Annotated in this window: 60 protein-coding genes, 11 tRNA genes and 3 riboswitches (2 of these 74 only partly in view); of the genes, 9 read left to right on the forward strand and 62 right to left on the reverse strand. The window is 41.2% G+C overall.

Translation table 11 applies throughout. The annotated features are described in order from the left end of the window. The 12 genes from BQ5321_RS21635 to BQ5321_RS21690 form a co-directional block, all read right to left on the reverse strand. Positions 1-22, reverse strand: a tRNA-Gly gene (locus BQ5321_RS21635) (it extends 52 nt beyond the left edge of the window). 27 nt (positions 23-49) lie between these two features. Further along, positions 50-126: transfer RNA gene (locus tag BQ5321_RS21640), tRNA-Pro, on the reverse strand. Positions 127-132: 6 nt separating this feature from the next. After that, positions 133-209: transfer RNA gene (locus BQ5321_RS21645), tRNA-Arg, on the reverse strand. Positions 210-272: 63 nt separating this feature from the next. Further along, positions 273-358: transfer RNA gene (locus BQ5321_RS21650), tRNA-Leu, on the reverse strand. Positions 359-421: 63 nt separating this feature from the next. Continuing rightward, positions 422-506: transfer RNA gene (locus BQ5321_RS21655), tRNA-Leu, on the reverse strand. Between the two features lie 34 nt (positions 507-540). After that, positions 541-616 (reverse strand) — tRNA-Lys (locus tag BQ5321_RS21660). 142 nt (positions 617-758) lie between these two features. Next, positions 759-833 (reverse strand) — tRNA-Gln (locus BQ5321_RS21665). An 11-nt stretch (positions 834-844) separates the two neighbouring features. Then, positions 845-921: transfer RNA gene (locus BQ5321_RS21670), tRNA-Asp, on the reverse strand. 180 nt (positions 922-1,101) lie between these two features. Further along, positions 1,102-1,173, reverse strand: a tRNA-Glu gene (locus BQ5321_RS21675). Between the two features lie 10 nt (positions 1,174-1,183). Continuing rightward, a tRNA-Ser gene (locus BQ5321_RS21680) sits at positions 1,184-1,274 on the reverse strand. A gap of 3 nt (positions 1,275-1,277) precedes the next feature. Beyond that, positions 1,278-1,352, reverse strand: a tRNA-Asn gene (locus BQ5321_RS21685). A gap of 156 nt (positions 1,353-1,508) precedes the next feature. Continuing rightward, on the reverse strand, positions 1,509-1,970 hold the full coding sequence (locus BQ5321_RS21690; protein WP_071396432.1) for a SprT family protein: 462 nt from the start codon (positions 1,968-1,970) through the stop codon (positions 1,509-1,511). Positions 1,971-2,065: 95 nt separating this feature from the next. Between BQ5321_RS21690 and cmpA the strand changes: the two genes are divergently transcribed. Continuing rightward, a complete protein-coding gene (gene cmpA, locus BQ5321_RS24145) occupies positions 2,066-2,176 on the forward strand; it encodes a cortex morphogenetic protein CmpA (protein WP_139187856.1) in 111 nt (36 codons plus the stop codon). Positions 2,177-2,278: 102 nt separating this feature from the next. Here the strand turns inward: cmpA and BQ5321_RS21695 are convergent, their stop codons facing one another. From BQ5321_RS21695 to acpS, 6 genes are all read right to left on the reverse strand, one after another. Next, positions 2,279-4,459, reverse strand: a complete 2,181-nt coding sequence (locus BQ5321_RS21695) for a Tex family protein (protein ID WP_071396433.1) — start codon at positions 4,457-4,459, stop codon at positions 2,279-2,281. Positions 4,460-4,625: 166 nt separating this feature from the next. Then, the gene (gene ndoA / locus BQ5321_RS21700; protein ID WP_071396434.1) at positions 4,626-4,976 is read right to left on the reverse strand and encodes a type II toxin-antitoxin system endoribonuclease NdoA; all 351 of its coding nucleotides are present in this window, start codon (positions 4,974-4,976) and stop codon (positions 4,626-4,628) included. A 4-nt stretch (positions 4,977-4,980) separates the two neighbouring features. Then, entirely contained in the window at positions 4,981-5,262 is a 282-nt protein-coding gene (locus BQ5321_RS21705; protein WP_071396435.1) for a CopG family ribbon-helix-helix protein, read from the reverse strand. A gap of 424 nt (positions 5,263-5,686) precedes the next feature. Continuing rightward, on the reverse strand, positions 5,687-6,841 hold the full coding sequence (gene alr, locus BQ5321_RS21710; RefSeq protein ID WP_084786889.1) for an alanine racemase: 1,155 nt from the start codon (positions 6,839-6,841) through the stop codon (positions 5,687-5,689). A gap of 281 nt (positions 6,842-7,122) precedes the next feature. Then, positions 7,123-8,133, reverse strand: a complete 1,011-nt coding sequence (locus tag BQ5321_RS21715) for a LolA family protein (protein WP_071397019.1) — start codon at positions 8,131-8,133, stop codon at positions 7,123-7,125. A gap of 168 nt (positions 8,134-8,301) precedes the next feature. Then, a complete protein-coding gene (gene acpS / locus BQ5321_RS21720) occupies positions 8,302-8,652 on the reverse strand; it encodes a holo-ACP synthase (RefSeq protein ID WP_071396437.1) in 351 nt (116 codons plus the stop codon). A 126-nt stretch (positions 8,653-8,778) separates the two neighbouring features. Between acpS and BQ5321_RS21725 the strand changes: the two genes are divergently transcribed. After that, positions 8,779-9,369: a rhomboid family intramembrane serine protease gene (locus tag BQ5321_RS21725; RefSeq protein ID WP_071396438.1), complete on the forward strand. Its 591-nt coding sequence runs from the start codon at positions 8,779-8,781 to the stop codon at positions 9,367-9,369. Between the two features lie 85 nt (positions 9,370-9,454). Here BQ5321_RS21725 and BQ5321_RS21730 read toward each other — a convergent pair whose 3' ends face one another. The 23 genes from BQ5321_RS21730 to BQ5321_RS21845 form a co-directional block, all read right to left on the reverse strand. After that, positions 9,455-10,876, reverse strand: coding sequence for a PH domain-containing protein (locus BQ5321_RS21730; protein WP_071396439.1), 1,422 nt, complete (start codon positions 10,874-10,876; stop codon positions 9,455-9,457). After that, positions 10,869-11,348, reverse strand: a complete 480-nt coding sequence (locus BQ5321_RS21735) for a PH domain-containing protein (RefSeq protein ID WP_071396440.1) — start codon at positions 11,346-11,348, stop codon at positions 10,869-10,871. Before BQ5321_RS21735 ends, BQ5321_RS21730 begins: the two co-directional genes overlap by 8 nt. A gap of 178 nt (positions 11,349-11,526) precedes the next feature. Further along, entirely contained in the window at positions 11,527-12,942 is a 1,416-nt protein-coding gene (locus tag BQ5321_RS21740; protein WP_187143805.1) for a degradosome RNA helicase CshA, read from the reverse strand. A 537-nt stretch (positions 12,943-13,479) separates the two neighbouring features. Then, positions 13,480-14,172: an alpha/beta hydrolase gene (locus BQ5321_RS21750; protein WP_071396443.1), complete on the reverse strand. Its 693-nt coding sequence runs from the start codon at positions 14,170-14,172 to the stop codon at positions 13,480-13,482. Positions 14,173-14,375: 203 nt separating this feature from the next. After that, complete coding sequence (locus BQ5321_RS21755) at positions 14,376-15,752, reverse strand: UDP-N-acetylmuramoyl-tripeptide--D-alanyl-D-alanine ligase (RefSeq protein WP_071396444.1); 1,377 nt, start codon at positions 15,750-15,752, stop codon at positions 14,376-14,378. Positions 15,753-15,787: 35 nt separating this feature from the next. Next, positions 15,788-16,861, reverse strand: a complete 1,074-nt coding sequence (locus BQ5321_RS21760) for a D-alanine--D-alanine ligase (RefSeq protein ID WP_071396445.1) — start codon at positions 16,859-16,861, stop codon at positions 15,788-15,790. A 287-nt stretch (positions 16,862-17,148) separates the two neighbouring features. Continuing rightward, positions 17,149-17,463 (reverse strand): DMT family transporter, encoded by a 315-nt coding sequence (locus BQ5321_RS21765; RefSeq protein WP_071396446.1) that lies wholly within the window; start codon positions 17,461-17,463, stop codon positions 17,149-17,151. Between the two features lie 3 nt (positions 17,464-17,466). Further along, a complete protein-coding gene (locus BQ5321_RS21770) occupies positions 17,467-17,808 on the reverse strand; it encodes a DMT family transporter (protein WP_071396447.1) in 342 nt (113 codons plus the stop codon). 122 nt (positions 17,809-17,930) lie between these two features. Then, entirely contained in the window at positions 17,931-18,548 is a 618-nt protein-coding gene (locus tag BQ5321_RS21775; protein WP_071396448.1) for a histidine phosphatase family protein, read from the reverse strand. A gap of 1,110 nt (positions 18,549-19,658) precedes the next feature. After that, a complete protein-coding gene (locus BQ5321_RS21780) occupies positions 19,659-20,384 on the reverse strand; it encodes a hypothetical protein (RefSeq protein WP_071396449.1) in 726 nt (241 codons plus the stop codon). Beyond that, positions 20,381-20,863, reverse strand: coding sequence for an ECF transporter S component (locus tag BQ5321_RS21785; protein WP_071396450.1), 483 nt, complete (start codon positions 20,861-20,863; stop codon positions 20,381-20,383). Before BQ5321_RS21785 ends, BQ5321_RS21780 begins: the two co-directional genes overlap by 4 nt. Further along, positions 20,844-21,446, reverse strand: coding sequence for a cob(I)yrinic acid a,c-diamide adenosyltransferase (locus BQ5321_RS21790; RefSeq protein WP_071396451.1), 603 nt, complete (start codon positions 21,444-21,446; stop codon positions 20,844-20,846). The genes BQ5321_RS21785 and BQ5321_RS21790 overlap by 20 nt, the downstream gene beginning before the upstream one ends. Before the next feature lie 18 nt (positions 21,447-21,464). Beyond that, complete coding sequence (locus BQ5321_RS21795; RefSeq protein WP_071396452.1) at positions 21,465-21,899, reverse strand: bifunctional adenosylcobinamide kinase/adenosylcobinamide-phosphate guanylyltransferase; 435 nt, start codon at positions 21,897-21,899, stop codon at positions 21,465-21,467. After that, the gene (locus tag BQ5321_RS21800; RefSeq protein WP_071396453.1) at positions 21,851-22,477 is read right to left on the reverse strand and encodes a histidine phosphatase family protein; all 627 of its coding nucleotides are present in this window, start codon (positions 22,475-22,477) and stop codon (positions 21,851-21,853) included. Before BQ5321_RS21800 ends, BQ5321_RS21795 begins: the two co-directional genes overlap by 49 nt. Then, positions 22,435-23,226, reverse strand: a complete 792-nt coding sequence (cobS, locus tag BQ5321_RS21805) for an adenosylcobinamide-GDP ribazoletransferase (RefSeq protein ID WP_071396454.1) — start codon at positions 23,224-23,226, stop codon at positions 22,435-22,437. Before cobS ends, BQ5321_RS21800 begins: the two co-directional genes overlap by 43 nt. Then, complete coding sequence (locus BQ5321_RS21810) at positions 23,213-24,733, reverse strand: cobyric acid synthase (RefSeq protein WP_071396455.1); 1,521 nt, start codon at positions 24,731-24,733, stop codon at positions 23,213-23,215. Before BQ5321_RS21810 ends, cobS begins: the two co-directional genes overlap by 14 nt. Beyond that, a complete protein-coding gene (locus tag BQ5321_RS21815) occupies positions 24,730-25,311 on the reverse strand; it encodes a bifunctional adenosylcobinamide kinase/adenosylcobinamide-phosphate guanylyltransferase (RefSeq protein ID WP_071396456.1) in 582 nt (193 codons plus the stop codon). The genes BQ5321_RS21810 and BQ5321_RS21815 overlap by 4 nt, the downstream gene beginning before the upstream one ends. Further along, positions 25,281-26,366 (reverse strand): threonine-phosphate decarboxylase CobD, encoded by a 1,086-nt coding sequence (gene cobD / locus BQ5321_RS21820; protein ID WP_071396457.1) that lies wholly within the window; start codon positions 26,364-26,366, stop codon positions 25,281-25,283. Before cobD ends, BQ5321_RS21815 begins: the two co-directional genes overlap by 31 nt. Next, a complete protein-coding gene (gene cbiB / locus BQ5321_RS21825) occupies positions 26,341-27,306 on the reverse strand; it encodes an adenosylcobinamide-phosphate synthase CbiB (protein WP_071396458.1) in 966 nt (321 codons plus the stop codon). Before cbiB ends, cobD begins: the two co-directional genes overlap by 26 nt. Next, complete coding sequence (locus tag BQ5321_RS21830) at positions 27,296-28,777, reverse strand: adenosylcobinamide amidohydrolase (protein ID WP_071396459.1); 1,482 nt, start codon at positions 28,775-28,777, stop codon at positions 27,296-27,298. Before BQ5321_RS21830 ends, cbiB begins: the two co-directional genes overlap by 11 nt. 2 nt (positions 28,778-28,779) lie before the next feature. After that, positions 28,780-29,817, reverse strand: coding sequence for a FecCD family ABC transporter permease (locus BQ5321_RS21835; RefSeq protein ID WP_390622197.1), 1,038 nt, complete (start codon positions 29,815-29,817; stop codon positions 28,780-28,782). Then, positions 29,801-30,802: an ABC transporter substrate-binding protein gene (locus BQ5321_RS21840; protein ID WP_071396461.1), complete on the reverse strand. Its 1,002-nt coding sequence runs from the start codon at positions 30,800-30,802 to the stop codon at positions 29,801-29,803. The genes BQ5321_RS21835 and BQ5321_RS21840 overlap by 17 nt, the downstream gene beginning before the upstream one ends. A 130-nt stretch (positions 30,803-30,932) precedes the next feature. Then, positions 30,933-31,115, reverse strand: a riboswitch (cobalamin riboswitch). Positions 31,116-31,191: 76 nt separating this feature from the next. Further along, the gene (locus BQ5321_RS21845; RefSeq protein WP_071396462.1) at positions 31,192-31,962 is read right to left on the reverse strand and encodes a hypothetical protein; all 771 of its coding nucleotides are present in this window, start codon (positions 31,960-31,962) and stop codon (positions 31,192-31,194) included. Positions 31,963-32,313: 351 nt separating this feature from the next. Between BQ5321_RS21845 and mgtE the strand changes: the two genes are divergently transcribed. Continuing rightward, positions 32,314-33,672: a magnesium transporter gene (gene mgtE / locus BQ5321_RS21850; protein WP_071396463.1), complete on the forward strand. Its 1,359-nt coding sequence runs from the start codon at positions 32,314-32,316 to the stop codon at positions 33,670-33,672. A gap of 63 nt (positions 33,673-33,735) precedes the next feature. On the opposite strand, the gene BQ5321_RS21855 is transcribed toward mgtE, so the two are convergent. From BQ5321_RS21855 to BQ5321_RS21915, 13 genes are read right to left on the reverse strand one after another with little or no spacing between them, the layout of a single operon-like run. After that, a complete protein-coding gene (locus BQ5321_RS21855) occupies positions 33,736-34,272 on the reverse strand; it encodes a cob(I)yrinic acid a,c-diamide adenosyltransferase (protein WP_071396464.1) in 537 nt (178 codons plus the stop codon). A gap of 17 nt (positions 34,273-34,289) precedes the next feature. Beyond that, positions 34,290-35,066: a uroporphyrinogen-III C-methyltransferase gene (cobA, locus tag BQ5321_RS21860; RefSeq protein WP_071396465.1), complete on the reverse strand. Its 777-nt coding sequence runs from the start codon at positions 35,064-35,066 to the stop codon at positions 34,290-34,292. Next, positions 35,063-36,466 (reverse strand): cobyrinic acid a,c-diamide synthase CobB, encoded by a 1,404-nt coding sequence (locus tag BQ5321_RS21865; RefSeq protein ID WP_071396466.1) that lies wholly within the window; start codon positions 36,464-36,466, stop codon positions 35,063-35,065. Before BQ5321_RS21865 ends, cobA begins: the two co-directional genes overlap by 4 nt. Continuing rightward, entirely contained in the window at positions 36,456-37,601 is a 1,146-nt protein-coding gene (locus tag BQ5321_RS21870; protein WP_071397020.1) for a cobalt-precorrin 5A hydrolase, read from the reverse strand. The genes BQ5321_RS21865 and BQ5321_RS21870 overlap by 11 nt, the downstream gene beginning before the upstream one ends. Beyond that, positions 37,601-38,377, reverse strand: a complete 777-nt coding sequence (gene cobM / locus BQ5321_RS21875) for a precorrin-4 C(11)-methyltransferase (RefSeq protein ID WP_139187858.1) — start codon at positions 38,375-38,377, stop codon at positions 37,601-37,603. Before cobM ends, BQ5321_RS21870 begins: the two co-directional genes overlap by 1 nt. Continuing rightward, on the reverse strand, positions 38,374-39,081 hold the full coding sequence (cobI, locus tag BQ5321_RS21880; RefSeq protein WP_071396468.1) for a precorrin-2 C(20)-methyltransferase: 708 nt from the start codon (positions 39,079-39,081) through the stop codon (positions 38,374-38,376). Before cobI ends, cobM begins: the two co-directional genes overlap by 4 nt. Continuing rightward, the gene (cbiE, locus tag BQ5321_RS21885) at positions 39,074-40,276 is read right to left on the reverse strand and encodes a precorrin-6y C5,15-methyltransferase (decarboxylating) subunit CbiE (RefSeq protein ID WP_084786963.1); all 1,203 of its coding nucleotides are present in this window, start codon (positions 40,274-40,276) and stop codon (positions 39,074-39,076) included. Before cbiE ends, cobI begins: the two co-directional genes overlap by 8 nt. Further along, on the reverse strand, positions 40,251-41,381 hold the full coding sequence (locus BQ5321_RS21890) for a cobalt-precorrin-5B (C(1))-methyltransferase (protein WP_071396470.1): 1,131 nt from the start codon (positions 41,379-41,381) through the stop codon (positions 40,251-40,253). Before BQ5321_RS21890 ends, cbiE begins: the two co-directional genes overlap by 26 nt. A 2-nt stretch (positions 41,382-41,383) precedes the next feature. After that, entirely contained in the window at positions 41,384-42,034 is a 651-nt protein-coding gene (locus BQ5321_RS21895; protein ID WP_071396471.1) for a precorrin-8X methylmutase, read from the reverse strand. Beyond that, positions 42,024-42,815, reverse strand: coding sequence for a precorrin-6A reductase (cobK, locus tag BQ5321_RS21900; protein ID WP_071396472.1), 792 nt, complete (start codon positions 42,813-42,815; stop codon positions 42,024-42,026). Before cobK ends, BQ5321_RS21895 begins: the two co-directional genes overlap by 11 nt. Further along, on the reverse strand, positions 42,812-43,708 hold the full coding sequence (locus BQ5321_RS21905) for a sirohydrochlorin chelatase (protein ID WP_071396473.1): 897 nt from the start codon (positions 43,706-43,708) through the stop codon (positions 42,812-42,814). Before BQ5321_RS21905 ends, cobK begins: the two co-directional genes overlap by 4 nt. Positions 43,709-43,728: 20 nt before the next feature. Next, entirely contained in the window at positions 43,729-45,357 is a 1,629-nt protein-coding gene (gene cobJ / locus BQ5321_RS21910) for a precorrin-3B C(17)-methyltransferase (RefSeq protein WP_071396474.1), read from the reverse strand. Positions 45,358-45,372: 15 nt separating this feature from the next. After that, the gene (locus BQ5321_RS21915; protein WP_071396475.1) at positions 45,373-45,750 is read right to left on the reverse strand and encodes a (2Fe-2S) ferredoxin domain-containing protein; all 378 of its coding nucleotides are present in this window, start codon (positions 45,748-45,750) and stop codon (positions 45,373-45,375) included. A 148-nt stretch (positions 45,751-45,898) separates the two neighbouring features. Continuing rightward, positions 45,899-46,083, reverse strand: a riboswitch (cobalamin riboswitch). A 191-nt stretch (positions 46,084-46,274) separates the two neighbouring features. Beyond that, a riboswitch (cobalamin riboswitch) is annotated at positions 46,275-46,459 on the forward strand. A gap of 512 nt (positions 46,460-46,971) precedes the next feature. Between BQ5321_RS21915 and BQ5321_RS21925 the strand changes: the two genes are divergently transcribed. From BQ5321_RS21925 to BQ5321_RS21945, 5 genes are all read left to right on the forward strand, one after another. Next, complete coding sequence (locus tag BQ5321_RS21925; RefSeq protein WP_071396477.1) at positions 46,972-47,712, forward strand: energy-coupling factor ABC transporter permease; 741 nt, start codon at positions 46,972-46,974, stop codon at positions 47,710-47,712. A 1-nt stretch (position 47,713) separates the two neighbouring features. Then, positions 47,714-48,025 (forward strand): energy-coupling factor ABC transporter substrate-binding protein, encoded by a 312-nt coding sequence (locus BQ5321_RS21930; protein WP_071396478.1) that lies wholly within the window; start codon positions 47,714-47,716, stop codon positions 48,023-48,025. After that, positions 48,009-48,782: a cobalt ECF transporter T component CbiQ gene (gene cbiQ / locus BQ5321_RS21935; protein ID WP_071396479.1), complete on the forward strand. Its 774-nt coding sequence runs from the start codon at positions 48,009-48,011 to the stop codon at positions 48,780-48,782. The genes BQ5321_RS21930 and cbiQ overlap by 17 nt, the downstream gene beginning before the upstream one ends. A gap of 12 nt (positions 48,783-48,794) precedes the next feature. Then, positions 48,795-49,652, forward strand: coding sequence for an energy-coupling factor ABC transporter ATP-binding protein (locus BQ5321_RS21940; RefSeq protein ID WP_071396480.1), 858 nt, complete (start codon positions 48,795-48,797; stop codon positions 49,650-49,652). A gap of 133 nt (positions 49,653-49,785) precedes the next feature. Continuing rightward, positions 49,786-51,009 carry an FtsW/RodA/SpoVE family cell cycle protein gene (locus tag BQ5321_RS21945; protein ID WP_071397021.1) on the forward strand — a complete coding sequence of 408 codons (1,224 nt, stop codon included), beginning with the start codon at positions 49,786-49,788 and terminating at the stop codon, positions 51,007-51,009. 175 nt (positions 51,010-51,184) lie between these two features. On the opposite strand, the gene BQ5321_RS21950 is transcribed toward BQ5321_RS21945, so the two are convergent. From BQ5321_RS21950 to BQ5321_RS21975, 6 genes are all read right to left on the reverse strand, one after another. Further along, positions 51,185-51,619: a Dps family protein gene (locus tag BQ5321_RS21950; protein WP_071396481.1), complete on the reverse strand. Its 435-nt coding sequence runs from the start codon at positions 51,617-51,619 to the stop codon at positions 51,185-51,187. Between the two features lie 204 nt (positions 51,620-51,823). Further along, a complete protein-coding gene (locus tag BQ5321_RS21955; RefSeq protein WP_071396482.1) occupies positions 51,824-52,603 on the reverse strand; it encodes a divergent polysaccharide deacetylase family protein in 780 nt (259 codons plus the stop codon). 135 nt (positions 52,604-52,738) lie between these two features. Then, positions 52,739-53,812 carry an ABC transporter substrate-binding protein gene (locus BQ5321_RS21960; protein WP_071396483.1) on the reverse strand — a complete coding sequence of 358 codons (1,074 nt, stop codon included), beginning with the start codon at positions 53,810-53,812 and terminating at the stop codon, positions 52,739-52,741. Further along, the gene (locus tag BQ5321_RS21965; protein ID WP_071396484.1) at positions 53,809-54,612 is read right to left on the reverse strand and encodes an ABC transporter permease; all 804 of its coding nucleotides are present in this window, start codon (positions 54,610-54,612) and stop codon (positions 53,809-53,811) included. The genes BQ5321_RS21960 and BQ5321_RS21965 overlap by 4 nt, the downstream gene beginning before the upstream one ends. Next, positions 54,613-55,416 (reverse strand): ABC transporter permease, encoded by an 804-nt coding sequence (locus BQ5321_RS21970; RefSeq protein ID WP_071396485.1) that lies wholly within the window; start codon positions 55,414-55,416, stop codon positions 54,613-54,615. Beyond that, a complete protein-coding gene (locus BQ5321_RS21975; RefSeq protein WP_071396486.1) occupies positions 55,409-56,509 on the reverse strand; it encodes an ABC transporter ATP-binding protein in 1,101 nt (366 codons plus the stop codon). Before BQ5321_RS21975 ends, BQ5321_RS21970 begins: the two co-directional genes overlap by 8 nt. A gap of 308 nt (positions 56,510-56,817) precedes the next feature. Between BQ5321_RS21975 and BQ5321_RS21980 the strand changes: the two genes are divergently transcribed. Then, entirely contained in the window at positions 56,818-57,084 is a 267-nt protein-coding gene (locus BQ5321_RS21980; RefSeq protein ID WP_071396487.1) for a hypothetical protein, read from the forward strand. Between the two features lie 217 nt (positions 57,085-57,301). Here the strand turns inward: BQ5321_RS21980 and qoxD are convergent, their stop codons facing one another. Beyond that, positions 57,302-57,583: a cytochrome aa3 quinol oxidase subunit IV gene (qoxD, locus tag BQ5321_RS21985; RefSeq protein WP_071396488.1), complete on the reverse strand. Its 282-nt coding sequence runs from the start codon at positions 57,581-57,583 to the stop codon at positions 57,302-57,304. Between the two features lies 1 nt (position 57,584). Continuing rightward, on the reverse strand, positions 57,585-57,671 hold the 3' portion of the coding sequence (gene qoxC / locus BQ5321_RS21990; protein ID WP_071396489.1) for a cytochrome aa3 quinol oxidase subunit III. Its footprint extends 510 nt past the window's final position; the window shows 87 of its 597 coding nt (coding positions 511-597); its start codon lies off the right edge, out of view; the stop codon is at positions 57,585-57,587.

Raw genomic sequence — 57,671 nt, forward strand, 5'->3', positions numbered from 1 at the left:
TTTACCACTAAACTACACCCGCATAATATATAGAAGAAAAAAATCCTCATGGTCGGGAAGACAGGATTCGAACCTGCGACCCCTTGGTCCCAAACCAAGTGCTCTACCAAGCTGAGCTACTTCCCGTATAAATGGCGCGCCCGAAAGGAGTCGAACCCATAACCTTCTGATCCGTAGTCAGACGCTCTATCCAATTGAGCTACGGGCGCAATTTAATATTTAAGCCAACTTTTAAATATTAACACCTTGGGTTAACACTGTCAATATTTTTTTGGTGCGGCCGAGAAGAGTCGAACTTCCACGGGGTTACCCCCACTAGGCCCTCAACCTAGCGCGTCTGCCATTCCGCCACGACCGCATATACTTAATTAGGACATTAAATATTATATCATACATAAATAAAATCTCAAATAGCAATTTTTGGTGCGGGTGAAGGGAGTCGAACCCCCACGCCTTGCGGCGCTAGATCCTAAGTCTAGTGCGTCTGCCAATTCCGCCACACCCGCATTTGGAAAGTTATTTTGCTTATGCAAAAAACTTTGGTGAGCCATGAAGGACTCGAACCTTCGACCCTCTGATTAAAAGTCAGATGCTCTACCGACTGAGCTAATGGCTCAAACATGATATACTTTACTCACCATGTGCACTGCAGGTCAGATGTGCTTCAAAAGCCTTTGGCTTTTGTTGCAAAACTCATCCTCTTCAGGACGATGAGTTTCTCTACCGACTGAGCTAATGGCTCAAACAAAATAAAAAAATGGCTGGGCTAGCAGGATTCGAACCTACGAATGACGGAGTCAAAGTCCGTTGCCTTACCGCTTGGCTATAGCCCAAACATTTTAAATGGCGGTCCGGACGGGACTCGAACCCGCGACCTCCTGCGTGACAGGCAGGCATTCTAACCAACTGAACTACCGGACCAACTATATTATTATACATTAGATAGCGGTTTAGCTCCAGCGCCTAGCGTCTAGTGGACTTCACATTCCTCCCTACGATAAGTCAACACCCAATCGCACTACGCGCTCTTGGTGTTTCCTTTATCTCGGTCCGGATGCTCCAGTCTATACGCCGCTGGGCAAGGCACTTCCGCTTCCTAGATGACCCGTACGGGATTCGAACCCGTGTTACCGCCGTGAAAGGGCGGTGTCTTAACCGCTTGACCAACGGGCCATAAATCATATGGCGGAGAAGGAGGGATTTGAACCCTCGCGCCGCTCGCGCGACCTACACCCTTAGCAGGGGCGCCTCTTCAGCCTCTTGAGTACTTCCCCATATGGCTCCGCAGGTAGGATTCGAACCTACGACCGATCGGTTAACAGCCGATAGCTCTACCACTGAGCTACTGCGGAATAATTACTAATTTGTTAACTTGTCTTGATATCGACTCTTATTATTATATTTACGTGATATATAAAAGTCAAGGTTAAATTGGATATGAATTATCGCAATATGATTAACTGATTGACAACCATAGAATAGGATACCAATCTGGTTTTGGACAAACATTAATTCTTTTTAAGACTTAATGCCCCTCTACAAATTCCACATACATACTTTTTCGTGTCCATCCTTCTCTTACGTCTATATATTTGGTTACAGCTATTACAGATGTAAATATTGACCTTTTGGCTTTTGGGGCCCGCTGAATTCTCAGGAAGTGAGGAACAATACCTTGGTGCCCCAACCACCTCCATTAACTCCTTAAAATCCTTATCCCTATGCTTGTAACCCTTTCCTTCTATATGTAAATGATAGTGGCATAACTCATGCTTGATTATCCCAACTAATTCCTCTATTCCCAGCTGCTGATAGTACTTTATATTCATCTCTATGTCATGACTCTTTAATAAGTAGCGACCACCTGTTGTTTTCAGCCGGTTATTAAAAATAGCTCGATGACGAAATGGTTTATGGAAATACTTAATTGAGATGTCTTCGACTAGCTTTTGTAATTCTTGATTATCCACATTGTTTCAACTCCTTTAGATCATGAAGCACATGACAAACTATATCAGCATAGACTAATGATAATTAATGAGATTTTTGTCCGGGAGGTTACCATATGCCTACTTGGTTTCAAAATCAAATCCAAAGAGCTTTTTATAATAAAAATAGATACCAAATTAAATTGTTAAATCAATGCTGGTTTTTATATAGAAAAAAACATTTTTAACATCCATACAGGACTGTCCCACCTTTATGTATAGCACATAGAAGACAATCTAGATGCTATCATCTTTTAGGACAGCCCTGTTAGATGCTATATTATAGACCGTTAGCCCTCTGTCGGAGAAAGCATCGTTAGGGCTACTCTGCCTTTATGCAAATCAACCGAATCTACCCAAACGGTCACGACATCCCCAACGGAAACAACATCGAGCGGATGCTTAACAAACTGACGTCTCAGTTTTGAAATATGAACAAGCCCATCCTGCTTAACACCGATATCGACAAAGGCACCAAAATCCACGACATTACGGACGGTTCCTTGAAGCTCCATTCCTGGCTTTAAGTCTTCAAGTTTAAGAATATCCTTTTTAAGGAGCGGAGTTGGTAACTCGTCACGCGGATCTCTTTCCGGCCTTACCAATGCATCAACGATATCCTGCAGCGTCAATACACCAATTGCTAATTGTTCAGCTGTTTGTTTAATATCAATCGCTGAGATTGCCTTTTTCATCTCTTCTGTACCTAAATGCGCAGAACTAAATCCAAGGGTCTGAAGCAGCTGTTCAACTGCATTGTAATTTTCTGGATGTATCGAAGTTCTATCTAGAGGTTCACTTCCATCTATTACCCTTAAAAATCCAATCGCCTGTTCATATGTCTTAGCCCCAAGTCGAGGTATTTTCTTTAATTGCTTACGAGATGTAAATCTGCCTTCCTCTTCTCTCTTTTTCACAATATTGTTGGCGACCGTTTTCGAAAGACCTGCAACATATTGAAGCAATGATGGGGATGCTGTATTAACATTTACTCCGACCTGGTTTACAACGGTTTCCACTATAAACGTAAGTGATTCAGATAGCTTCTTTTGTGAGACATCATGCTGATATTGACCGACACCAACTGATTTTGGATCTATTTTCACTAATTCTGCAAGCGGGTCCTGAAGACGTCTAGCAATAGAGACCGCACTTCTTTCCTCCACCTGATAATCAGGAAATTCTTCTCTGGCAATGTCTGATGCAGAATAAACACTTGCTCCAGCCTCGTTTACGATTAAATAAAAAATCTCCTTCGGAAGGTCCTTTAAGATATCTGCTACAAATTGCTCTGTTTCTCTCGATGCGGTTCCGTTTCCAATCGCAACCATTTCGACCCCGTAATCCCGGACAATTTTTTCAAACTTTTCCTTAGCCTCTTTCGTTTTGGACACTGGAGGGTGTGGATATATGACTCCAATCGTTAAAACCTTTCCTGTCTCATCCACGACTGCAAGCTTGCATCCAGTTCGATAAGCAGGATCAACTCCAAGAACCACTTTTCCCTTTAACGGCGGCTGCAACAAAAGATTTCTAAGGTTTTCCGAAAAGATATGGATGGCCTGTTCCTCTGCCTTTTCCGTCAGTTCATTCCGAATATCCCTTTCAATCGATGGCTGTATGAGCCTTTTATATCCGTCATCTACAGCTTCTTTTACATACTGCGCCGTAAATGAACTAGTATCACGAATCCACTTCTTATGTAGATAGTTTAAAATAAACTCATTATCAGATTTAATGCTGACACGTATAATATCCTCTTTTTCCCCGCGATTCAATGCCAGGATTCGATGTGGAACGATTTTGCTTACCGGCTCCTCATACGAATAATACATTTCATATACTTTCTTCTCGTCCTTTGCTGAGTCCTTTTCAGTTGTTTCAATGATTCCCTTTTTACTCGTTTCCCTTCGGATCCATTTGCGGCTCTCTGCTTCGTCTGAGGCCATTTCTGCGATTATATCTTTGGCACCTGCGACAACGTCCTCAATCGTTTTTACCTCTTTTTCATCTGATATATATTTACTCGCTTCATCCTCTAATGAGCCCTTCCTTGGGAAAGTTAGAAGCCACTCAGCAAACGGCTCTAGGCCTTTTTCCTTCGCCACCGTTGCTTTTGTACGACGCTTTTGTTTATACGGACGGTATAAATCCTCAACCTCCTGCAGTTTCACGGACTTTATGATATTTTGCTGCAACTCTGGCGTCAATTTCCCTTGTTCATCTATCAATCGGATTACTTCTTCTTTACGGTGCTCTAAGTTTTGTATGTATTGCCATCTCTCTAAAATATCTCGAATTTGCACTTCATCTAATGAACCGGTCTGTTCCTTTCGATAGCGGGCAATAAACGGCACTGTGTTTCCCTCATCAAGCATCGCAATTACATTTTTTACTTGTTTAACTGTTAAGGCTTGCTCCGATGCTATTAACTGAAATAATTCTGTTTGCTTTTCTAGAGTTTTTTCCAATCGCACTGCCTCCAATAATAAGTAATATGTTCATTTTAACAAATTCACTGACAGGATAACCAACTGTATCACTTATCTTGCAAAAAGATATATATCTATGTGTTTATGTAATTTTACTCATAATAAAAACGTCCCTACAATCATAAGGACGTTTTTAGTGTATGATCTAAAATTCAATAAGACCTAAACTTATTTGCAGGGCTTCATTGACCTTTTCCATCATTTCATCATCGAGATGAGTAATTTTATCGGTTAAGCGTTGCTTATCAATTGTACGAATTTGCTCTAAAAGAATGACCGAATCTCGTTCAAAACCATAACGCTTCGCATCAATTTCAACATGTGTAGGCAGCTTCGCTTTTTGTATCTGTGCTGTGATTGCTGCAATAATTACTGTGGGACTAAACCGATTCCCGATGTCGTTTTGAATGACGAGTACAGGGCGCACCCCGCCTTGTTCTGAGCCAACAACTGGGGAAAGGTCCGCAAAATAAACGTCTCCACGTTTGACAATCAAAGGGTTACCCTCCGCTTACTAGACGTTCAACAGTGTGTTCTGCCTCATATTCTGCTTGAAATGATTCAGATGCAATCGTCAAATTTATTTTGGCCATTTCCATATAGCCCCGTCTCATGGATTCACGAATATGTCTTTTTTTACGCTCACGCAGGTACATTTTCGTTGCTTGGTAAATAAATTCACTGCGATTCACATTTTCTTGTTTGACAAAACCGTCTAACTCGCTTAATAGATGTTGCGGTAATTTTATCATAATCTCTGTCGTTACACTTGACTCAGACACAATTGTACACCTCCACCATCAATACACACCTATTCACTCTACCATTTTTTATAATATCATTATTTTTAATGAATGCAAAGACTATTCAAGGATTCTTAAATATTATCGTCCAAAAAAATAGTCTTTTATGCATACATACGCTTGATTAACAAGATTATGTCGATAATTTCATTTCTTTATAATGGGCCGTAAGGAAAACTGGAGACGTATTATGAAAGCGGTTGCCTAAATCAGGAATCAAATTCGCACGTCGAATTTGCGTCCGGATTTTTATCGAGCTCGCTCGATAAACTACCTTTAAAAAATCCGAGACATCCGCCGGAGGCTTAACTTCATTCAGCCGGGGTTTGTACCCCCACTAAATCGAAGTACCATTTTCTTTCATCCCCCACTTATAGAAGTGAAAGACTTCTGCTGAATGAAGTTAAAATAATCCATTCACCACTTCCACGATTTTATCATCCTGAATAAAGACTCGCGGAACCCGATTTGACATCATACAGACGATTTCATAGTTTATTGTCTCTAATGTCTCAGCTATCTCATTCACTGAGATGAATTCATCCCCTTGGTTTCCTATAAGAGTAACTTCTGTACCTAGTGGTAACTGATATGGAAGCTTAATCATCGTTTGGTCCATACAGATTCTTCCGGCAATCGGTACTCTTTTTCCATCCACCAATACTTCTTGTCCAGAAAGCTTACGGATCCAACCATCAGCATAGCCAATTGGCAGCGTTCCAATCCATTCCTTCGCCTTTGCTTCGTATGTTGCACCATAGCCTACCTTATCTCCAGGCTCTACTTCCTTCACATGTACCAGCTTTGTACGCAATGAAAAGGCTTCCTTAAGTGGGTATGGTAATTCCACCTCAATCTCCTTTGATGGGCTTAAGCCATACATAGAAATTCCTAAACGAGCTCCGTTGAAATAGCTTTCAGGGTAGCGAAGCGATGCTGCAGAGTTGCTGGAGTGAACTAATTCAGGTCGTTCTTCAAAGCTGTCAACTAACTCCTTAAATAGCGCTAGCTGCTTTTTATAATAGGTTCGGTCTACCTGGTCGGCTGTCGCAAAATGGGTAAATACACCTTCTAAGTAAAAACAAGCATTTTCTCTGATTGCCTCTTCCACTTCCCGAAGCTCCTGCTTGGTCTTTACACCGATTCTGCCCATGCCAGAGTCAACCTTGATATGGAGCTTTACTGGTTTACTATCGTTCAAATATTCTTTAGCCTTGACTATCCATTCCTTTTGAAAAACAGTCAATGTAATATCGTATTCAGCAGCTAACGAAACATCTTCCGGTCTGCTCGCACCTAATACAAGCACTGGTTCCTGCAGACCTTTTTGACGTAAGGCTACTGCTTCATCCATAAGCGCAACTGCAATATAAGAAGCTCCTGCACGTACAGCAGTGCGGGCTACCTGTATGTCCCCGTGTCCATAAGCATTCGCCTTTACAACGGCAAATAAAGCAACGTTCTCAGGTAAAATATTTTTTAATGATTCCACGTTATAATAGATATTATCTAGATTAATTTCTGCCCAAGTATCACGATAAAAGTGTTGAATTCCCATTTGAGTAATCCTTTCTATAGTTGACTTATATATCTGTATAATTTGATTATCGAACTCCGATTCATCCTTGTCAAATGGGTTTTTGTTTTTTAATATTTATCCGTTGTAAACAGTGGTAAACTACAGGGCTAATGTTTTATACAATGAAAAAGGCTGACCCTTTTGTTAAGGTGTCAGACCCTGCCATACAATTAGTTAGCATAAACAAATAGTTGGTGATTATTCATTTACGCAGGAATTATATAGACAGGATCTTACCCTCCTTTTGTCAGCCGCTTACTTTATTTTACTGTGTTACTTTGAACTGTCTGTGCGATTTCCACCATTTCCTCTGGCGTTAAATCATTTGAAGCAATCATATAGTCGACACCATCGTCAGTCCAGGTTAAACTATTGTTCGTTATAGCGCCGATGGTAAATCCTAAATCAACAAGCTCACCTGTAATCGTTGTTGGTCCTGCTGTTGCAGGCATAACCATTGTTTTTTCCTGAACCAACGTAAAGGATTTATCTCCTTCATAGGTAAGGACGATTCGTTTTCCATTTTCTATTTTCACTTCTTTTTCACCTGTTAAATGAACGCCAGGGATTTCCTCCGGATACTTGACTGAGAATTCTTGGTCCTCCAAATCAGCCATCACGGTTTTATCTAGCTGGGCACCTGTCATATTCTTTTGGACATTAAAATCATTTTTATCGAAGCTAGCATCGAATTTCACTTCAGAAAACTTAACGGTAACAAGTGCATTATGGTCCGAATCCATCACCTTCACACTAATCGGCGCAAGATTCTTTTTGTTTAAGGTTATCTCCTGATATGGGAGCATCTTGTTATTTTGATATCTAGTTTTCGTTTCAAAAACATAATGTTCCTTTGTTGCCGTAAACTTCGCTTCTTTATCCTCCATAATATCCTTTACGAGCGATTCATATAAATAGGCTTGACTGCTGTTCTGTGGCCAATCACTTTGGAATTTAAAGCTTTTATTGAGAGCAGGAGTTAATACAAAGACACCTTCTTCATTGCGAAGAATCATTTGATTTTGATCCTTTTGAGCATTTTTTAAATCAACCCGATAGAAATCCGGCTCTTTATGCCATATCTCCACGTCATACGTGTGCGGGTCTGTTCCCATTTGCAAGGTCATCTTCGCTTTTGCCTTATAGCCACCTAATTCCTCAAGCTTCTTATTTAAGTCTTTCACAACATCCTCTTGCGATTTCGTTCCACAGGCAGACAGTATAAGGACAGTCACGAGCGCTAAAGCCAGCATGAATATCTTTTTCTTCATTCCTTCAACCCCTTTTGTCTCATTTCCACTACAGTAGAAGGAGAGCACGAGAAAATGCACCTGGCCTTGTCTCTCCTATTGCACTATGAATATATGAGACAACCACCTATAATATGACGAACTGGGTTGAAGGATTTGCCGCCGGACCTTTCTATGCTGCACAGGTCTTTATTTTTCTATAACGACCTGTGCAGCAGCGTATTCTCTACTATGGGTAATAGAAAGATGAACGCCTTTTTGAAGCGGCTTGCAAATTGACGGCTTTCCATTCTCATCGTTTTCGACTTGAATATCAAGGAAGGAAAGCTTTGTGCCAATTCCAGTTCCATTTGCTTTAGCAAAGGCTTCTTTGGCAGCAAAACGTCCAGCTAAATATTCAATTTTTCTTTTATCCGATAACTGAACATAGATTTCCTTTTCTAAAGGGGTTAAAATCCGGTCCACAAATTTCTCTTGACGTTCTACGATGTTTTTTATTCGCTCCAGTTCAACAATATCGAGTCCAATCCCTGATATCATTCCACATCTTCCTTCTATCTATTGATTTTTATGCATAAGAAATAGCATGGACATACAGCCATATTATTTCGAACAAAATACAAGCTGTGTTATCATTTTATGCAGATACAAATGCAGGAGGTCTACATGTTTACAAGAACAGAAAGCTTTCGTGAGTTTATTCGTTATTATCCAGTTGTTTCTGTCATTGTTTCAATCCACATTATATTATATTTATTAACGTCTTTGCCTATTTTCCCCAATCTCATGCTGTTGGAGCAATTCTCAGGTGTCAACCTGTATATTTGGCAGGGCGAAATCTGGAGGCTACTTACACCCATCTTTCTGCATAGTGGCTTTTCGCATGTCTTGTTTAACAGTTTTTCACTCGTACTGTTCGGACCTGCTTTAGAGAGAATTCTTGGAAGCATTCGTTTTACCTGGATCTATTTAATCACCGGAATTTCTGCCAATGTGGCCACCCTCCTGATTGAGCCGGTTACCTATATCCATTTGGGCGCAAGCGGCGCTATTTTTGGCCTATTCGGGATGTACATCAGTATGAATATATTCCATAAACATCTGTTATCAAGGGATAATAGACAATTGATTACCACCATAGCTGTTATCAGTATCATCATGACCTTTTTCCAGCCAAATATTAATGTCATCGCCCATCTTTTTGGATTTCTGTCCGGTTTCCTTATTGGGGCATTGATATTACGAAAAAACGCCTGACTATCTTTAGGACAACGACGTCTATCCACTATTGCTCTGTAGCAAACTCTGACGTCAGCCCGTCCTATTCATGTCAGGCATTTTTTCATTGATATTTATACCATTCATATATAGCTAGACTATCTTCTTCCTCCATGTCTACAACCTGTCCACCTGAAGGTCCAATCCCTCCCTTTACAGTGGCTGAAATAGTGGCGAGGTTTTGTTTTTCTTGAAAAAAGCTTTTTGCCATTGAAAGTGACTGGACTTTATTTTTCTTCATAAAAAAGGTATTCTTGACAATTCCTCTGTAGCTCAAGGTCAATTGCTGCTGATGCAAATTCCAGCCGGCATCTTTATAATTGAGAAAAGCCCAAATCGCTGCAAACGGAAGCAGTAACAAGGCCAAATAACCCCATGGACGGAAGAAAATGATTGCTGCCGCTGCGATGATTATTGGAAACAGTAAGCCTCGAAATAGATACCTTTTTAAGGCCCTTTTGGGAGCTGGTACTATTTCCGGAGTAAAGCAGTAGTCACCTAGAAATGGCGATAAAAGAGAAGCAACTTCCTTCTTCCTAATAAGCGGGAGAAGAAGGGTCTTTGAGCTGTCCTTTTCGAGCGAACCTCCAGCTGTTTCCAAAAAAACAGAGCAGAGGCCAAACGGCTGTCTTATGATATTCTCACTTATGATAATCCCCTGTATTCGGTTTAGGGGAATGGTAAGCTGTCTCTTTTCGAGCAGTCCTCTCGAAATAACCAAATCCTCTTCTACTTTTTTGACTGTAAATCCCGCATACTTAATAACCGTTCCAATTACCGCAATAAACCAAGCGGCTAAAAAAAGCAAGAAAAGGACAATGCTTACAAAAGCAACTCCCGAAGAGATAAAGCCTTGCAGCTCCTTAAATATTCTTTCATACGGAATTAGTTCATCAAATTGTAAGATAAACGCAATCGATGCTGAAATCACCACTCCGGCACCGCCCGAGGTAGATGCCAGCAACAAAAGCTGTGAAGGCTTAATGGTGTATAATGCTTCAGACTTTTCAATAGGCTCAACTATATCTGATTGCCCTCTTTTGACTGATGTAAGAATATCCTGAATCGCAAGTGCATCCTCTTTTTTAATCGCTGTTAGCACTGCTTCAGCACTATTTAATCCACTTGAACCCGCTGTTTCTACCTGTACTTTTACAAGCCCGAAAGGACGCTGCAGGATTCCTTCCGAAAAATCCAGACTTTGTATCCTTTCAAACGGAATATAACGTTTCTTTCTCACAAACAAGCCCGATTCAATCCTTAGCTCACCTTCCTCGACACGGTACGTGAACCGTAGCCATGATATGATCCCACCAATTAGCGACAGCAGGATAAAGGCAGCCGCGATGATCATTTGCCAAAAGTCAAAGCCAAGACCATTACCTCCAAATAAAAAGAGGATAATAAAAGGAGCTATGAATTCCTTCAATGTTTTCAGAAAATTAATGACACTTGAAATGGGATGCAGACGTTTTGGTTCATACATCTTCATCAGCCACCCTTGCCAGCCTCGAAATGTATACTCTCATTTCTTCAGCTTCCGAAAGCTCTAAAGCTGGAATTTCATGAGTTGTTGCTGCTGTTGACACCGTAACGGTAGCTAAGTTATATTTCCGCAAAAGCGGGCCCTGGGCAGTATCCACATGCTGCACTCGGACCATCGGGACAAGCGTGCGTTTGATAACAAACAATCCGTGCTGAAGCTCAATTTCTTGCTCGCGAACCTCGTAGCGCCAACGCTTCCAGCGCAGCGATGGAAATAGCATAACAAAAAAATAAATCGAAATTAGAAATAATATAATGGCTGCAGCACTAATCCAAAGCGGCCAATCAAAAATAATCGTTAATGCAGTGATTCCTCCGGCTAGTAACAAGAACATGACGGAATAAAATGCGCCGGATATCCGCCATACCTTTAGTGCTCTACCAGAAATCCTATTCTTCGGTTCCAATATCATGACTTCTCCCCCTGAATCAATATATCCCTATGGATATATGTACGTTTCAACTTCCATTTAGTTTCAGTATGACCTCTATATCAAATTCGCCCGTCTAAAACAAATGGTGTCAGGCACCACATATGGACAAATTATATTACTTTGTCTTTTTGTGGTGCCTGACACCATATATTATTTATTATTTATAGCTATTAGATTTTGATTTGTATTGAGAGTTGTTTGGACGTTTTCCGCCATGGCTGTGTCCTTGACGTGATTTCATCGGTGTTCTCTTACGGTTATGTGAATCATAGCCACGCTTACGATCATCGAATTTACGGTCCCGTTTAACAGGTAATGGCTTCTCTTCAGTTAATTTTACTGGCGTTGTATCAGGCTCTTTTGTCAGCATTTTTAAGACAGCCGCTACAACTTTGGAAGCATCATGTCCCTCCAATAGTTCATCTGCAGCCTGCTTATAGAACTGAAGGTTATTTTCATCAATAATTTGAATGATTTTTTCCATCGCTGCCTTCTGTTGGCCCTCTAACGCTTCATCCAATGTCGGCGGCTCCATGCGCTCCATTTTCTTTCTCGTTGTTTTCTCAACAACATGAAGGTAGGATTTCTCTCGTGGAGTAATAAATGTCATCGCAACACCATTTTTTCCGGCACGACCTGTTCGACCAATACGATGGACATAGCTTTCAGGATCCTGCGGAATATCGAAGTTATAGACATGAGTGACACCGGAAATATCTAAACCACGGGCTGCAACATCCGTAGCAACAAGGACATCAATCGAACCTTCCTTAAACTTACGCAATACAGATAGACGTTTGGCCTGACTTAAGTCCCCATGGATTCCTTCTGCATTGTAGCCGCGAAGGTTTAATGCTTCAGAAAGCTCATCCACCCGTCTTTTTGTCCGTCCAAAGATGATTGCTAATTCCGGTGATTGTATATCTAACAATCTTGTTAAGACGTCGAACTTTCCTTTTTCATGTATTTCAATATAGTATTGTTCAATTGAGGACACCGTTACTTCCTTCGTTTTAACACGCACAATTTGCGGTTCCTTCATGAAACGCTCTGCAATACGCTGAATCGGAGCCGGCATCGTGGCAGAGAAAAGCAAGGTTTGGTGGTCCTCAGGAGTTTTTGCCAGGATTGCTTCAATATCCTCAATAAATCCCATGTTCAGCATTTCATCTGCTTCATCCAAAATCACAGTCTGAACATGATCAAGCTTTAGTGTGTTCCGATTGATATGATCGAGTAATCGACCAGGTGTACCAACAATAATATGAGGAGGTCTTTTTAACGCACGGATTTGTCTGTTAATATCCTGTCCGCCATAGATAGAAAGAACGCGCGCTCTTTTTCCGTAACCAATCTTGTATAGCTCCTCTGATACCTGTATCGCAAGTTCCCTTGTAGGGGCGATGACGATTCCCTGAATAATATCCTTCTTGTAGTCGATTTTATCAATCATTGGAACACCGAATGCGGTTGTTTTTCCCGTACCTGTTTGTGCTTGACCGATTAAATCCTTGTTACCCAGACCCAATGGAATTGTTTCCGCTTGAATTGGCGTAGCCTCCTCAAATCCCATTCTCTTCAAAGATTTTAATGTAGCCGGACTAATATTTAATTCTTCAAATTTTGTCAATTTTTCCAATCTCCTTTAATTGTAACAAAATAGTCTATATAAAGTGGCTAGTGTGGTTTTCTCCCGAGCCAAATTCCTGCGGAGATTATTTAAAAACACAGACGCAGCAATACATACAAAACTAGCATAGTGTTGTACGCCACCCTTTAGTATGGAGGAATCATAATTGAAGAGCCAAGTAAATTTATTTATATTCAACTGGCTTGTTGTGGAGGAAGGCTTCGTTAACTCTATTGAAGTGGAAATGAACAAATCCATAATTTTTAAACAACTCATCATGAGCTGCTCCGTCCTCCGCTTCCTACATACAATAAGTGAAAAAAGACATTCTCCAAATGGAGTATGTCTGGGATCGAAAGAAATTCTCTCATTGGCACTTTGATGGTAATTTTACCAGTAATTCCACCTATTTGCAACAAAGACACATAACCTAAGGGAAAACTAATAAATTGTTTTTAATAACTAGAGCAGAAAAAAACACTACTTAGCAACCTTTAGAAATTGAAGGATATTCTCAAATAAATCCTCTCTTTCTTCACTGTGACAAATCAAATGCTTTGATTTCTTTAAATAAAATAGCTTCTTTGAAGACGAACTAATATTGGAATATAAATATTGGGCTGCTTTTGGCGGTACAACCCCATCCACTTCACCCTGAGCTATAAAGGTAGGAACACTAATTTGAGGCACTAAGGGTCTTATTGAATAGACAAGCTTACGAAATTGCAGTGTTGCTGCCAAGGGCGTTTCCTTTACCTTTCGCTTATAACGCAAATAGAGTTCGTTCTCATTCAATTTCCCTTGATACAAATCCTTTAGCATTGCTCCAATATCAACGGCAAGCTGCTTTGGGTTTACATAGTATGCAGCAGCACTTAATAAAACCAGCTTTTCAACTGGAAAATGAACAGCCAGATAGCTGGCAATCATCCCACCCATCGAAAAGCCTACTACATAAACCCTTTCACAGGTTTTTAGCAATTGCTCTAGCTCCCGTTCCGCATGTGTAATCCATTGATTATATAGAACCCCTCTAAGGTCTAAGGAATCACCGTGACCCGGCAAGGTAGGTACTGCTAATTTCCAATCAGTATGCCTTTGTAAAAAATGCACAAGTGGTTCAACCTCAGATGGAGCACCTGTAAAGCCATGTATACATAAGCAGCCAATCATGTAAAAACCACCCCTATATAGAATGAATTGTTCTATATGTTATTTTTCACACATCCATCATGATGAACGCGTGGAAAATTCATGAAAGAAATTCGCTAGCAAACACGATTTTTTATGAAGCCTAAAAAGCGAAGACCTTGCGGATACAAGGTCTTCTATCATTTTTTAAGGCTTAGTTATACAAGATTGTATTTTTACACAACTTATTTTAATAAAGCATTTACCACTTCTTCAAGTTTCATGCCTCTAGAAGCCTTCACTAAGACAAGAGTCTCCTCATCTGTATACTTCATCAAGCTGTCAATTAATTCTGGTTTATCGTTGAAGGACAAAACTCTATCAGAAGAAAAGACAGTTTGCGCTCCAGCAGCAATTTCTTTCCCTAGCTGACCATATGTAAACACATAATCAACCTTTTCCGGATCAATATATTTCCCCATTTCAAAGTGAAACTCTTTTTCTTTTTCACCCAGCTCCAGCATATCACCAAGCACGAGTATTTTCCTTTGGTAATCAGGAAGGTTCGAAACAAGGTCAACGGCGGCTTTCATCGAAGTAGGACTGGCATTGTATGCATCATTAATAATTTTTTCGCCATTTCTGCCTGCCACCAATTCCATTCTCATATTTGTTAATTTCAGGCTGGCAAAGCCTTCGTTCATTTTAGGAAACGGAATATGAAAATGCTGTGCGACCAGCATCGCCCCAAGGGCATTTAAGACATTATGTGCTCCAAGAACTGGCAGGGAAAACGCAGTAGCATCTCCATTAATTTTAAACGTACTGCCTTGCTGGTTCGTTTCCCATACAACAGGATACAGATTATTCGAGCTTAGACGTCCAAAGGTCTTAACATCTGCACTGCCCTGATACCGTGAAAGTCCTTCCCTCAGCAGTAATTCGTCACCAAAGTAAACAATTAGTCCGTTCTCTTTCAATCCTTCCATGATTTCAAGCTTTGCCTGGGCAATTGCCTCTCTTGAGCCTAAATCCTGTAAGTGTGATTCGCCAATATTGGTGATCACAGCCACATCCGGACGAGCTAGCTTAGACAAAAATTCAATTTCCCCTCTTCCACTCATACCCATTTCTAGAACTGCTATATCAGTATCTTCATCAAGCGAAAGTATCGTAAGCGGCATTCCGATATGATTATTATAGTTACCTTCCGTTTTTTGCACCTTAAATTGCAGTGAAAGTAGATTGGTTGTCATATCCTTCACAGTTGTTTTTCCATTACTGCCGGTTATCCCAACTACCTTTATATCCAGCTCATTACGATAGCTTCGTGATAGCTCTTGTAAGGCGAATAACGTATCCTCGACAACTAAAATCGGAAGGTTAGTTGGGGGATTCGGAACATCCTTCTGCCAGAGAGCAGCAGCTGCTCCCTTTTTTAATGCGTCTTCAACAAAACGATGTCCATCCGATTGCTCACCTTTAAATGGGATAAATAAATTTCCCGGCGTAATTTTTCGTGAATCAATCGATACCCCTTCTATTAAGGTTTCTTGAAAGGCGGTTAGATCATTCTCGATGTTTATCATATTTTGTAGTTGCTGTATTGTTCTTTTAATCATTTTGCCCTCCTCATTATCATGGCTATTCCCGGGCTTTAAAAGGTATATTTAATGCTTTGCTTTTCTTTATATCTTTCCATCCCCAGCTGGACAAGTGTTTCAATTAGCTGCGGATATTCTACATCTGTATGCTTCCAGAGAAGCGGAAACATACTCATCGGTGTAAACCCAGGCATTGTATTTACTTCGTTAATTATTGCTTTCCCGTCATTTGTTAAAAAGAAATCAGCTCTTACTAACCCAGAGCAATCCAGTGCCTTAAAGGCCAATATCGCCATATCGCTTAATGTTTTGTATTCGTCTTTCGTTATTTTGGCAGGAATGATTAGGGCTGTATCACCGTCTTCATACTTTGCCTTATAATCATAGAAAGCTTCCTTGGCTACAATTTCTCCAGCTACAGAGCATTTTGGATTGTCATTTCCAAGCACAGCAATTTCTACTTCTCTAGCGGTGACACCCTCCTCAATAATAACCTTACGATCGAATTGGAAAGCCTCTTGAAATGCTTTTTCCAGCTCTTGGCGGTTTGTACATTTACTAATTCCAACACTTGATCCAAGATTGGCCGGCTTCACGAAACAAGGATATCCAAGTTCCTTCTCCACCTGGTCATAAGCAGATTCCGTCTCGGCATTCCATTCACTTTTAATAAAAGAAACATACTGCACCTGATTAAGTCCTGCATGTGCAAAAATATTCTTCATCACTACTTTATCCATACCGGCAGAAGAAGCAAGTACTCCATTACCAACATAAGGGAGATTTAATATTTCTAAGAGACCCTGGACAGTGCCATCCTCCCCATTCGGTCCATGCAGAAGCGGGAAAATGATGTCGAATGCTTTGCCGTCGTCTGACTGGAAAAGCTTTGCTGAGAATTCTGTATCAGATGAAGATCCTGACTGCTGTAATTGCAGGTCTTCTACTTTATCTACTGGTCCATTTAACTGATTTCCTTTAATCCATTCACCTTTTTCAGTAATATAGATTGGATATATTTCAAATTTAGAATGGTCTAACGCTTTATTCACAGCTAGTGCTGTCCGCAATGATACTTGATGCTCAGCCGATTTCCCACCATATAATAAACCTAATTTTGTTTTCATTTGAGACCTCCAAATTATCGAATTCGTCCGTCAAATTTGCGCCCGGATTTTTCTTAAAAAAAATCAAACCATTAACATTTTACCACTTTATAAAATAAGCGGGAGGGTTACTTAGACCTGATTTTATCAGTTTTTCATTATGTGAATGCCTCCAACATTGAAATTCCCATTCCCTATCATATGTATGGGCTGGCTGTACCGAAACCCCTTCAGACCGCCACCAGTTTGTCTTTTTTATCCATAGGCTACGTTAAAGGGCATGGTTGATTTATAAAGGATTGATTTCTTTAACCTATGGACTTCAAACCAACTACGCCAGCAATAATCATAAGGAGAAACATAACCCGCTTCCAATTGCGTGATTCACCAAAGAATAAAATCCCAAGGATCACACTGCCTGCTGCTCCAATTCCTGTCCAAATTCCATAGCCTGTCCCAATCGGGATAATCAGTAACGCCTTGGCTAAAAAGTAAAAGCTAAAGGCGCTAAAAATCAAGGTTAAGAGAGTATATCGGTGTCGGGTAAATCCATCAGACAGCTTCATAAAAATAACAAAACCAACCTCACACAATCCAGCTATAATCAAATAAATCCATTCCATTTTCTATATTTCCTTTTCCTGTTCATTTTCACCCATTGTCATTTTTAAGCCAATAATACCGCCAATTAAGAGGCTTAGAAAGAAAATTTTCAAAAAACCACCTGACTCATTTAATAACATCATACTAATAATCACAGTACCTGCTGCTCCTATTCCCGTAAACACAGCATAGGCCGTCCCAACCGGAATTGTCTTCATCGCTTTTGCAAATAAAAGAAAGCTAACCAAAATAAAGAAGATGGTAACAGCAGACCATAATGGATTAGTAAAACCTTCTGAATATTTCAAACCGAATGCCCAAACAATTTCACTTAAACCAGCAAGTAATAACAATACCCACGGCATAGCTTATTCCCCTTTATTATCAATTAAAAAAACAGAGTAAAAAATCACTCTGTTTCACATCATACTATTAATTATATACTAATCCGATTTATTTTGTATTGTTCGAAAGCAGACGAAGTTGCTCAATTTTGCGTGACATGACTCATATCGCCCTCGACCAATAACTCAAACCGCCCATTTTCTAATTTCACAATTGTTAGGCTTGTTCCTTCCACAGTTTCTTCCGTCCAAAAGTCCTTTATATCTACCGCTTTAAAAATCAGATAAAGAACTTTAATAAACAGACCATGTGTAATTACTAAAAGGTTTCCACTCATTTCACTATTTTGTATTTCATTTAAAAAATCTTGTGCTCTTTCAAACATTTCGATGAATGATTCTCCGTCACCGCTTTTTTGATAATGATTAGGCTGATTCATATATGTTTTATACTGTGATGGGAATTGTTCCTTGATTTCCTTTGTTGTTAATCCCTGCCAGAGGCCTAAGTGCATCTCCATAATCCGTTCGTCTGTCTGGATAGGAGTGGTTTCGGTCCCACGAATGAGCTGCGCTGTTTCTATGGCCCGTTGACTTGGGCTTGAGATGATTCCTGTGAACGGGGTATTCTTCAGCTTGTCACCAAGCAGCCTTGCGTATTCCCGGCCCTTTTCAGTCAAATCTGAATTAAGTCTTCCTTGAATGCGGTCCACCTTATTCCACTCTGTTTCCCCATGCCTAACAATATATAACTTTAGCATACTCCTACTCTCCTATACTTTGTAAAACTTATGTGACAGTGTATTGGCTGCTTTTTGTTTTTTTTGAACACACTTCATAGACATTTTACTCGCTTTAAGACTGCGTTTTGGCCTTTTGAACACGTCTATTGGACACTTTACTCGATTCTAGACTGCGTTTTGGCCTTTTGAGCTCGCCTATTGGACACTTCACTCGATTCTAGACTGCGTTTTGGCCTTTTGAGCTCGTCTATTGGACACTTTACTCGATTCTAGAATGTGTTTTGGCCTTTTGAACACGTCTATTGGACACTTTACTCGATTCTAGACTGCGTTTTGGCCTTTTGAACACGTCTATTGGACACTTTACTCGATTCTAGACTGTGCTTTGGCCTTTTGAGCTCGCCTATTGGACACTTTACTCGATTCTAGACTGTGTTTTGGCCTTTTGAACGCGTCTATTGGACACTTCACTCGATTCTAGACTGTGTTTTGGCCTTTTGAACACGCCTATTGGACACTTTACTCGATTCTAGACTGCGTTTTGGCCTTTTGGGCTCGTCTATTAGACACTTCACTCGATTCTAGACTGTGCTTTGGCCTTTTGAACACGTCTATTGGACACTTCACTCGATTCTAGACTGCGTTTTGGCCTTTTGAACATGTCTATTGGACACTTCACTCGATTCTAGACTGTGCTTTGGTCTTTTGAACATGTCTATTGGACACTTTACTCGATTCTAGACTGTGCTTTGGCCTTTTGAACACGTCTATTGGACACTTTACTCGATTCTAGACTGTGTTTTGGCCTTTTGAACATGTCTATTGGACACTTCACTCGATTCTAGACTGCGTTTTGGTCTTTTGAACATGTCTATTGGACACTTCACTCGATTCTAGACTGTGTTTTGGCCTTTTGAACACGTCTATTGGACACTTTACTCGATTCTAGACTGTGTTTTGGCCTTTTGAGCTCGCCTATTGGACACTTCACTCGATTCTAGACTGCGTTTTGGCCTTTTGGGCTCGTCTATTGGACACTTTACTCGATTCTAGACTGTGCTTTGGCCTTTTGAACACGTCTATTGGACATTTTACTCGATTCACAGCTGCCTTTTGTCCATCAAAAAATTAATTTACCTCTATTTCCAGCGAATGATAAAGCCCGGAGGTCATTTCCTTCACAACCGGCTCCAGCACAGCAGGAAATGCAGCTAATACACAGGTCGAGGGGCCCGAGGTTTTCACTAAATCAACAGCACAGCAGACTGATTCCAGGGCAAGCCCCTTATCGCCTGTCAGCACCTTTAACTCATGAAAGACACCCTTTGACCCGACAGGTAACAGGATCACTTCATCCAACAGACTCATTTTTTGAAAAAGGGAAAGCGGTACAATCTCATGGCTCTTAGCAAGTACCTCTTCACCTACCAAGGGTGAGCCGATAACTGCAAGCTTCATCCCAGCATAGGTTGAACTTTGGTCCGAGGGTTCCTGAATTCTTTTTCCCATCACAATCGTACCAAGTGCAGATTGTAGCAGTTGAAAATTACTTTCCGTACTCCCTGTGATGGACACTGTTGACATCATACCCAGTTCCTTTAAGCCGCGTTCTACTCCATCAACAATTGAATACCATGCTTCGTCACCGCAAAAATTATGAATAACAACAGAAAAAGGCACTCCTCCTGCAGCGATACACTCCATTGCCGCTACTCTTAGACTGAAGTAAGAAACAATATCATAAGGAGTCTTCACAGTATCACTTTCCTTTAATCCGATACCACCACTGTTATCAGCTGCAATAATGAGTGATTCATGTTCATTTAATGGAATGACTGTCACATCTCTTTTCATTTTACCGTTTCCTTATGGAGAAAAACATTTGCTAAGCGAGATGACAGTAACAGTGCAAGTATCGTATTGAGCAAGGAGCCAATTAGCAAAGATGGAATCATACCGATATAGAAGCCAGTACCCATAATAAATAAAAACGGTAAAGGTGAAAGAAATGTATTTCCAATCACAAAGAGAATACTAGCTAAGATCCCTTTACCCTTACGATAAATTTCCGTAAACAACCATGCAAGCAAGGCCATTTCCACAGCAATTAAGAAGTGAAAGGGTCCTAATGGCATTCCGCCAATCAGCGCAGAGACAAGATGACCAAAAAGGGCAACGAATGCCCCTGGAAGACTTCCTATTAGGGCACCCGCAATTAGAGCGGGTACCATATCTAACGCAACACTGGACACAACAGCCGGGATTTTAATCGAAGCCCCAACAACAGACAGCGCAATGAATAAACTAATCAGACTAATCCTTTTTATGTTCATTTTCAGCTGCCTCGCTTCTCTTACCACCGCGGAATACCGGTGCGCTGCGGACATATACTATATCCTTTACATTCAGTCGGGCATTCACCACTCGAGCAACGGCAAAGAAGTAATCAGAAAGCCTGTTCAGAAATTGTAGCTGACGTTGATATTCATTGTCCTCCTTCAACAGCTTAACGACTAGACGCTCTGCTCTTCTTGTAATGGTACGCGCGATATGAAGAGTAGCTGCCGCAGGAGAGCCACCGGGTAAAATAAATCTCTCGAGCTCCGGAGCTTCTGTTATCAATTCATCAATTCGAGCTTCCAAATAAGTAATCGATTCACTCGTTAATTTAGGCTCCCGTTTTTTCGTGACATTTGCTAAATCGCCGCCGCAGTCAAAAAGCTCATGTTGAATTTTTTCTAAATCATCTAGAATATCCTTAAATATATTCTTATCTAGCTGTGTTACCGCCTGACCAACAAAACTATTAACTTCATCAACCGTTCCATAAGCCTCTACTCTAACATCATCCTTATCCACTCTGCCGCCAATAATACTGGTTTGCCCTTTATCGCCTGTTCTCGTATATAATTTCATAACCATTCTCCCTCTCGTCTATTTTATTCTTTGATTCATTCCATACCAGATAAGGTCCACACGGTCTGAAGCCGCTGCTATTTCCTGAAAAACCCTTCCTGTAACATCACGCCACACTCGCTCCTCTAGGGTAGCCGGGACAATTCCCTTCGTTAAATCCGAACCGATTAAAGTAACCATTCTTCCCGGCTTCCCTTTTTCCCACTGCTTCCATTGCTGCAGGAGCGTGTACCATTTTTCTCTAACAGCCCCTTCATCTTGATGCTTTAGCAACACCTTGACCCAATGCTCAATTCCCTCTAATACTAAAATGTCCGGAATAGAGTCTAAGCTGTCCGGTAAATTCTCGTGCTGATAAGCAGAAATCCAACGGTTGTTTTCTTTAGTTAGTTGATTATATGCCTTTACCCATTTTGATTTTCCATTAAAGGCACCGCCCGTAACAAAGTGCAACGTTCACCCCTCCTGAAAGCTTCTTCTTGTGACCACACGAGCTCGAACCCATTTCCATGAGGAACCTTCCACTCCCAAAAATCACGCTTTTCATATAGCTTTGATAAAAAGTAACGAATAACCCCACCATGTGTCACAATCGCAAGGCGCTGAATATTGTCCTCCTTCATCATCGAAAGTACCCTTCGCCACCCCTCATCAACTCTTTTGGCAAAAACAGAATAGCTTTCACCTTGAGGCGGAATCATCTCATATTGATTGCTTAGCCATTTTTCATAATAACGGTCCCCCGTCAGCTCAGCATATGTTTTTCCTTCCCATTCACCAAAATGAAGCTCGCGAAATTCAGGGAATGCCGTCGTTTTCTGCTCAGGAAACAATATTTGAGCGGTTTGTAAACAGCGTTGTAAATCACTTGTCACGATTCTTTCATACGGAGAAGGCTGAAAACAATTTCCGGCCAATGCCTCTTTTACATCTTCACAAATAGGAGAATCTGTCCAGCCAATATAAGCCTTCCGTCTATTCTCCTCAGTTAAACCGTGGCGAAATAATGCCACAACCACAGCGTCATCCATAAGGCGATTTCCACTCCTTCCACTGATGCCCCTAAGACATCACCAGTAATTCCTCCAAACCATTTGACCGTTTTTCTCGCCGCAAACACCACAAACATCATGGCAACAAGTATGAGCAAGAATGCTCCGCCAAGCACCTTAGGCCAGAATCCGAAAAACACTCCAACCAGAATAAGAGTATAAATAGGATAAATCCAAAGGGTGTACCTTGAGGCTGCGTTTTTGAACAAGGTGCCTAGCCCCTCCTCTTTTGCTGCCTTGACACGTATTAACAGAATGCCCATTACACTTTTACTTAAAAAAGGGATAAAGGCAATTAGTGCATAGGTACTATAGGACAGTTGAACGGCCGTCTCATAAATAAACAGAAACTTAGCACTCAAAAGAACGATAACGGAAAGAACACCAAATGCCCCAACCCTTGAGTCCTTCATAATTTCCAGTCTTCGCGAAAGATCACGATAGGAGAAATAGGCATCACTTGCATCCATCCAACCATCCAAATGCAATCCACCCGTAATCACAATCATGGAAAGCCAGACAAAGAATGCTGCCGCAAGCGGTGACAATGGTGTCCACTCGGAAATAAGAAACAAAACAAAGGCATAGAAAATACCCTGTAATAGACCTAAAATCGGAAAGGTTTTTATCGCCTTTTCAATATGGACACGGTCCATTGGTACTTCGTATGGAATCGGAATGCTCGTAAAAAACTGAAAGGCCATAATCAATCCTTTAATGGTCTTCATGCTCATATTCCCAATCATTTATGATTTTTTTGATTCTATCAATATCCAGATATTTCTCCATTTCCTCTGCCAGACGTTCGTAACGTACTTCCTTTAACGCGCCGACATCCACCCTGGCTTTCTGCGGCAGTCCGATATGATCACGGATGCGGTTTAACCAAAGGTTGCGCCAGCCGTCATTATGAAAGAGGTGATGCAGGTAAGTACCAATAATACGGCCACTGTCCCCGTAGTAGCCTTCCTCGCGCTTGTTCTCGAATATAAATAACGGGCTGCTTGCCGAATCCGAAATAACTGTATCACCTAAGTGAATTTCATATCCTTCTATATTCTCCTCTTCACACAATCCTATTTGATGGTGATAGGTTCCAAATGCACGAATGGTTTTCTTTTCCTTTTGAAAATGGGTGACAGCATCGATGAGACCCAAGCCGTCCTCTTCTAAGCCTGCTGACCCAGTATCCGTACCCTCGACATCCACTAATGTTTTCCCAAGTATTTGATAACCACCGCAAATCCCTGTCACGAAGCCGCCTTCACGGGCAAAGCTGACAATCCTTTCCACAAGGCCCGCTTGACGCAAATATTGCAAATCACGGATGGTACTTTTTGTCCCTGGGATGATGACGGCATCCGGCTTCCCCCATTCTGAAGCATCACGAACAAAGCGCAAAGTAACATCTTCTTCATGCAAAAACGGTTCAATATCACTAATATTGGAAGCATACGGCAGCTGGATTACGGCAATCTCTAGTTCACCCGTCTTTTTCAGGCTGCGAAACTCATGAATCGATAAGGAGTCCTCACGGTCAATCATATGGTTACTGATATATGGAAGTACACCGAGGACGGGGATTCCAGTCCTTTCTTCAAGAAAGGTAATCCCATCTTGAAATAAATGAAAATCACCGCGAAATTTGTTAATGAGGATGCCTTTTACTCTTTTCCGTTCTTCTTCCGTAAATAGCTCCAGCGTCCCAATAATGCTGGCAAAAACACCGCCGCGGTCAATATCTGCGGCAAGAAAAACCGGTACGTCTGCCATTTCAGCCACCTTCATATTGACAAGCTCACGGTCCTTTAAATTCATTTCAACCGGACTGCCTGCTCCCTCCATAATAAGGAAATCATACTTCTTTGAAAGCTCCTGAAGTGACTCTTGAATCACCTCAAGCCCCCTTTCATAGAAGGTTTCTCGATAGCCCTTGCCGGACAGCGTTTTATGCACCTTCCCCAGCAGTACTACCTCTGAATTCCTATCAGACTGTGGCTTCAGAAGGATTGGATTCATCCAAACAGAAGCCTCTGTTTTTGCCGCTTCCGCCTGGATACCTTGGGCACGTCCAATTTCTGAGCCGTCCTTCGTTACATAGGAGTTATTCGACATATTCTGTGATTTATAAGGAGCTACCTTTACTCCATCATTAACAAGGATTCTGCATAATGCGGTCACAATTAAGCTTTTCCCCACATCAGAACCGGTTCCTTGAATCATGAAACCCTTCATTTGACCACACCTTTCATATCAATCGGAATCCCCATCTCGACTAGATAGGCATTTTGGGCGGAGGAGACAATTTCTTGATGTAATTTACCCAGCATACGACTGTATTGAAGTACAAGCTCATTATCAGCTACTGGTTCATTCAGCACTTCATTGCTCACTATCACGAGTGTCCGTACCTTCTCGGCAATTTGTACGATACCCTCCCACATCACTCCAAATAAGTCTGCCAAGTACTCTTCTTTCTGCCATCTATCTTCTTCGAAAAATAACTCGTTATTCAGCCAGGTTGTTAAGCAATCAAGCAACACAACATCGTTCCTTTCGAAGACTTCAGCTAGCTCTCCAATGGATACGGGTTTTTCCCAGGTCTTCCATTCTAATCCGCTTTGATTTCGCCCTTCCTGATGCCGTTTAATCCGCTTCTGCATTTCAGTGTCTGACGGCTGCATGGCTGCAATATAGTGGAGTTTGCCGGAAGGTCCTTTCTTCCATATATCAGCGGCCAATTTTTCAGCAAAGCTGCTTTTCCCGCTCCTTACACCACCTGTTATAAAGATGATGGATTCAAGCTGCGCCATGATTTCATCGCCTCCATCAGCATTTTGTTCTCAGTGGTGGTTCGAATCGCAAACCGCAGCCATCGACCATCTAGACCTGGGAAATTAAAGGTATGTCTCGGAACAATTCCCTGGTTTAATAAAAACTCAAACAGTGGATATTGGTTATTGAGTTGACCATCTCTCAGCAGATAAAAATTGATAGCCGTATCAGAAACCTCGAAATGATTCTCCTTATAAAAATGAAAAAGCGTTTCGCGCTCAGCCTGAATGTACGCAATGGTGTCCATGATATGCTTATCATCCTCAAGACACCAGACTCCCGCTTGAATGGCCACGCTGTTAACACTCCAATGCGGCTGCCAATTTGACATCGTTTCGATTATTTTCTCATCGGCCATCAGATAGCCGAGGCGTAAGCCTGGAATGGCAAATATTTTTGTTAAGGAACGCATGAGGATTAGATTCGGAAAATCCTTTATATATGGAACGAGCGATTCATAATCTGCTACAAAATCATAAAAAGCTTCATCGACAATCAAGAGACAGTCCTTACGCTTACAGGCCTCAAGGATGGGGAGCAAAATTTCCGTGCGATAATAACGACCAGTTGGGTTACTCGGATTGCAAAGAAAAACAGCTTCAGCCTGTGAAATCTTTTCAACTAAGTCCTCAAGGTGAATATCCCAGCCATCTGACAGCTGATAATAAGAAACCTCGCAATGATTCACCTTGCAAGCCTTTTCGTATTCGGAAAAAGCCGGTTCTACAATCAGTACCCTTCTTCCCGCAATCACTCTTCCCATTAGGCTAATGATTTCAGCTCCGCCATTTCCTATGAGAATCTGACTTTCTTCAATTCCTTCCTGCTGGGCAATTTTCTGCTTCAATGAAGCGGTATGCGGATCAGGGTAGGTTCCAATTCCGTGAAGAAGCTCGCTCCAGCGTTCCTTGAGGACAGCAGGAGGGCCAAGCGGATTGATGTTTGCGCTGAAATCAAGCGTGTGATCCGGCAAGGCAAGCCCAGCCGCTTCGTATAAATAATGAGGGTTAGAACCATGTGACGGCCATGTCAATGAACACACCTCCAAGCCATAAAATAATTAAAAATAAAAGGGTCGTCCGAGTAAGAATGGTATTCATTCGGATAATATCGTTACTTTCTAATGGAAAGAGCGGGTCGCCCATTTTTGCACGATTTGAAATGATTCCCTTATATGTATTTACTCCGCCCAACTGAACTCCTAAGAGACCTGCAGCCGCTGCTTCACACCAACCGCTATTTGGACTTGGGTGTTTTTTTGCATCACGGAACAGAATTGACCAAGTCTTCCTCCGGTCCGTTTTATAAGGCCGGTTAGCAAGCAGCATGGCAAAGCCTGTCAGCCGGCTCGGAATCCAATTGGCCAGATCATCCATTCTGGCTGACGCCCAGCCAAACCATAGATAGGTATCATTTTTATAACCGACCATTGAATCACAGGTGTTAATCGCTCGATAGACGAGCGCTAAAGGGGCCCCGCCCACTAAAGCCCAGAACATAGGTGCGGTAACACCATCGCTTGTGTTTTCAGCAACCGTTTCAACCGTACCGCGGACGATTTCCGGTTCTTCCAAATAATATGTATCTCTGCCAACGATATAGGATAGCTTAAGACGTGCCTCGTCTACGTCTCCTTTTTTCAGTGGGTGATAGACCTCTAAAGCAGCAGTCTTCAAGCTTTTCTGTGCTATCGTTGTGCTAATCAACACACCCTCCACCACAATCCCCACTAATGAGTGAAGAGAATAGGCAATCATGCAAAGCATCAATGAAGCTAGAAGCACCGTAAGCATCACGATCAACAGCATGCCAAGTCCCTTCCATTTCTTTCTCGTCCCTTGATTTAGCTGTTTATCAAGAACCGAGATGAATTGGCCAAACCATTTTACAGGATGCGGCCATGAAGGGGGATCCCCAACAATTCGGTCAATGATAACAGCTAATGTAATCGCTAATGAATGTTCAATCAACATAACTTTCTCTTCTTTCCCTGCTCTTTCTAATGGCTTCCTTTGTACATTCATACACACCCTTGCCTATTAGCTTTCCGAGCGGTGTAATGCTCCCGGCAAATTCAAGCATCTGTCCCTTTTGTGTCGCAGCAATCAAGATGCTATCCGTAGACGTCCCCGTTGCAATCGTTCCGGTTTGAGCATCGCGAATATCCATATCATGCATCACCTTGACCTTTGCTTCGGTAGCAGTCATAACTGCCTGGATAAACGCCTCATCTGTTAAATCACCATTAATAAACAACCAAGTATTAATGGTACCGGGCAATAATTCGTAGCTCTGCTCAAAGCTTTTTGATACATCAACAGCATTGCCGACACCTGCAGTCACAATCACCATTAAAGAAAATCCTTGCTCCTCATAATGACGAAAAACCACATCCTTCGTATAAACAGCCGTCATCATTCCTACCGTTTCCGACGGCTCAAAACCATTAGCCTTTAAGAAATCACTCATCTCTTCACGATGATCATCACAATGATAGTTTCGATCAACATGCCGGTTAACAAACGTGTTATACCAGCCCATGCCAGAGCCTGTTACCCCGGATGACATCGTACGTAAAGCTAATGGTGATTGTAAGACAATATATTCTGGATTCACTCGCATGTTCTCTTCTGTAATCTTCATCTCATTTTGAACAACCTGATAATAGGATTCCGGCAGCAAAACGAGCTGCGGGGCTGGAACCTTTGGGTGAGGATGCTTTCTAATCTCAGTCTTGTAGACGCGCTCAATCGTGTCCTGTTTCAATACTTCATTTGGCGTATCATAGCGATTAACCGTGCCATTTTCAAGCAGGAGAAGACGATCACAATACAGGCCAGCCAAATTCAAATCATGAAAAATAGATACGACGGTTAAATGCTTCTCAAGCGTCCATTTTTTCAATAAGTCCAGAAGTTCCTTTTGATAGGATAAATCCAAGTGATTCGTCGGTTCATCTAAAAGTAATATTTCCGGCTCCTGCGCAAGCGCCTGAGCCAAGAAAACCCGCTGCCTCTCACCACCAGATAATAATTGAATCGGCTGCTCCTGTAAGGAATCCACCCCCGTCCAGCTCATGACCTCTTGGACAATCTCCTCGTCTTCCTTGCTCCACTCAGTAAAAAAACCTGTTTGATGTGCATATCTTCCAAGTGATACTGTTTCTTTAACCGAATAGGAAAAGGCCTCAGATGAATGCTGTGAAAGGACTGCAATCACCTTTGCCAGCTGTTTCGTAGAATATTTTTTTAACGGCTGCCCCTTCAAGTGAATATGTCCTAGATGATAGGGTAAAATACCGCTTATCATCTTAAGCAACGTGGTTTTTCCGCTTCCATTCGGGCCAAGAATTCCAAACAACTCACCTTTTTTAACTTGAAATGACACATCTTTAATTACTGAATCACTGTTGTAGCCGCCATATAATTGTTCAACCTCAAGCATGCTTACCGTCTCCTTTCCTTCCTCTTACTGCCAATCAGAATAATCGCAAACACCGGAGCTCCGATTAAGGAGGTAATCACGCCAATGGGAAGTTCCGTTGGTGAAATAATCGTTCTTGCCACAAGGTCAGCCAGAATTAAGAAGCTGCTTCCGGTCAAGATGGACAACGGTAACAAATGTCGATGGTCAGGCCCCCACAATAGCCTTGTTAAATGCGGAATAACTAAGCCGACAAAACCAATCGTCCCTGACACCGCAACAGCTGCCCCTGTTAAAATCGAGCCGGCTATTAAGATGAGCAGCTTCCGTTTTTGCACATTAACACCCAAATGCTGAGCGCGTTCCTCCCCAAATGACAACGCATTCAATTCACTAGCATTGACTAGCACAAGCACAGAACCAATGATAAAAAACGGAAGGATAATCTTAATATAGTCCCAGCCTCTCATCGATACACTACCGAGCAGCCAGCCAATGATTTGCCGCAGCTCTTCACCAGTTAAAGCAATCATGAGGGAAATAAACGCACTTAAAAAGGAACTAAATATCACACCTGTTAGAATGATGGTTTCAACTTTCATCGAACGGTCAATTCTTTGTGAAAATAAAAGAACAATGAATATCGTTAGAAAAGAACAAACAATACTAAATAAGGGCAAAGTAAACTTTCCAATCAGTGGTAATGATAAATTGAAAAAGATGGTGACAACGGCACCAACTGATGCTCCTGATGAAACCCCAAGCGTATAAGGGTCTGCGAGCGGATTCCGTAACAGCCCTTGAAAAGCTGCTCCCGCAATGGCAAGGGATGCACCCACTAAGCCTGCTAAAATCACTCTCGGTAAACGAATATTTAAGACAATATTTGAATACATCGGATCCACCTGCTCTATTGATAAGCCAAATAGACCAGCTCCAATGATTTTGACAATATCGAAAATAGGTACAGAAACTGTACCTATTGATATAGCAACAAGCATAGCTGTGATTAATAAAACCACAGCAAGCATGTAGGCAGCTATTTTATTGATTGAAAACATCTGGATAAACCGCTTTTGCAACTTCCTCTACTCCTTCTACAAGGCGAGGCCCTGAACGTGTTACTACATCGGAATTAACATCAAAAACTTGTTCATTTTTGACTGCGTTAACATCCTGCCAGCCTTCGCGGCTTAGTAATTGTTCAGCAGCATCTGGTGTATAAAATCCATAGGTTGTAATAATGACATCAGGATTACTAGCAATAATTGCCTCTTGATCAACCTTTGGCCAACTTTCCTCTGTCACTATGTTCTCTGCATTAATCATTTCTAGCATTTCATCCATAAACGTATTCTTTCCTGCAGAATATATTTCTGGAGCCGGCATGATTTCGATATATACCTTTTTCCTGTCTTCCTCTTTAATGGCAGCTGCCTTCTCTTTTATGTTTTCAATCCTTGTTTGCATATCAGTGACAATTTCGTTAGCCTTTTTCTGTGTTCCTGTAGCCTTCCCTATCATCTCAATAGCTTCATACACGGAAACAAAGCTTGTTGCATCATTCACGACAAGGACGGTAATCCCTGCATCACGGAGCTGCTGTAAACCTTCAGGTGAACTGCCCATTGAAGATCCGCCATGTGCCAGAACAAGATCAGGCTGTAATGAAATAATTTTCTCTATATTAAGGTCCATGCCTCCGATTTTTTCTATTTCTAATACTTCTTCCGGATAATTGTCATTATCATTTACACCAACAATGTCATCTCCTAGACCTAAGGCAAAAGAAATTTCCGTATTACTTGGGATAAGCGATACAATTCTTTCCGGCTTTGATTCAATCTCAACTCCATTATCTGTTGCATCCTTTATTGTAACTGGAAATGCACCATTTTCTGTTTCATCTGCGCCATCGGATTCTGTCTCTACTGTCTCTTTATTCTGCTCATCTTGAGCCGCTTCATTCTCATCTGCACCGCCGCAGCCCGCTAATACCAAAAGGCTTAACAGTAGAGCAAGCCATAATGCATAAAGTTTTTTCAATCTATTTTCCTCCCTTTACCGTATAGTTTTTTCACACAAAAAAACATCTCCACGCTCGAGGAGATGTTGGATTGACTATATAGGTAAAAGCTAGCCGTTTTCCAAACACCCCCTATCCTCGTAGGGTTTACTGGTGTGCGAGAAACAGGCAGGTCTCCTGGCTCATGATCATCGCTTCCTGCTCCTTCCCATACAACAAAGTACAGTGGATATGCAGGTTGCTCCCATTTACAGTGGCGGGACCGCGTTGGATTTCAACCAACTTCCCAATTAAGTCTTGTTTTAAAAAGACACCTATTCCGTGATATGTAATTTTACAACAGATTGATTATAGCATATGGATATAAATTTGGTAGTATTTTTTCCGAACTGCCACAATCTATTCAAACTTAATTCGATCGTATCTTCCATTCACGCGTCTTCTTATCAAAAATAAGCTTCGCATCACAGGGCCTTTTGCTGTTTTTTTCATATTCTTCGTACATATCATCCATGTTAGAGAAGTCTCCGATTACCCATAACGGCAGCTCAATACGGTAGCGGTTTTGCATAACGTCCTTGACCGACAAGACGACCCCTTCACTCATAAACTTTTTTAACGATAACAAAAGGTGTTCATCAACAGAAGGATAAGTTTTTTTCTTTTTCAGCCCTAATAGGTTTTTCTCCGGCTTAAGGGTTTCTAGCTTCATTGGAATCAATTGGCTGAGCAGGTGATAAAATTGAGTTAAATCCCGGTAATAGATTTTGTTAAACCAACCATCATCGTGAGCTAGGTAAGCAAAGGAATTTCTTAAATAACTATAGAAGGGTGGCTTAAGCGGTTCCTTGACATGACCGAGATAGAGCAGCTCTGCTAGCACTTGGCCGGGAACTTCATCAAGTCCCTCCATTTCTTCAAAGTCAATCCAGCAAAAATCTCCATAGGTATATACATCATCGTCACCAAGCTTCATGATTCTTTTCTTTGGAACATAGTCAAGCATTGTGTGCATATTAAAGTCTCCATCATCAAACCGATGCTTAAGAAGGAGCATATGGTTGATGGACTCATGTAAAACAATCAGGAACTCTCGAAATTCAATCCCATGAGAGAGTACAAATTGACTTTTTTCATTTAAATGAATATAAATAACATCCCGAATACCATTCCTCTTCACCGATGAAACCCCCGAATATGTAATCAAACGTTCATGTTCATTTCCTTATTACTATCATAGCAGATATTGGAAAACTAAGCTTATTATAAGTACTTCATTAGCTTTATCGATTCTACAGATCAACATACAATCATAAAATTGTTGCTTAAACAAAAAATGGCAGGATTTCCTGCAAAGTCCTAATGGCCCTTTTCTATAGTCATTCATACCATATAGTATCATTTTCTTTAAGCAAAAGACCGTTTCTCTTCAATGTTTGCGAAAGTTTCATTTTAATTATATAGTTTTTTCTTTATAATAGTCATGCAAGCTAAAAACGTGTACTTTCCGGTGGGAAGGAGAGTGAAAAATATGATTCATAACATGACCGAAGATCAAATAACCCTTCATATCATTAAAATATTAAAAGAAAACAAACAAAAAGAGCTTGATGCTGTTTTAGATGAATTACAGCCATATGATATTGCTCAAATCTATGCCGATCTGCCTGAAAAGCATCGAACTCGCTTTTTATTACATTTAAAAATTGACCTGCTTGCTGATTTAATCCAGGAATTAGATCGTGATGAGCAGTTTAAAGTTCTGAATAAGCTGGCGATTGAGAGAAAAAGCCAAGTACTCGACGAGATGGATAATGACGACTTAGCCTCGCTATTAGATGATTTATCCCCTGAAAAAATGGCCTCACTTTTAGCCGGAATGAAGATAGAAGAATCAAAAATTGTTCAGAACATCATGAATTACCCGCCTGAAACGGCTGGTCGTATGATGACTAACCGTTTTGTTTGGATTCGCGATTATTATACCGTTAGAGATGCAGTGGATAAGCTAAAATCCTTTGCGGAATTTGCCGAAACCCTCAACTATTTATATGTGGTTGATAACCACCGGAAGCTGGTTGGCGTAGTTTCCTACAGGGACCTGCTGATTGCTGATGCCAACGAACGAATCAGCAACATTATGTACGAACGGGTCATCTCTGTATCGGATTTGATGGACCAGGAGGAAGTAGCCCGCGTCATTGAACGCTATGACTTCCTTGCTATACCTGTCGTTAATGAAAAAGACGTCTTAATGGGGATTATTACAGTCGATGATATTATTGACGTTGTTATTAGAGAGGCGAATGAAGACATTGAAAAGCTCTCCGCTTCAGGTAAAGCGATTGATTTCGATACAAAGGCGTTTGTCGCCGCCTATCGCAGACTGCCCTGGCTTGTTTTACTCCTGTTCATTGGACTTATCTCAGGGAGCATCATCAGCGGTTATGAAAGTACGCTCCAGCAGGTTGTTGCCCTTACCTACTTTATGCCAATGATTTCCGGGATGACCGGTAATACCGGAACACAGTCACTAGCTGTAGTCGTTCGTGGTCTTGCGGTTAATGACCTTGATAAGAAAGCGATTTTTAATTTAATCATGCGGGAAAGTGGCGTTGGTATCATAATCGGTGTCACCTGTGGCCTCTTAATTTCCATCATTGCCTATGTTTGGCTTGGCAATCCAATGCTTGGTGTTGTTGTCGGTGCATCGCTTTTAATCACTTTAATTATTGGTACGTTAGCTGGAACAATCATCCCGATATTTCTCTATCGAATCAATATTGACCCCGCGGTCGCATCCGGACCATTAATTACAACACTCAACGATATCTTCTCATTAATTATTTACTTTGGCATTGCCACTGCTTTTATGCATTATTTATTGTAGGTTTCTTCAGGTACCACAAAAGGACAAATCGTCTACATTTGTCCTTTTGTGGTACCTGTACTTTTAAAATTCTAATCCTTTTACTGCTGGAATTCCTTGTTCATAGTAATGCTTTGTTGCTTCAATCGTGGAAACGAGATCAGCAAGCTCGATTAGTTCCTTTGCCGCCTGTCGTCCTGTTACGACAAGATGCATATGGGAAGGACGTTGTTGAATCGCTTCTACCACCTCATGAAGCGGAAGTACGTCCTCAATCGGAAAGTTTGTAATAGCTAAAGCATTGTTCAACTCATCCAGTACAAGCAAATCAATAGCAGGATCTTTCAAGGCCTGTTTTGCCTTTGCCCATGCCTGCACCAGTGCTTCTCGGTGCTCTTCAGGTGTTTTCGTCCAAGTGAAACCAATGCCCATCTGCTCCATTTCAACACCTAATTTTTGAAGGGCTAATGCTTCCCCATATGTTCGTTCCTGCGACTTTATAAATTGTAAATATCTTACCCGAAGGCCCCGACCAACAGCTCTAAGCGTAACACCTAGCGAAGCAGTCGTTTTTCCTTTTCCTTCACCTGTGTAGATAAGAAATAACCCTTTGCGGACCATGTATCTCACCTCTTTCATTATCTTGGTACACTTTCAGCCTCTTTGATTGTTTCGTACCACTTAATCTTCTCACGCAAATGCACGACATCTCCTACTAGTACCATAGCAGGATTAGAAATCTTATCTGCCTTCACTTTATCTTCAATGGTTTCAAGATTTCCAGTGAGGGTTCTTTGTTTTTCCGTTGTGCCCCATTCAATAATGGCAACAGGCGTCTTAGCCGAGCGTCCGTTAGTAATTAACTGCTTACAGATATAGTCCAAATTGCTGACACCCATATAAAAGGCAATCGTATCAATACCACGGGCAAGCGCTGGCCAATTCAAATAATCCTTCCCCTTGGACTCACTTCCATGCCCGGTTACAATGGCAAAGCTCGAGGCATGATTACGATGTGTCACAGGTATACCTGCATAGGCCGGTGCCGCAATACCGGCAGTTACCCCGGGAACCATTTCATATTCAATTCCGTGTTCACGAAGAACCTCTGCTTCCTCTCCCGCTCGGCCGAACACACAAGGGTCCCCTCCCTTTAATCGGGTGACGATTTTTCCTTCCATCGACTTTTCCACTAAAAGGGTATGGATTTCTTCTTGAATTAAATGGTGCTTACCAGGTGATTTTCCACAATACATGAGCTCTGCTTCGGGCTTTGCATATTCTAAAAGCTTCGGATTAACAAGTCTGTCATAGGCAATCACATCTGCTTTTTGAATACATTCAAGTCCATATAAGGTTAACAACTTTGGGTCCCCAGGTCCTGCACCGACTAAATAGACTTTACCTCGTTTCATTCACAATCTCCCTTTTTAACTATTTCCTCTGCCGCTTGCTTGTAGCGGACACAAGCCTGCACCCAATGCTCGGCAAGCGCTGTATTCGATGCAAAATGAAAATGCGTATAGCCGGCAACAAGATTCTCTTGTAAAGTCCCTTCCTGCTTTGCACCAAACCTGCCTTTTGTTACATAGGCATAAGGATGGTCTTCTTCGTTTTCATAGGTTGAATAGTGAAATTCATGTCCTTTTGCCTGCTGGTCCTCACCAATTAGGAAATTTTCTTTTCGGCCAATTATTTCCCTGTATCCTAATGCAGCAAGTTTCTTTTGCATTTTCACCCTCCCTGGAATAAGACCAGCCATCGAATATTCAACACCTGTTGTCAGAACGATTGACTGTGTTAAATACATAAAGCCGCCGCACTCCGCTAATGTTGGGACACCTTCCAAAACAGCCCTTCGAATAGAAGCCTTTGCAGCCTCATTTCCTGCCAGCTCGGCCGCAAATTCCTCCGGAAAGCCGCCGCCTAGATATAAGCCGTGTGCCTCAGCTGGAACCTCTTCGTTGTTTAAAGGAGAAAAGTAAACCAACTTTGCCCCGAAAGCTTCAAGCATTTCAAGATTTTCCTGATAGTAAAAATTAAACGCTGCATCCTTGGCAACAGCAATCGTAACGTCTTGATTTTTATGCTGTTCAAATAGGCTTTTAGCTGAATATATTAACTCTGTTGTTTTAGCTAAATCATACAACAGGTCAAGATTGATTGTTTCAGTGATTAGATCTGCTAATCTATTAAAAAAAGAGTTCAGCTCTCCTCTTTCAATTGCCGGAATTAAGCCTAAATGACGGCTGGGAATATCAATCTCACGCTCTCGTTTTAAATATCCAATTACTGGTACATGACATTCCTGTTCAATAGCCGCTTTCACCATTTCATAATGTCCCGTACTGCCGACCTGGTTTGCAATCACCCCAACAATATTCTGACCGCTGGCTAACGTTTGAAATCCCTTAACGATTGCCGCTGCACTGCGTGCCATGCTGGCACAATTGACAATCAACAGTACCGGACTATCCGTAATCATGCTGATATCAGCTGTGGAACCTGTATTTTTCAAAGGATTTTTCCCATCATAAAAGCCCATTACGCCTTCAATAATGCTAATGTCAGCTCCTTTGCCTGCATGTGCAACAATATCTCGCACCATTTGATGTTCAAACATCCAGCTGTCCAAATTTCTCGATGTTCTACCGGTGACCGCAGTATGGTAGGATGGATCTATATAATCCGGACCGCACTTAAAGCCTTGAACCGTGTAGCCCCTTTGCTGAAGTGCCGCCATAATCCCAATGGTGATCGTCGTTTTACCGACCCCGCTCCCGGTCCCGGCTATAACTAATCTTCTATTGCTCACAACCACCCCTCCTTCCAAAAGGCATAACACCAACTGAGATGGTCACATTACCTGATTTTCTCTTGACAAGTTCAAGCTTCTCAGCACCAGTGTAGATCCGGACAGCCGGTTCACTTACTCCGTAAGCACCTGTATACTTATAGACCGTTTCTGATGGTGCTTCAATCCCTGCCATATTCAGCTCTTCCGGTGAATAATAGATAAATTCCCAGCCATATTTCTCCACTATTTCAAGCAGCCCAGTTTCATCCTTTTTCAAATCAATCGTACAAAGTGCTTTGACACTTTTAATCGAAATATCAAGTTCGATTAGAGTTTCCTGAATGACGCTCTCGATTTCCTCTACAGACGTTCCTCTATTACAGCCCATTCCAATCACAACCGTCTTCGGACGAAAAACGATTCCGTTTTCTACAAGGACTTCTTCTTCCCTAGGAAGCAAGCGGTGCGTTACAACTAAAGCAGCATTCGGCTTAGCCTCAATTGCTTCTTCAATTGAGGAGTAGATGACAATGTTCTTTGGAATCGGTGTATCATACAGCCACCAATCAGGCTCACCCGACTCCTGGACAACCGCTACATGTTCTTCGTTTACAACGGAAGCACTGACAGGCGTTAATTTTTCAGGTGAATCCCATACCCAGCCAAATTGTGCGCCAAACAAATCGACCGGAATTGTTTTTTGGACATCTGATGCCGTCGTAATAATCGGCTTTGCATCAAGCGCTGCAGCAACTTGATGGGTTAGTTCATTTGCACCACCTAAATGGCCGGATAATACGCTGATTACATTCTCACCACGGTCATCAATGACAACAACCCCAGGGTCTGTATTCTTATCCTGTAAAATCGGTGCAATCATCCGCACCACAGCACCGAGAGAAATAATCATGATAATACCTTTATATTGTTGAAAAAGGGTTGGAAGCAGCAGCCGGACACTGCCTGAGAAAAGCTGAATCCCCTTCGCTTCCTCATCACCCTTCTCAAACTTGCTCATATAATATAGGTCACTTTGTGCAAACAACTTATGTAAGCGACGGGATAGCTCAACACCATGCTTCGTGATTGCAACTAGAGCATATGGATGATTTTGAATAATAGGGGCAAATTCCCCCTCTTTCAATTCAATCATCATGGGTTCACACCTTTTCGAAAACCATGGGTAAAGCTAGCGTCATACAATTTTGAACGGTATTCATCTTTTTCATATATGTTTGGATCTAATGCCCAGCCTGCAAGGATCATGGCGTGCTTACGGATTCCATTTACCTTCATAGCTTCATCCAGATTAACCAATGTTGTCCGGACAATTTTTTGATCAGGCCATGATGCCCGTTGAATGACTGCAACCGGTGTGTCATCCTGCCAACCGGCAGCCTGCAGTTCATTCACCACTTTCTTCGTTAAAGTTGCGCTTAAGAACAGGGCAATTGTACAATGATGGCTTGCCAAATCACGCAGCTTTTCAAATTCAGGCACCGGCGTTCTGCCTTCTGCTCGCGTTAAAATAAGTGTTTGTGTTAAGTCTGGAATCGTCAGCTCCGCACCAATAGCGGCAGCTGAAGCAAATACCGAACTCACGCCCGGGATAACTTCATAACCAATTCCTTCTTTCTTCAACTGAGCCATTTGTTCCATAATCGCACCATACATGGAAGGATCCCCTGTATGGATACGGGCAACCATTTTTCCAGCCTTTACCCGGTCGACCATTACCGAAACGATTTCCTCTAAATTCATGCCGGCAGTTTTCAATACCTCTGCTTCCGGCTTTGCCTTTGCAATCAATTCCTCATTCACCAACGAATCTGTATATAAAATGACATCAGCCTGTTGAAGAATGTTCAGCCCTTTAACCGTAATCAAATCCGGATCGCCCGGTCCCGCTCCAACAATATAAATCTTCACTTTCTCACCACCATTAATGTCAAATATTCAAGCTCGACACCTTCCAGCTCACTGACCTTCCAAATCACTTCTTCCTCAGATGTCACCTTTGTCACAACAGATGCATGTTCTAATAGCTTTAAATCTTTTAAAACCGTTATCATTAAGTCCATTACTTTCGCAACCTTAATAAACACAACCGCATCATGCTCTTCGATTGCTTTTTTCATCGCTTCATAATCATCACGAGCCGGGACAATAGCGACCTGCTCATCCCCATCTGCGAGGGCGATTCCCAGTCTGGAGGCAGAACCGTTAAAGGATGAAATACCTGGTACTGTTTTAATTTCAACCTCTGGATGCAATTCTTTCATTAGCTTCATCATATGAATAAACGTACTGTATAAAAGCGGATCTCCTTCTGTTACAAAGGCGACATCCTTTCCTTCGCTTAATTTCTGCCATACCTCATCAACCATGAGTCTCCACTCTCGGTCAAGGATTTTCTGGTCTTTTGTCATCGGAAACACAAGTCCCAGCATTTCCTTTTCTTCCGGACGAATATAGACCTCGACAATCCGATGGGCATAGCTTTTACTTCCTTTTCGTTTTCTTGGATAGGCAATAACTGGTGACTCCTGAATGATACGAAATGCTTTCACCGTAATTAATTCCGGATCGCCCGGACCAACTCCAAGACCATATAATATACCAAGATTACTCATGCATTTCTTCCTTTCTTTCAGCAGTAATGATATAGATTGGATTGAGGGGGACAAAACGACTCATTCCTAAAATCGGTTTGCTTCGAGAGATTTGGGCATGCATAATAGAAGTTTGATAGCCTGCCTGAGCAAAGGCCTCATTCGCCCGATATAGATTTTCAATCGTAGCAGCATTAAGGACAATTCGCCCTCCCCTTTTCAAACGCTGGCAGCAAACGTGAATTAAATCAGCCATTTCCCCACCTGTTCCACCGATAAAAATAGCATCCGGGTCAGGGAAATTTTCTAAGCCGTCAGGAGCTTTTCCATGGATTGCTGTAATATCCGCACGAAACTTTCGTTGGTTTTGAAAAAAGTTTTCTAAATCAGGCTCATTTTTTTCAATCGCAAAAACCTGACCTTCCGGCGCCAATCTTGCTGCTTCAATAGCTATTGAACCGGTGCAGGTTCCTATATCCCAAACCGTGCTGTCCTTCTGAAGTCTCAGCGCATGGAGACTTAAAACTCTAATTTCCTTTTTCGTAATCAGGCCTTTATCAGGCTTACGCTGAGAGAATTCCCTATCCTCAATGCCAAGCGGCCAGACGGGTCCTTCGGCGGCTTTTTTCAAAACCACCACATTTAATGACGAAAATTCATGCTGACGCATTTCCTCGAGTTCATACCAGCCCGTTTTTTCATTTTCACCTTCTAGATTTTCGGCCACAAACGCCCGATATTCTGTCATTCCAAAAGAAAGAAGATAGTCAGCAAGTCGATTGGGATTGTTCTCTCTATCAGTAAGCAAGGCAATTTTTCTTTTTCCATCAATCTTCTGTGCCAGCCCTTTCATACTTCTGCCATGAACACTGACTACAAAAGCATCCTGCCAACTCTCACCCATTTTGGCAAAGGCAAGCTGTATGGAGCTGATATACGGATAGACTTCCATATTTATTTTTTTCGAAAGATAGCTTCCAATGCCAAAAAACAGCGGGTCACCCGAAGCTAGTACAACCGTTGGACGGGTTTCCTTTTGCAGCCTTTCTACAACGGTCTGTAAACCGCCTTTGATAACCACCTTTTCTCCTCTATAATTAGGAAAGAAAGATAACATTCTTTCACCGCCGACAAGCACTTCACTTTCTTCAATCCACTCCAAGTATTGCGGCAGTAAGCTGGATTGACCGTTATCCCCGATACCTATTAATTTCATCGATTGCATTTCCAACAGCCCTTCCTAATAATTGTCCTTTTAATGTATAAATGGTCGTGTCGATTTCGATTCCATCGTTGATATGCTTGAATGATTGCTGACAGCAGGCTTCACACAGCTTATTGAAAAATCCATTCAGGTTTGCTTCTGCCATCATATCTCCGACTTGCGAGGCAGTATTTGCCTCGGTGATTTTAGTAACAAGCTCTTCAGATGCACCCGCACTTCTTGCAATCTCCGCGAGGAAATCAAAGTCAACAGATGAGCCTTTGGAATGAACCATCATCGCTCCTTGGGCAAGTTTGGAAAATTTCCCCATCATCCCGACAAGTGAAACCTTTTCGATTCCCTGTTTTTTGCATTGCTTTAAGGAAAAGCCAACAAAGTCACCCATTTCAATAAAAGCTTCCTCAGGCAACCCCGGACACTGCTGCATGGCATACTTTTCACTGCGTCCCCCAGTCGTTAAGACGAGGTGATTACAGCCGCATGCTTTTGCAACGCTAACCGCCTCTGCAATGCTTGCCATATAAGCCGAACTGGAAAAAGGTACAACAATTCCCCTTGTCCCAAGGATTGAGATACCGCCGACAATCCCCAGCCTGCCATTTAAAGTTTTCTTCGCTATTTCTTCCCCATCGGGTACAGAAATAACAACCTTTACCCCCCTATGAATCTCATATTCTTGTAAGATCTCTTCAACAACCGTCAAAATCATTTTCCGCGGCACCGGGTTAATGGCCGCTTCACCGACTGGAACGGGAAGGCCAGGCTTCGTTACCCGGCCAACACCCACTCCGCCATCAAGAAGAATGCATGCAGAATCCAGCCAGCTGACGGTAGAAATAATACGAGCCCTATGAGTCGCATCAGGGTCATCACCTGCATCCTTAATCGTCTCTGCACTGGCGGAATTTCCATCTATCTCACACTTTTCCATTGTAAAAGCAGCAGCACGCCCTACAGGTAAATGGATAACCGCTTCCTCCTGCGCTTCACCCGTTATTAAGGCAGTTAAGGCAGCCTTTGTTGCAGCAGTCGAACAGGCGCCTGTTGTATAGCCGTACCGCATTTGCGACGGGTCCTTTTTTTGCCTCTTTTCCATAACTATTTCTGATCCGCTAAAAGAGATATCGCATTTAACGCTGCAACCGTAACAGTACTTCCGCCTTTCCGACCCACATTTGTAATAAATGGTACTTCCGTTATTTTAGCCAGCTCCTCTTTTGACTCTGCAGCAGAAACAAATCCGACTGGCATACCAATAATTAAATCAGGCTTGGCAATCCCCTCTTTAATCAGACGAATCAGCTCTAACAGGGCTGTCGGCGCATTTCCAATCGCAAAAATGCCACCTTCATTTTCACGAACAGCTTTTTGCATTGAGATGATGGCTCTTGTTTGATTCAATCGTTTCGCTTCCGCCGCAACGTCTTCATCAGAGATATAACAATGCAAATCGCCTCCGTATTTTTTAAACCTTGCTTTTCCAGTCCCGCTTTCGATCATTTGAACATCGGCAATCACATGACGCCCTTTACGGATGGCCTCTACTCCGGCACGAATCGCATCAGGGTGGATAATCACACTTCTTCCTAATTCAAAATCAGCCGATGCATGAATAATCCGTCTAACAATCTTCCATTCATCCTCCGAAAAATCATGTTGTCCCATTTCCTCTGCGATAATAGCAAAGCTATAATCATAAATTTTATCCGGATCGACGGTTAACGGTTTAAATTCTGTTTTAAAATCCATTGTTTATTCCTCCTCGTACAGATAATGTGTGATTTAATTTTTCAATAATCTCTTGAAAACTAGTAAACATATTTGAATAATCTACTTTAGGTCGAGCAATCATAATCGTCTCGATGCCGCACTCTAAAGCAGCAGCAATTTTCTCATCAACAGAACCAACCTTGCCGCTTTCCTTCGTAATCATGAGTGTGACTCCAAATTGTCGGTAAAGTGCTTGATTTAATTCTTTAGAAAAAGGCCCTTGCATGGCAATAATGTCCTTTTGCTCAATCCCAAGAGCCGCACATTTCTCCAAATTATCGACTCTCGGCAGCATCCTTATCATCATTCTTGTATTTGGCAGACCGACTAATTCCTTTGCAAAAGTCCCCAATGTTTTACTGCCGGTTGTAAGCATGATAACTCCCTGCTTACTAGCTGCTAGCTTTGCAGCATCCTCATAATTAGAAACGACCGTTAACATTGGATGCTGGAACCGTTGACTCTCTCGTTCATAACGAATATATGGGACCTCCGCTTCCTTCGCCCCCGCAAGAGCATTTTTTGAAGCCTCGTCTGCGAACGGATGACTGGCATCTACAACAGCCTGACATGCTTTTTCCTTAATTACTCTTGCCATATCAGCTGAAGTTAATCTACCCATTAGGACAGAAATCCCAGCCTCATCTAGGCTTTTCGCTGCTGTTTCAGTGACGACTGTTGCTAGAACCTGAATGCCTGCCTTTTGTATGGCTAACGCTAATTCTCTGGCATCGCTTGTACCGGCTAATAACAAAATCATTTGGAGACCTCTCCTGATGGGTCACCGTAATGGTGGTGGTGATCGTGGTGCCCATGGTCATGATGGTGATGATGATGGTGATCATGCCCATGTTTTTCAGCATACAACACATAGTTTTCTAAATCCTGCTTCCCTCTTGACCTGCCTTCTGCTGCTTCCTGTACTCGCTCCTTTAAAATCGTTTGCAGCTTTTCATGATAGCCAAAATATCCTGCGATCGTGAACTCATGCTCCGGATATTTCTCCTTGTAAGCGGCCTGCATATGATTCATCCGTTCCATTAAAATACCCGTGAATAGGAAGTATGGAAGCATCACAATTTTCTTGGCACCAAGCTTAATACAGCGCTCAATCCCTTCGTCAACAAGCGGTAAAGTTACCCCCATAAAGGCACTTTCCACCCATTTCACATTCAATTGTTCCCAAAGCAGCCTTGTGATTTTATAAAAATCACTATTGGCATTCTTGTCACTGCCCCCGCGGCCGATTAAAAGGATTGCCGTATCGTTGTGCTCCGCCGAAGTGTCAAATTCAATCTCCTCTAAACGGTCTGTTAGTATCGAGAAAACTTCAGGATGTACACCAATCGTTTCACCATAAATAAATCGAATATGCGGATATTTCTTTCCTGCAGCTACAATTTCTGCAGGAATATGAAGTTTGGAATGACCGGCATGAAGGAGAATAATGGGAATCACGATAATTTCGGATGCTCCTTTTTTTACACATGTATCAATTCCCTGCATAATCGTTGGCGAAGCAAACTCTAAAAAGCAGGTTTCTATAATGAAACCACTATCCATCGTCGGCATCATTTTTTCTACAAATCTAAGAACCTCTTCATTTCCAGTTGCTAATCTACTTCCATGACCTACAAATAATACGGCTTTCACGTAACTGTCCCTCCTTCAGATTAATCCCCGCAAGGTGCTGGTTCTATTTCAATAACCGGTGTAATATCCCTGTAGCGATATCCTTGAATCTCTTTCACCCGTTTAAAATATTTAAATAGCCGCTCGTTTGGATGCGCATTCTTTTTATACTCTTCAACAATTTTAGTAATCATACTGACAAGCTGATCAGGCTCAACCCCCTCTGCTACAAGCTGGCCTGGATGAGCTGTTCGACCAACAGGTTTGGCGCCAAGAAATAAATCAAATTTTCCTCTGCGATACACAACCCCAATATCCTCCATTACTGCACGATAGCAGGACATTCCACAGCCGTTAAAACCAATATTCAGCTCCTTTGGCATAAGACTGCCGCCAAGTATCCTTTCTAGTTCTTCCGCATATGGTATTGATTCTGTTTTTTCCCCATCACAGAAATCACATGCTTTAATGCTTAAGACATCCCCCACTGGAGAAAGCAAAAAGCCCGCAGCCTTTAGCTGTGAAGTAATCGTATCGGGTTCAGCGGTTGGAATTCTCAGTACAATCTTGTGATGCGGAGTATATTCCATTCGGCCTTTTTCACCGGCGACCTCTGCCAGTGTCACCAGCTGCATTGGCGTAAATTCCTTATTAGCAACACCCGGACTTACAGCTAACTCAAATAAAGCTTCAATCTTTTGCTGTACAATCGGTGTACCCCCACTGCTTCTTTCCTTTCCGTTCACCATCGCAAGGGCTGCTCTTGCCATTTCTAATGAGCTTTGTTTGACTACTGGTGCTTCTGTATGGGATCCCTTATCTAATGCTAGATTGCCTTCCTGTTCTAATGACCATGGCTCTGCCTCTTTTTTTAGTCGCTGATGCGGCTTTAAAGCCTGCTCCTCGTCATTTAACGTATACTTCCTTTGATAACCACGCGGGGTAATGATTAGGTTGTCATACAAAAAGGTTGAAGAGTTCCCGATAATAACGGTTGTCAGCATCCCAATGTCATGATTAAGCATTTCTGCTAGATTAGTAATCACAACATTTTGACGGTCACGGTAAGCACTTTTCACAAGTCCTACAGGCGTTTCAGGCGAACGATACTTCAGCAGGATTTTCTGTGTTTCAATAATTTGCCTTGTTCGTCTGCCGCTTCGCGGATTGTAGAGTGCAATCACAAAATCAGCCTGGGCAGCTGCTTCCACCCGTTTGGCGATTAGCCCCCACGGTGTGAGATGGTCACTCAAACTAATCGTGCAAGAATCATGCATAACTGGCGCTCCCAGGAGAGAAGCGCATGAGTTAATAGCCGAGATTCCCGGTACGATTTCTACCTCAACTCCTGTGGCTTCCTTCCAGCCCTTTTCAATCAATACTTCATAAATCAGACCTGCCATGCCATAGACACCAGCATCTCCACTCGATATAACCGCTACTTTTTTGCCGCTCTCAGCCTGCTTTACTGCTTCCTGCGCTCTCGAAACCTCCTCGGTCATACCGGTACTAACGACGGTTTGCTCATTGAGAAAGTGTTCAATTAACTCAACATATGTTTTATAACCGATTACTAAGTCACTTTCCTGAATCACCTCCACTGCGCGTCCTGTAATATGTTTGAAATCCCCTGGACCAAATCCTACAACAAATAATTTTCCTCTTTCCATAATCGAATCTCTCCTTTACCCTTTTGTAACAGGACCTTTCCGGATTCCTTCTGGAGGGGAAGCTGCTGGATTAGGTACCATCGCCCCATTCATCCATTGGTAAATTTTATTTCCCTCAAGGCCGTCACCCTGTAGGTCACGTACAATTTGACGTGCTGTCTCTTGTGAATCAACCCGATACCAGTTGCCCTCCGGATAGGCAATAACGATACATGCATCCTGACATCTGCCATTACATCGAGTCCGTGTCGTATGAATCTGTGTGTCCAACTCAAGCCTAGTAATTTCATGACGAACGGCTAACGTCACCTCTTCCCCGCCTTTTCTCATACAACTGCTGCCATTACAAATAAATAGGTGTGATTTTGTTCCTTCAAGATTCCAAGTGGTCACTTTTTCCTCCCCCTTTTATGAATGCGCAAGCGCAAAATAAAAAACCTTAACTGTTAGAGTTAAGGTTTTAGAAGCCAAATAATTAGAAAAGTAAACAAACTAAACTTTTCACACCATTTCAATGCCTCTACCTTTCCCTCCGAAAAGTATCGTACTGCATTTAAAAGTAGGTCTCCTGGCTTCGCTTCATCTTACTCTTGTCCCTTCCCGGTTTTCACCAGTGGCATTGACAATTTCATCAGCTTTACAGTAGCGGGGGCTGCTTCGGATTTACACCGAATTCCCTTTTATCCCTTAAAACTAACTTAGGGAACTTCTAAATGATCACTATTTAATTTTCCTGTATTCTAAATTATGGACTAATCATAAAACATATTCCAAAATTTTTAAACAGGATATTTTTTAGATTAATAGCTATGTATTTATTATAATAGGCATTTTTCGGTCAAATTGTAAATATATATCTTTTGTAATATTTTCCTAGAAGGATTTACGTCCACATGTTATACTGATGACGATTCCTAAAACTTCATAAACTTTATGGTGCATATTTTATATGCGTAATAGGGAAGTCGGTTCAAGTCCGACGCGGTCCCGCCACTGTAATGGGGAGCAAAATTACATGTTTAACCACTGTCTTTTAAAGGCGGGAAGGTTGTAATTAGCGATGATCCAAAGCCAGGAGACCTGCCATAAAGCGTCAACCGTTTCAACCTACGAGGATAGGGGGGGCGAATATTTTCAGCCTTATGTTTCATTTAACCGTGATGCAACAGCTGACAATCCGTACTTCTTTCATCATGAAAGGAGTATTTTTTATGGGGAAATTTAATTGGTATAGCAAAAGAATTGGAATGGGCGGGATTCCTTCTTTGAAAAATAAATAGTTGAAGGAGAAGAAATTTGTATGTTTAATGCTTGGAAAGTCCTCTATTTTTTCACTTTAGTCGTTATTGTTCCTAAGAAGGCCGCAGCAATGCATATCATGGAAGGGTTTTTGCCGATAGAGTGGGCCCTCTTTTGGTGGGGCATGACGATNGGGGGTGCGAATATTTTCAGCCTTATGTTTCATTTAACCGTGATGCAACAGCTGACAATCCGTACTTCTTTCATCATGAAAGGAGTATTTTTTATGGGGAAATTTAATTGGTATAGCAAAAGAATTGGAATGGGCGGGATTCCTTCTTTGAAAAATAAATAGTTGAAGGAGAAGAAATTTGTATGTTTAATGCTTGGAAAGTCCTCTATTTTTTCACTTTAGTCGTTATTGTTCCTAAGAAGGCCGCAGCAATGCATATCATGGAAGGGTTTTTGCCGATAGAGTGGGCCCTCTTTTGGTGGGGCATGACGATTCCCTTTCTCATTATCGGTATTCGTTCGATTCGAAAAACCATTGAAGAAAACCCGGAAACAAAGATGATACTCGGGCTTTCAGGAGCCTTCGCGTTTGTTTTGTCTGCCTTAAAAATCCCTTCTGTTACAGGGAGCTCCTCCCACCCAACAGGTGTGGGGTTAGGAACCGTCTTATATGGACCGTTTGCCATGACTATTATCGGCACCATTGTACTACTATTTCAAGCACTATTACTGGCACATGGCGGTATTACAACATTAGGAGCAAATGCCTTTTCAATGGCTGTTGTCGGACCTATCATTACCTATCTCGTGTATAAAGGAACGAGAAAAGTGGGCTGGTCACTCTCATTTTCTATTTTTCTAGCAGTTGCTTTAGGCAGTTTATGTACATATCTCATGACCTCCCTGCAGCTGGCACTAGCATTTCCTTCAGAGGTCGGTGGAATATTCGCCTCCTTCCTGAAATTCTCTGGAATTTTTGCTATAACACAAATACCACTGGCAATCAGCGAGGGACTGTTAACCGTTATTGTTATTAATTTCCTTAAGAAATATAGTGTAGAAGAACTAAGATCACTCCGTGTGTTATCAAAGGAGGTCCATTAGAATGAAAAAAAATATCATACTCTTTTTGGCTGTGATCCTGCTGGCCATTTTCCCTTTGTTTATTCATAAAGAATCGGAATTTGGCGGTGCTGATGGGCAAGCACAGGAAGCGATTAGTGAAATTAATGGGAGCTATACTCCTTGGTTTGAAAGTATTTGGGAGCCGCCTGGCGGTGAAACAGAAAGTCTGTTATTTGTCCTGCAAGGGGCCGCTGGTGCCGGCTTTATTGGCTATTTCATAGGGTTTATGAGGGGCAAAAATAAAACGAAAGAAATAAAAAAAGGCAAAAACAAATATGCTATTAATCGATAAGTATGCTTATTTCAATCGATTGAAACATATCCACCCGGTAGAGAAAGTGACATTGGCGCTTTCTCTCCTCTTCTTTTCTTTAGCAGTTAAAAACAATCATGTTTCCATTGCCACCTTTTTTATAATGAGTGGTTTAATTATTTTTGGTGCAAGGATTTCAATTTCCTATTATGCAAAACTACTCTTATTACCTAGTTTCTTTCTCTGTTCAGGTATTGTAACAATTCTTATCTCCTTTGCTAGTATTGATACAGCAATCCATAATGAACTATGGTCATTTTCAATAGGGGAATGGAAACTATTTATTAGCCAAGATAATAGCACAAAAGCAATCCAACTCTTATTCGTGACATTCAGTTCTATAAGCTGTTTATACTTCTTAATCTTGACTACATCTGTCCATGATCTCATGCAAGTATTACAAAAGCTTAAGCTTCCGAAGCTGCTTATTGAAATGATGGAGATTACCTACCGTTTTATTTTTGTCTTTTTAGATACCGCTTTGCAAATTTATCAGGCACAGAATGCTCGACTTGGATATCGAACAGGAAAACGCTGGCTCTATTCTATCAGTCTTTTGGCCTCTTCCCTGCTAATGGCTGTTTTCAAACGGTCAAAAGAGTTAACTAACGCACTAGAGTCCCGTGCCTATGCAGATGACTTTGCATATATAGACAATCGCTATCAGCTATCAGCTGTCAATTGGCTTATTATTCTTGCAGTCCTTGCGGCTCTGTTTTTCATTTCTATATTGTAAGGAGGAAGGTTTATGGTTGAGCATTTTTTTGAAATCAAACAGCTTACATATCGATATGCAGATGGAACAACCGCTTTAAATAACTTGACCTTGTCCATTGAAAAAGGAAAAAGAATCGCCCTGCTTGGAAAAAACGGCGCCGGAAAATCTACACTTTTTCAGCATTTAAATGGATTGCTAAAGCCCTCTTCAGGGACTATATTTTTCAACGGTCAAAAGCTTACATATGACCGGAAATTTTTACTCCAACTGAGAAAGCAGGTGGGGATTGTGTTTCAAGATCCCGATTCCCAATTGTTTTCTGGTAATGTTAAACAAGATATTTCATTTGGACCGATGAATTTAGGCTGGTCAAAGGAAAGGATTGAAAACCAAACAGAATGGGCGATGGAATTAACAGAAGTGACAAATCTACAGGATCGCCCGATTCACTTTTTAAGCCTCGGTCAGAAAAAACGGGTGGCGATCGCTGGGGTTTTGGCCATGGATCCGAATATTATTCTATTAGATGAGCCGACCGCCGGACTCGATGCCTATTACACGAAAAAAATCAAGAACATTCTCGACGACATACATGCAGTTGATAAAACGATGCTTCTCTCCACGCATGATGTTCAATTTGCTTACGAGTGGGCAGATGAGATTATTGTCATGAACAATGGGGAAATCCTCTATCATGGGGATCCCGTTACAATCTTTCACCGTGAAGACATTCTTAACAAGTCCCATATTGAAAAGCCCTGGGTATTCGAAATTGCCCAACAGCTAATAGCCCAGAAAATATTCAGTGGTAAACAAGAAACACCTAGAAACAAAGAATCATTGTTTCAAAAAATAATGGAAAGCCAAACATCAACCATAGAAAAATAAAGTCGCTCTGTCTATTCATAGTGCCAAAACTTTTTTGAACCCAAACCCCATCATTACGCGTATAATTATATTGTTGAAGTAAGAATTGTTTGCTACGATTAAGTAGTAACCACATAGGAAAATAGGTGTAATGATGAAGCATAAGAATAGAGTGGCAGAAAGATTTGATTGGACCTTAACACTTTTATTATTGATGTTTTTCCTTGTCAGCTGTGTCGCGATTTATAGCGGACAGGCCTCAAACCAATATTCAGGATCAAATTTCCTGCTGCAGCAAGTCTTTTGGTATGGCGTTGGCGCAGTCATTGTCGCTGTTGTCATGTACTTTGACAGTGATCAGCTGAATAGACTTTCATGGATTATATACGGAATAGGCATTCTACTGTTAGTCATTCTAGCCTTTGCACCTGTTACAGAGTTTACGCCTAAAATTAATGGAGCTCAAAGCTGGTTTATCACACCAGTCGGTTCCATACAGCCTTCTGAGTTTATGAAAGTATTTTTGATTATGGCATTAAGCCGAACCATTTGTAAGCATCAGGAAAAATTTTTAAATAGAAGTATGAAAACCGATTATATCCTTCTATTGAAAATAGGATTTGTTACAGGGTTACCGATTTTGCTTGTGATGATGCAGCCTGATTTAGGAACAGCACTTGTTATGCTGGCAATTATGACAGGCATAATCTTTATTTCTGGTATTTCGTGGAAGATTATTTTATCACTATATGGATCAGGCGCAGCATTGGCCGGCATCATCCTTTACTTTGTTATTTGGGCTCCAGACATATTAGAAAAGTATCTCAAGGTAAAGCCCTATCAATTTGACCGTATCTATGCATGGCTAGACCCAAATAATCATGCGGCTGGGTATCATCTTTCCAATTCTTTAAAGGCGATTGGCTCTGGTATGCTAACAGGAAAAGGCTTTGGTGAGAGAAAGGTATATATTCCTGAAAGTCATACAGACTTTATTTTTAGTGTTATTGGCGAAGAATATGGTTTTCTTGGCGGAAGTATTGTGATTGGATTATTTTTTCTATTAATCTATCATCTGACTAAAACAGCATTAGAAACGGTTGACCCCTATAACACGTATATTTGTGTAGGAATCATCAGTATGCTGGTCTTCCATGTATTCCAAAATATCGGAATGACCATTCAAGTCTTACCGATTACAGGGATTCCGCTGCCTTTTATCAGTTACGGGGGAAGCTCACTGATGGGAAATATGTTTGCTATGGGACTTGTCTACAGCATACACTACCACCATCGAAATTATATGTTTTCCTCAGGGAAAAACTATACCGAATCAAATACGACAAAAACAATGGAAAGAAGCCATTCGACCAATTAATCAAACGTTTGTTTAAACAAAAAAAGCACCAGGTCCTTTGGAAAATAAAGACTCTGGTGCTTTTTTTAGTTGGTTAGTGGTTAGTGGTTAGCTGGTTAGTTGGTTAGTTGGACAGTCGGTTAGGTTTTTGCTCTTCCTAACCAACTAATTACTAACCAACTGTCCAACTGCCCTCTTATTCCCCTAAATAAGCAGTAAGCATCCAAACATGTGTATCAATGCTTTCAATTAAGCCGACAGCTAAATCATTTGTAATCGTGTCATTACCCTCTTCTGCAATGGCAGCCAATTTTTCTAAACCAGCTTTAATTTCAGTATAATCCGTTACGACTGCTGCAACCATGTCAGCTGCTTTTGTTTCTCCTGCTGTTTCTGCAATCGTTGCCGTTTCAAGGAATTCCTTCATTGTTGCGATTGGCTCTCCGCCAATTGCTAATAAACGCTCAGCAATTTGGTCCACAACAAGAGCTGATTCATTATATAATTCTTCAAATTTTGCATGCAGAGTAAAGAACAAAGGTCCTTTAACATACCAATGGAAACGGTGAAGCTTTGTGTAAAGTACACTCCAGTTTGCAATTTGTTGATTTAATTCAGCTTGAATTGTCATAATAAAATTCCTCCTTCGAATACGTTCTTTTGTTTTTCTATATTCTTATTATAACAAGTTTATTATAAAAATCAATACTAAATTATAATAATTATAATTTAAAACTTATTATTAATAAAAATATGGTAGTAGATGCCAAAATTAATGTTAAATCTAAATAAAAAAAGAGTCAGTGAGATAAGTCACTAAACTCTCCTTTATAATTTAAGGCATTTTCTTATCAATTACTCTCAACTCCGGAATGAGTGTTGAAAGCGGAACAATATCAGCATGTTCTTCATATTTTGGGATGTACGCTTTTAATACTCCCACAACCTGCTCTCCAGTAATACCAACGTGACCAATCGCAATCAGTTGATCCTCCTCATTCAATTGCTTCATTAACCTGGCAGCCTGCTTATTAATATATTGCTCTGTATATATATGGTCAAAAAACAAATCATTTTCTAAATATGGCACTGAGAGTTCATCAGCTACTTTCGCAACCACACTTTTACTACTTGTCCTGCTATCAAGATAAAAAAGACCTTTTTCCTTGCATACCTCTAATACAATTCTCATAACCCGCTCATCTTCTGTTGCCTTTGAGCCCATATGATGATTCATTCCAACCGCATGTGGTACTGCTTCAATCGCTTTTTCAACCTGTTCCCTAATCTCCTTATCACTCATATCCGTTGTTATGGCTCCTGGTCCAAGCCAGCTCTTCTTTCCGCTTTTTGGCTCCATCGGTAAATGGACAATCACTTCATGACCCTTTTCATGTGCTAATTTTGCATCTCGCTCTGTCGTTGATAAAAAAGGCATGATCGCAGCCGTTATAGGAATGGGGAGAGCAAGCATCTCATCAGTCCCCTTCATATTATTGCCAAAGTCATCAATTACAATTGCTAGCTCTTTTCGTAACTCGGCTTTTGTTTCTGCATGTATTTCTGTTGAAAATATCGAAAAAAGAAGCATAATCAGCATCAGCGTCATTCTCATAAAAGCACTCCTTTTTTCTTATTAAGATGTCACAAAAGAAGCCTTTTTATGAGTCAGGTGTGAGGTACCACAAAAAGACAAATGGGTCACATTTGTCTTTTTGCGGTGCCTCACACCCAACTGCCTGATATTTTTCTATTTTTTATGCATTTTAAATTCTAAATAGAGCTCATTATAGTAAGAAAGCATTTTTTTGCCTAGATTCTCATATACTTCAAGCCTGTTCGTCAGTTCTTCGTCTGGATAAAAACGTTCGTCGGTAACGACCTCCTCATCTAGATACTTCAGAGCTTCTTGATTCGGGGTTGAGTAGCTAACATAATCCGTGTTTTTGGCTGCATTTTCTGGATCCAGCATAAAATTAATAAACTGATGTGCACCTTCTACATTCTTAGCTGTTTTCGGGATGACCATATTATCAAACCAAAGATTAGAGCCTTCCTCTGGAACAACATAATCAAGCTTCTCATTTTCCCACATAATGTCAGCAGCATCACCGGACCATACGACTCCAATAGGCGCTTCTTCATTTGCCATTAGAATTTTAATTTCATCTCCGACGATGGCCTTAATATTAGGAGTTAATGATTTCAGCTTGGCTTTTGCTTCACGCAGATGTGCTTTATTCTTATCATTTAAGGAATAGTGCAGACTATTTAAGCCTATCCCCATGACCTCTCTAGCACCATCCACCATTAAGATATCGTTTTTTAGCTCTGGATTCCAAAGGTCGTTCCAACCCTTTAGTTCGATATCACCAAGCAACTCAGGATTATAAACGATTCCGACGGTTCCCCAAAAATAAGGAATTGAATATTGATTTCCAGGGTCAAATGGAAGATCCATGAAACGAGAATCAATATACTTCAGATTGGGCAGCTTAGAATGATCAAGAGCTATCAATAAATCCTCTTCCTGCATTTTTTCAATCATATATTCAGAAGGCACTGCAACATCATAGGACGTTCCACCCTGCTGGATCTTTGTCAGCATCGCTTCATTTGAATCAAAGGTTTCATAGATGACCTTCATACCTGTTTCTTCTTCAAATTTCGTAACTAGCTCCTCATCAATATAGTCACCCCAGTTAAAAACGGTCAGTGTATTACCTGAGGAATATCCCTGTGAGGAATTCAATCTTGCCACAAAAAACATCAGCAGGAAGGCTGCCAGGATAACCGCAATAAATAAACGCACGAGCTTGTTCATTTTCGTACCCCCATTCGCGACACTCGACCGTAGCGCTTATTGATAAAATAATAACCAACCACAAGCAGCATCGTAAACAAGAACAGCAGGGTTGATAAAGCGTTAATATTTAACGAAACCCCTCTTCGCGCCATCGAATAAATTTCCACTGACAGGGTCGTAAAACCATTCCCTGTTACAAAAAATGTAACCGCAAAATCATCGAGTGAATAGGTTAAAGCCATAAAGAAGCCAGCAAAAATACCTGGAGTGATGTAAGGAATGGTTACCTTTGTCAGAACATCTAAGCGGCTGGCACCTAAATCTCTTGCCGCATCCACTAAGCTTGGACTCATTTCCTGTATCTTTGGCAGCACCATAATAACCACAATTGGAACACTAAAGGCAATATGGGATAGCAGAACAGAGGTAAAACCAAGCTTAATTCCTAGTAAGGTAAAAGTAATCAGAAAGGAAGCACCGATGATGACATCAGGACTTACAATCAACACATTATTTAAGGATAGTAAGGTATTTTGAGCATGTCTTTTTTTGACATAAGCAATCCCTAAAGCACCTACTACCCCGAATATTGTAGAAATCGCTGCCGATAGCAGGGCAATGATAATGGTATTCAGTACAATAATCAGCAATCTGGTATCACCAAACAGTTCCTTATACCAATCAAGCGTAAAGCCTTCAAAATCATGCATTGTACCGCCGCTATTAAACGAATAAAAAATTAAATAAAAAATCGGAGCATATAAAATGAAAAACACAATGAATAAATAGAGATGGGATAATTTAAAGAAGCCTTTCATTTATAGCCCCCTCCTTTTCCTACCTGTCACCATCATGATAATAAACATCGCGAGAATAAGAAAAACAGCAATGGTTGAGCCCATTCCCCAGTCCTGCGTGACAAGGAAATGCTGTTCAATAGCCGTTCCAAGTGTGATTACCCTGTTTCCTGCAATCAATCTAGTCAGCATGAATAGTGATAGCGCAGGGATAAATACAACCTGACAGCCTGACTTAATCCCGTCCATTGTTAATGGAAAAATAACCCTACGAAAAGTCGTCCATTTGGATGCGCCTAAATCACTCGACGCATCGAGAAGCGTTGGATTGAGCTTATCTAGCGAATTAAAGATCGGCAATATCATAAATGGGATAAATATATAGACGGATACAAAAACAAAGCTAAAATCAGTGAATAATATTTGCCTTGCACCAATGCCTATAACTTCGAGAAAGCTATTTGTTATCCCGTATGCACCAAATATTCCTAAAAAGGCATAGGCCTTTAATAGTAAATTAATCCAAGATGGCAGGATAATTAATAACAGCCATAGCTGCTTGTTCTTTGTCTTCGTTAAAAAATAGGCAGTCGGATAGCCGATTAACAAGGAAAATGCCGTAATTAAAAAAGCATACCAAAACGAGCTAATCGTCATCTTCAAGTAAACTGGCGTAAAGAACTTTGCGTAATTTCCCAATGTAAATTGGCCTTCAATATCAATGAACGAATAGTAAAGGACAAGGATAATCGGGGCGACAACAAACAAAGCAATCCATAATACATATGGAATGATATACAGGTTCCGTGTATGCTGATTATTCATGCTGGTCATCACCATATGCTTCTAAACGTTTATCAAACTCTTCTTCCGTTTCACCGAGACGCATGACATGGATCGCCTCCGGCTCAAAGTAAAGACCAATTTCATCTCCCACCTGAGCCTTCTTTGTTGAATGAACTAACCATTCATTACCAGCTTGGTCAAAACAGCAGATTTCATAATGAACACCGCGGAATAACTGAGAATCTACCTTAACCTGAAATTGCCCCTGCTCAGGTTTTGTGATTTCTAAATCCTCCGGACGTATGACAATTTCAACCGGCTCATGATCGTGAAAGCCTTTATCCACACATTGAAACCTCTTTCCAGCAAACTCAATTATGTAATCACGTATCATCGTACCTGAAACAATATTTGATTCTCCGATAAAATCAGCTACAAAACGATTAATGGGTTCATCATAAATATCTGTAGGTGTGCCACTCTGCTCAATTTTTCCATTATTGATGACAAAGATTTCATCTGACATAGCTAAAGCCTCTTCTTGATCATGTGTGACAAAGATAAATGTAATCCCAAGACGGCGCTGCAGCTCTCTTAGTTCATATTGCATTTCGGTACGCAGCTTTAAATCCAAGGCCGACAACGGTTCGTCCAGCAAAATGACTTTCGGCTCGTTCACAATGGCCCTCGCAATCGCTACTCGCTGGCGTTGACCACCAGACATCTCAGTAATTTCTCGATTTTCAAACCCAGCCAGATTGACAAACCGTAAGGCCTCTAATACCTTGCTCGTAATCTCAGAGCTCTTCATTTTCTTTATCCTCAGCCCAAAAGCAATATTCTCAAATACATTTAAATGAGGAAATAGGGCATAATCCTGAAAGACGGTATTAACCTGGCGCTTATTCGCCGGTACCTCATTAATCAGTTTATTATTAAAATAAATTTTTCCCGCTGATGGTTCAATGAAGCCTGCAATCAGTCGGAGAATCGTTGTTTTTCCACAGCCTGATGGTCCTAATAAGGTATAGAATTTCCCTTCCTCAATTTCAAAGCTTACATCCTGTAATACTGGTGGTTCATTCTCATATTGCTTCGTTACATGTTCAAAACGTATAATTATGTCATTCATTCTAAAGCTCCTTTCTTTAAAAAATTATTCTCATATAAAAAACAGAACTATTCCGTTGAAATCACAATTTCTATTCTAAGACTTATTTTATTAAAGTTGAAGACATATTAGACTGAATAAGCTAAAGTGAGAAAGATTTTTATAAAATAATGTTAAAAAAATGAAGAAGAACAATGAATCATCTCTAAATATAATAATATTTACTAAATAAAAGTTAAAAATATAATAACAGTGAAAAGTTTAAGAAAAAAGTTTGACAATTTTGTGAATTTTTTGAATAATATAAACATACAAAGGAGGTCGTTAGAATGAATTCTCGTATGAAAATCCTGCAGGCAACAAAATGGGCGGGCGCTATCACTTTACTCGTTGGAATGATGACATTAATGTACGGAATTGTAATCGGTTTCAACAACGTTATTGGAATTGGGATTGGCACCATGGTAGGAGCCATTTTTATATTTCTTATGGGAATGTTTTTCATCACGACAGAGGAAATGGTGGAAAATACTTTTAAAGGCGTTGAAATGACGACTCCTATCAAATCAAGTAAGGTCGTATATTTAAAAAGGTAATCAGATTTTCTCGTTAAATTTGCAACCGGATTTTTATCGAACTTGCTTTATAACTAACCTAAAAAAACCGCAAGACTCGCCGGAGGCTTAACTTCATTCAGCCGGGGTTTGAACCCCACTGAATCGAGAGACTTCTGCTGGATGAAGTTAAAATCATTTTCACCCAAATTAAAGAAAGAGAGCACCTATTGGCACCCTCTTTCTTAATGAACAGCTCTTACATATCCCAAACGAAAATCAATAGTGTACCTAGAATCGTTACAATAGCAATTCCCATCATGAAATAAACATTACCATAAATGGACCATTTGTCTTCTGTTTCACCCGCATGCATAAACACAACAAGCTGTAAAAGAGCCTGTGCAAATGCAGTAACAAGGAGAACGGCCATCGCTGCAGCATATGATAAATCCATGAAATAAACAGTAAGGGCAGCCGCAGTCATAATTAGAGAAAAGACAAAGCCCATTATTTGTTTACGCGGAAATAATTCACTCATATTACATCATTCCTTTCAAGTAGATGAAGCTGAAGATAAAGATCCAAACTACATCTAGGAAGTGCCAGTAAAGCGAGAAGATAAATGA

It is taken from the genome of Bacillus tuaregi (assembly GCF_900104575.1).
Lineage (GTDB): Bacteria > Bacillota > Bacilli > Bacillales > Cytobacillaceae > Bacillus_BD > Bacillus_BD tuaregi.

Bases quoted from the DNA above. Each gene is read 5' to 3' on its own strand.
- BQ5321_RS21975 (WP_071396486.1), bottom strand. From the start codon at position 56,509: ATGAATGACATAATTATACGTTTTGAACATGTAACGAAGCAATATGAG.
- BQ5321_RS21800 (WP_071396453.1), bottom strand. From the start codon at position 22,477: ATGGATGACGCTGTGGTTGTGGCATTATTTCGCCACGGTTTAACTGAG.
- BQ5321_RS21835 (WP_390622197.1), bottom strand. From the start codon at position 29,817: ATGTTTTCAATCAATAAAATAGCTGCCTACATGCTTGCTGTGGTTTTA.
- cbiQ (WP_071396479.1), top strand. From the start codon at position 48,009: ATGCTATTAATCGATAAGTATGCTTATTTCAATCGATTGAAACATATC.
- cobA (WP_071396465.1), bottom strand. From the start codon at position 35,066: ATGAAACGAGGTAAAGTCTATTTAGTCGGTGCAGGACCTGGGGACCCA.
- BQ5321_RS21750 (WP_071396443.1), bottom strand. From the start codon at position 14,172: ATGATTGGCTGCTTATGTATACATGGCTTTACAGGTGCTCCATCTGAG.
- BQ5321_RS21815 (WP_071396456.1), bottom strand. From the start codon at position 25,311: ATGGCGCAGCTTGAATCCATCATCTTTATAACAGGTGGTGTAAGGAGC.
- acpS (WP_071396437.1), bottom strand. From the start codon at position 8,652: ATGATATCAGGGATTGGACTCGATATTGTTGAACTGGAGCGAATAAAA.
- BQ5321_RS21870 (WP_071397020.1), bottom strand. From the start codon at position 37,601: ATGATTGAATTGAAAGAGGGGGAATTTGCCCCTATTATTCAAAATCAT.
- BQ5321_RS21970 (WP_071396485.1), bottom strand. From the start codon at position 55,416: ATGAATAATCAGCATACACGGAACCTGTATATCATTCCATATGTATTA.
- cobK (WP_071396472.1), bottom strand. From the start codon at position 42,815: ATGATTTTGTTATTAGCCGGTACAAGCGATGCCAGAGAATTAGCGTTA.
- BQ5321_RS21890 (WP_071396470.1), bottom strand. From the start codon at position 41,381: ATGGAAAAGAGGCAAAAAAAGGACCCGTCGCAAATGCGGTACGGCTAT.
- BQ5321_RS21940 (WP_071396480.1), top strand. From the start codon at position 48,795: ATGGTTGAGCATTTTTTTGAAATCAAACAGCTTACATATCGATATGCA.
- BQ5321_RS21770 (WP_071396447.1), bottom strand. From the start codon at position 17,808: ATGCCGTGGGTATTGTTATTACTTGCTGGTTTAAGTGAAATTGTTTGG.
- BQ5321_RS21895 (WP_071396471.1), bottom strand. From the start codon at position 42,034: ATGGATTTTAAAACAGAATTTAAACCGTTAACCGTCGATCCGGATAAA.
- BQ5321_RS21945 (WP_071397021.1), top strand. From the start codon at position 49,786: ATGAAGCATAAGAATAGAGTGGCAGAAAGATTTGATTGGACCTTAACA.
- BQ5321_RS21780 (WP_071396449.1), bottom strand. From the start codon at position 20,384: ATGAAAAGAGATGTGACAGTCATTCCATTAAATGAACATGAATCACTC.
- cobS (WP_071396454.1), bottom strand. From the start codon at position 23,226: ATGAAGACCATTAAAGGATTGATTATGGCCTTTCAGTTTTTTACGAGC.
- cbiB (WP_071396458.1), bottom strand. From the start codon at position 27,306: ATGTTGATTGAACATTCATTAGCGATTACATTAGCTGTTATCATTGAC.
- BQ5321_RS21855 (WP_071396464.1), bottom strand. From the start codon at position 34,272: ATGGTCCGCAAAGGGTTATTTCTTATCTACACAGGTGAAGGAAAAGGA.
- BQ5321_RS21950 (WP_071396481.1), bottom strand. From the start codon at position 51,619: ATGACAATTCAAGCTGAATTAAATCAACAAATTGCAAACTGGAGTGTA.
- BQ5321_RS21735 (WP_071396440.1), bottom strand. From the start codon at position 11,348: ATGATATTGGAACCGAAGAATAGGATTTCTGGTAGAGCACTAAAGGTA.
- BQ5321_RS21955 (WP_071396482.1), bottom strand. From the start codon at position 52,603: ATGAGAATGACGCTGATGCTGATTATGCTTCTTTTTTCGATATTTTCA.
- BQ5321_RS21730 (WP_071396439.1), bottom strand. From the start codon at position 10,876: ATGTATGAACCAAAACGTCTGCATCCCATTTCAAGTGTCATTAATTTT.
- BQ5321_RS21980 (WP_071396487.1), top strand. From the start codon at position 56,818: ATGAATTCTCGTATGAAAATCCTGCAGGCAACAAAATGGGCGGGCGCT.
- BQ5321_RS21785 (WP_071396450.1), bottom strand. From the start codon at position 20,863: ATGAACATAAAAAGGATTAGTCTGATTAGTTTATTCATTGCGCTGTCT.
- alr (WP_084786889.1), bottom strand. From the start codon at position 6,841: ATGGGAATTCAACACTTTTATCGTGATACTTGGGCAGAAATTAATCTA.
- BQ5321_RS21925 (WP_071396477.1), top strand. From the start codon at position 46,972: ATGTTTAATGCTTGGAAAGTCCTCTATTTTTTCACTTTAGTCGTTATT.
- BQ5321_RS21715 (WP_071397019.1), bottom strand. From the start codon at position 8,133: ATGAAGAAAAAGATATTCATGCTGGCTTTAGCGCTCGTGACTGTCCTT.
- BQ5321_RS21965 (WP_071396484.1), bottom strand. From the start codon at position 54,612: ATGAAAGGCTTCTTTAAATTATCCCATCTCTATTTATTCATTGTGTTT.
- qoxD (WP_071396488.1), bottom strand. From the start codon at position 57,583: ATGAGTGAATTATTTCCGCGTAAACAAATAATGGGCTTTGTCTTTTCT.
- BQ5321_RS21755 (WP_071396444.1), bottom strand. From the start codon at position 15,752: ATGATTAAAAGAACAATACAGCAACTACAAAATATGATAAACATCGAG.
- BQ5321_RS21930 (WP_071396478.1), top strand. From the start codon at position 47,714: ATGAAAAAAAATATCATACTCTTTTTGGCTGTGATCCTGCTGGCCATT.
- BQ5321_RS21810 (WP_071396455.1), bottom strand. From the start codon at position 24,733: ATGAAGGGTTTCATGATTCAAGGAACCGGTTCTGATGTGGGGAAAAGC.
- BQ5321_RS21725 (WP_071396438.1), top strand. From the start codon at position 8,779: ATGTTTACAAGAACAGAAAGCTTTCGTGAGTTTATTCGTTATTATCCA.
- BQ5321_RS21790 (WP_071396451.1), bottom strand. From the start codon at position 21,446: ATGAAATTATATACGAGAACAGGCGATAAAGGGCAAACCAGTATTATT.
- BQ5321_RS21960 (WP_071396483.1), bottom strand. From the start codon at position 53,812: ATGAACAAGCTCGTGCGTTTATTTATTGCGGTTATCCTGGCAGCCTTC.
- BQ5321_RS21775 (WP_071396448.1), bottom strand. From the start codon at position 18,548: ATGCTAAAGTTATATATTGTTAGGCATGGGGAAACAGAGTGGAATAAG.
- BQ5321_RS21765 (WP_071396446.1), bottom strand. From the start codon at position 17,463: ATGGAATGGATTTATTTGATTATAGCTGGATTGTGTGAGGTTGGTTTT.
- cmpA (WP_139187856.1), top strand. From the start codon at position 2,066: ATGCCTACTTGGTTTCAAAATCAAATCCAAAGAGCTTTTTATAATAAA.
- BQ5321_RS21740 (WP_187143805.1), bottom strand. From the start codon at position 12,942: ATGGGATTTGAGGAGGCTACGCCAATTCAAGCGGAAACAATTCCATTG.
- cbiE (WP_084786963.1), bottom strand. From the start codon at position 40,276: ATGAAATTAATAGGTATCGGGGATAACGGTCAATCCAGCTTACTGCCG.
- cobJ (WP_071396474.1), bottom strand. From the start codon at position 45,357: ATGGAAAGAGGAAAATTATTTGTTGTAGGATTTGGTCCAGGGGATTTC.
- mgtE (WP_071396463.1), top strand. From the start codon at position 32,314: ATGATTCATAACATGACCGAAGATCAAATAACCCTTCATATCATTAAA.
- BQ5321_RS21830 (WP_071396459.1), bottom strand. From the start codon at position 28,777: ATGCTTGAGGTTGAACAATTATATGGCGGCTACAACAGTGATTCAGTA.
- cobI (WP_071396468.1), bottom strand. From the start codon at position 39,081: ATGAGTAATCTTGGTATATTATATGGTCTTGGAGTTGGTCCGGGCGAT.
- BQ5321_RS21760 (WP_071396445.1), bottom strand. From the start codon at position 16,861: ATGAAAACAAAATTAGGTTTATTATATGGTGGGAAATCGGCTGAGCAT.